This is a genomic window from Sphingobium fontiphilum (genome assembly GCF_014196635.1).
Lineage (GTDB): Bacteria > Pseudomonadota > Alphaproteobacteria > Sphingomonadales > Sphingomonadaceae > Sphingobium > Sphingobium fontiphilum.
In genome coordinates, this window is the sequence record NZ_JACIEB010000005.1 from 56769 (window position 1) to 114439 (window position 57671).

Annotated in this window: 45 protein-coding genes, 1 tRNA gene and 2 rRNA genes (2 of these 48 cut by a window edge); 15 read left to right on the plus strand and 33 right to left on the minus strand. The window is 64.9% G+C overall.

The features are described 5' to 3' along the window. On the plus strand, positions 1–2415 hold the 3' portion of the coding sequence (locus tag GGR44_RS11140) for a hybrid sensor histidine kinase/response regulator (RefSeq protein ID WP_183955676.1). The gene continues 6 nt to the left of window position 1, outside the view; 2415 of the gene's 2421 nt are visible here — the last part of the coding sequence; its start codon lies beyond the left edge, outside the window; it ends in the stop codon at positions 2413–2415. A 47-nt stretch (positions 2416–2462) separates the two neighbouring features. Then, positions 2463–2846 (plus strand): response regulator, encoded by a 384-nt coding sequence (locus GGR44_RS11145; RefSeq protein ID WP_183955677.1) that lies wholly within the window; start codon positions 2463–2465, stop codon positions 2844–2846. Positions 2847–2861: 15 nt separating this feature from the next. Here the strand turns inward: GGR44_RS11145 and GGR44_RS11150 are convergent, their stop codons facing one another. From GGR44_RS11150 to cysD, 5 genes are all read right to left on the minus strand, one after another. Next, entirely contained in the window at positions 2862–3089 is a 228-nt protein-coding gene (locus GGR44_RS11150; protein ID WP_183955678.1) for a zinc-finger domain-containing protein, read from the minus strand. Between the two features lie 53 nt (positions 3090–3142). After that, positions 3143–3340, minus strand: coding sequence for a hypothetical protein (locus tag GGR44_RS11155; RefSeq protein WP_183955679.1), 198 nt, complete (start codon positions 3338–3340; stop codon positions 3143–3145). A 136-nt stretch (positions 3341–3476) separates the two neighbouring features. Further along, on the minus strand, positions 3477–4238 hold the full coding sequence (locus GGR44_RS11160; RefSeq protein ID WP_183955680.1) for a 3'(2'),5'-bisphosphate nucleotidase CysQ: 762 nt from the start codon (positions 4236–4238) through the stop codon (positions 3477–3479). Next, positions 4235–6148, minus strand: coding sequence for a sulfate adenylyltransferase subunit CysN (gene cysN / locus GGR44_RS11165; protein ID WP_183955681.1), 1914 nt, complete (start codon positions 6146–6148; stop codon positions 4235–4237). Before cysN ends, GGR44_RS11160 begins: the two co-directional genes overlap by 4 nt. A 121-nt stretch (positions 6149–6269) precedes the next feature. Then, complete coding sequence (gene cysD, locus GGR44_RS11170) at positions 6270–7181, minus strand: sulfate adenylyltransferase subunit CysD (protein WP_183955682.1); 912 nt, start codon at positions 7179–7181, stop codon at positions 6270–6272. A 127-nt stretch (positions 7182–7308) separates the two neighbouring features. Between cysD and GGR44_RS11175 the strand changes: the two genes are divergently transcribed. Together GGR44_RS11175 and GGR44_RS11180 are read left to right on the plus strand one after the other, a co-directional pair. Then, complete coding sequence (locus GGR44_RS11175) at positions 7309–8370, plus strand: helix-turn-helix transcriptional regulator (protein ID WP_246344566.1); 1062 nt, start codon at positions 7309–7311, stop codon at positions 8368–8370. 280 nt (positions 8371–8650) lie between these two features. Then, complete coding sequence (locus tag GGR44_RS11180) at positions 8651–9370, plus strand: TetR/AcrR family transcriptional regulator (RefSeq protein WP_183955684.1); 720 nt, start codon at positions 8651–8653, stop codon at positions 9368–9370. Positions 9371–9396: 26 nt separating this feature from the next. Here the strand turns inward: GGR44_RS11180 and cofC are convergent, their stop codons facing one another. Then, the gene (cofC, locus tag GGR44_RS11185; protein WP_183955685.1) at positions 9397–9966 is read right to left on the minus strand and encodes a 2-phospho-L-lactate guanylyltransferase; all 570 of its coding nucleotides are present in this window, start codon (positions 9964–9966) and stop codon (positions 9397–9399) included. Beyond that, on the minus strand, positions 9963–10895 hold the full coding sequence (gene cofD, locus GGR44_RS11190) for a 2-phospho-L-lactate transferase (protein ID WP_183955686.1): 933 nt from the start codon (positions 10893–10895) through the stop codon (positions 9963–9965). The genes cofC and cofD overlap by 4 nt, the downstream gene beginning before the upstream one ends. Before the next feature lie 282 nt (positions 10896–11177). Here cofD and GGR44_RS11195 point away from each other — a divergent pair, with 282 nt between their 5' ends. Next, positions 11178–12014 (plus strand): HpcH/HpaI aldolase/citrate lyase family protein, encoded by an 837-nt coding sequence (locus GGR44_RS11195; RefSeq protein WP_183955687.1) that lies wholly within the window; start codon positions 11178–11180, stop codon positions 12012–12014. Positions 12015–12074: 60 nt separating this feature from the next. Here the strand turns inward: GGR44_RS11195 and GGR44_RS11200 are convergent, their stop codons facing one another. Genes GGR44_RS11200 through GGR44_RS11220 form a run of 5 tightly spaced genes read right to left on the minus strand, consistent with a single transcriptional unit; the run spans position 12075 to position 17923 of the window. Further along, a complete protein-coding gene (locus GGR44_RS11200; RefSeq protein WP_183955688.1) occupies positions 12075–12527 on the minus strand; it encodes a MaoC family dehydratase in 453 nt (150 codons plus the stop codon). Then, positions 12524–14374, minus strand: coding sequence for an acetyl/propionyl/methylcrotonyl-CoA carboxylase subunit alpha (locus GGR44_RS11205; protein WP_183955689.1), 1851 nt, complete (start codon positions 14372–14374; stop codon positions 12524–12526). Before GGR44_RS11205 ends, GGR44_RS11200 begins: the two co-directional genes overlap by 4 nt. Beyond that, a complete protein-coding gene (locus GGR44_RS11210) occupies positions 14368–15144 on the minus strand; it encodes a hypothetical protein (protein WP_183955690.1) in 777 nt (258 codons plus the stop codon). Before GGR44_RS11210 ends, GGR44_RS11205 begins: the two co-directional genes overlap by 7 nt. Before the next feature lie 23 nt (positions 15145–15167). Beyond that, positions 15168–16769 (minus strand): carboxyl transferase domain-containing protein, encoded by a 1602-nt coding sequence (locus tag GGR44_RS11215; RefSeq protein ID WP_183955691.1) that lies wholly within the window; start codon positions 16767–16769, stop codon positions 15168–15170. Next, positions 16766–17923, minus strand: coding sequence for an acyl-CoA dehydrogenase family protein (locus GGR44_RS11220; protein ID WP_183955692.1), 1158 nt, complete (start codon positions 17921–17923; stop codon positions 16766–16768). The genes GGR44_RS11215 and GGR44_RS11220 overlap by 4 nt, the downstream gene beginning before the upstream one ends. 95 nt (positions 17924–18018) lie before the next feature. Here GGR44_RS11220 and GGR44_RS11225 point away from each other — a divergent pair, with 95 nt between their 5' ends. Further along, positions 18019–18891 (plus strand): LysR family transcriptional regulator, encoded by an 873-nt coding sequence (locus GGR44_RS11225; RefSeq protein ID WP_183955693.1) that lies wholly within the window; start codon positions 18019–18021, stop codon positions 18889–18891. Positions 18892–18955: 64 nt separating this feature from the next. Here GGR44_RS11225 and GGR44_RS11230 read toward each other — a convergent pair. The 3 genes from GGR44_RS11230 to GGR44_RS11240 form a co-directional block, all read right to left on the minus strand. Beyond that, positions 18956–19031: transfer RNA gene (locus GGR44_RS11230), tRNA-Val, on the minus strand. A gap of 68 nt (positions 19032–19099) precedes the next feature. Further along, entirely contained in the window at positions 19100–20080 is a 981-nt protein-coding gene (locus tag GGR44_RS11235) for a MarR family winged helix-turn-helix transcriptional regulator (RefSeq protein WP_183955694.1), read from the minus strand. 190 nt (positions 20081–20270) lie between these two features. Next, positions 20271–20783, minus strand: coding sequence for a 2'-5' RNA ligase family protein (locus GGR44_RS11240; protein ID WP_183955695.1), 513 nt, complete (start codon positions 20781–20783; stop codon positions 20271–20273). Positions 20784–20885: 102 nt separating this feature from the next. Here GGR44_RS11240 and GGR44_RS11245 point away from each other — a divergent pair, with 102 nt between their 5' ends. Next, positions 20886–21305, plus strand: a complete 420-nt coding sequence (locus GGR44_RS11245; RefSeq protein ID WP_183955897.1) for a sugar transporter — start codon at positions 20886–20888, stop codon at positions 21303–21305. A 4-nt stretch (positions 21306–21309) separates the two neighbouring features. On the opposite strand, the gene GGR44_RS11250 is transcribed toward GGR44_RS11245, so the two are convergent. The 11 genes from GGR44_RS11250 to GGR44_RS11300 all read right to left on the minus strand — a co-directional run bounded on the left by GGR44_RS11250 (position 21310) and on the right by GGR44_RS11300 (position 32604). Further along, positions 21310–21816 (minus strand): L,D-transpeptidase family protein, encoded by a 507-nt coding sequence (locus tag GGR44_RS11250; protein WP_183955696.1) that lies wholly within the window; start codon positions 21814–21816, stop codon positions 21310–21312. Continuing rightward, positions 21813–22874: a GTP cyclohydrolase II gene (gene ribA, locus GGR44_RS11255; RefSeq protein WP_183955697.1), complete on the minus strand. Its 1062-nt coding sequence runs from the start codon at positions 22872–22874 to the stop codon at positions 21813–21815. The genes GGR44_RS11250 and ribA overlap by 4 nt, the downstream gene beginning before the upstream one ends. Further along, positions 22874–23671: an exodeoxyribonuclease III gene (locus GGR44_RS11260; RefSeq protein WP_183955698.1), complete on the minus strand. Its 798-nt coding sequence runs from the start codon at positions 23669–23671 to the stop codon at positions 22874–22876. Before GGR44_RS11260 ends, ribA begins: the two co-directional genes overlap by 1 nt. 253 nt (positions 23672–23924) lie before the next feature. After that, on the minus strand, positions 23925–24569 hold the full coding sequence (locus tag GGR44_RS11265; RefSeq protein WP_183955699.1) for a LolA family protein: 645 nt from the start codon (positions 24567–24569) through the stop codon (positions 23925–23927). Between the two features lie 92 nt (positions 24570–24661). Continuing rightward, the gene (locus GGR44_RS11270; protein WP_183955700.1) at positions 24662–26980 is read right to left on the minus strand and encodes a DNA translocase FtsK; all 2319 of its coding nucleotides are present in this window, start codon (positions 26978–26980) and stop codon (positions 24662–24664) included. A gap of 232 nt (positions 26981–27212) precedes the next feature. After that, a complete protein-coding gene (locus tag GGR44_RS11275) occupies positions 27213–27719 on the minus strand; it encodes a GNAT family N-acetyltransferase (protein WP_183955701.1) in 507 nt (168 codons plus the stop codon). Between the two features lie 9 nt (positions 27720–27728). Then, complete coding sequence (locus GGR44_RS11280) at positions 27729–28640, minus strand: DMT family transporter (protein ID WP_183955702.1); 912 nt, start codon at positions 28638–28640, stop codon at positions 27729–27731. A gap of 51 nt (positions 28641–28691) precedes the next feature. Beyond that, positions 28692–29192: a hypothetical protein gene (locus GGR44_RS11285; RefSeq protein ID WP_183955703.1), complete on the minus strand. Its 501-nt coding sequence runs from the start codon at positions 29190–29192 to the stop codon at positions 28692–28694. Positions 29193–29228: 36 nt separating this feature from the next. Next, a complete protein-coding gene (locus GGR44_RS11290; RefSeq protein ID WP_183955704.1) occupies positions 29229–30005 on the minus strand; it encodes a hypothetical protein in 777 nt (258 codons plus the stop codon). 106 nt (positions 30006–30111) lie between these two features. Beyond that, positions 30112–31272, minus strand: a complete 1161-nt coding sequence (ispG, locus tag GGR44_RS11295; RefSeq protein ID WP_183955705.1) for a flavodoxin-dependent (E)-4-hydroxy-3-methylbut-2-enyl-diphosphate synthase — start codon at positions 31270–31272, stop codon at positions 30112–30114. Positions 31273–31323: 51 nt separating this feature from the next. Beyond that, the gene (locus GGR44_RS11300; RefSeq protein WP_183955898.1) at positions 31324–32604 is read right to left on the minus strand and encodes an OmpP1/FadL family transporter; all 1281 of its coding nucleotides are present in this window, start codon (positions 32602–32604) and stop codon (positions 31324–31326) included. A 290-nt stretch (positions 32605–32894) separates the two neighbouring features. Here GGR44_RS11300 and GGR44_RS11305 point away from each other — a divergent pair, with 290 nt between their 5' ends. Then, positions 32895–33842, plus strand: coding sequence for an isoaspartyl peptidase/L-asparaginase family protein (locus tag GGR44_RS11305; protein WP_183955706.1), 948 nt, complete (start codon positions 32895–32897; stop codon positions 33840–33842). Then, the gene (locus GGR44_RS11310) at positions 33829–34689 is read left to right on the plus strand and encodes a S1/P1 nuclease (RefSeq protein WP_343052329.1); all 861 of its coding nucleotides are present in this window, start codon (positions 33829–33831) and stop codon (positions 34687–34689) included. Before GGR44_RS11305 ends, GGR44_RS11310 begins: the two co-directional genes overlap by 14 nt. A 25-nt stretch (positions 34690–34714) precedes the next feature. Here GGR44_RS11310 and GGR44_RS11315 read toward each other — a convergent pair whose 3' ends face one another. From GGR44_RS11315 to GGR44_RS11325, 3 genes are all read right to left on the minus strand, one after another. Continuing rightward, positions 34715–36133, minus strand: a complete 1419-nt coding sequence (locus GGR44_RS11315; RefSeq protein ID WP_183955707.1) for an aldehyde dehydrogenase family protein — start codon at positions 36131–36133, stop codon at positions 34715–34717. A gap of 78 nt (positions 36134–36211) precedes the next feature. Continuing rightward, positions 36212–38071 (minus strand): gamma-glutamyltransferase family protein, encoded by a 1860-nt coding sequence (locus tag GGR44_RS11320; RefSeq protein WP_183955708.1) that lies wholly within the window; start codon positions 38069–38071, stop codon positions 36212–36214. After that, positions 38071–41112 carry a TonB-dependent receptor domain-containing protein gene (locus GGR44_RS11325; protein WP_183955900.1) on the minus strand — a complete coding sequence of 1014 codons (3042 nt, stop codon included), beginning with the start codon at positions 41110–41112 and terminating at the stop codon, positions 38071–38073. The genes GGR44_RS11320 and GGR44_RS11325 overlap by 1 nt, the downstream gene beginning before the upstream one ends. Positions 41113–41790: 678 nt before the next feature. Here GGR44_RS11325 and GGR44_RS11330 point away from each other — a divergent pair. The 4 genes from GGR44_RS11330 to GGR44_RS11345 all read left to right on the plus strand — a co-directional run bounded on the left by GGR44_RS11330 (position 41791) and on the right by GGR44_RS11345 (position 48274). After that, a complete protein-coding gene (locus GGR44_RS11330) occupies positions 41791–42438 on the plus strand; it encodes a sigma-70 family RNA polymerase sigma factor (RefSeq protein ID WP_183955709.1) in 648 nt (215 codons plus the stop codon). Then, entirely contained in the window at positions 42362–43363 is a 1002-nt protein-coding gene (locus GGR44_RS11335) for a FecR family protein (RefSeq protein ID WP_183955710.1), read from the plus strand. Before GGR44_RS11330 ends, GGR44_RS11335 begins: the two co-directional genes overlap by 77 nt. 63 nt (positions 43364–43426) lie before the next feature. Continuing rightward, positions 43427–45298 (plus strand): gamma-glutamyltransferase family protein, encoded by a 1872-nt coding sequence (locus GGR44_RS11340; RefSeq protein WP_183955711.1) that lies wholly within the window; start codon positions 43427–43429, stop codon positions 45296–45298. An 18-nt stretch (positions 45299–45316) separates the two neighbouring features. Next, positions 45317–48274, plus strand: a complete 2958-nt coding sequence (locus GGR44_RS11345) for an LpqB family beta-propeller domain-containing protein (protein WP_246344578.1) — start codon at positions 45317–45319, stop codon at positions 48272–48274. Here the strand turns inward: GGR44_RS11345 and GGR44_RS11350 are convergent. Further along, positions 48255–49166: an ROK family protein gene (locus tag GGR44_RS11350; protein ID WP_183955712.1), complete on the minus strand. Its 912-nt coding sequence runs from the start codon at positions 49164–49166 to the stop codon at positions 48255–48257. The two genes, GGR44_RS11345 and GGR44_RS11350, sit on opposite strands and share 20 nt — an antisense overlap. A gap of 173 nt (positions 49167–49339) precedes the next feature. Between GGR44_RS11350 and GGR44_RS11355 the strand changes: the two genes are divergently transcribed. Then, positions 49340–51304, plus strand: coding sequence for an OPT family oligopeptide transporter (locus GGR44_RS11355; protein WP_183955713.1), 1965 nt, complete (start codon positions 49340–49342; stop codon positions 51302–51304). A gap of 73 nt (positions 51305–51377) precedes the next feature. Here GGR44_RS11355 and GGR44_RS11360 read toward each other — a convergent pair whose 3' ends face one another. Continuing rightward, positions 51378–53618: a TonB-dependent receptor plug domain-containing protein gene (locus tag GGR44_RS11360; RefSeq protein WP_343052331.1), complete on the minus strand. Its 2241-nt coding sequence runs from the start codon at positions 53616–53618 to the stop codon at positions 51378–51380. A gap of 210 nt (positions 53619–53828) precedes the next feature. Between GGR44_RS11360 and GGR44_RS11365 the strand changes: the two genes are divergently transcribed. After that, complete coding sequence (locus tag GGR44_RS11365; protein WP_183955902.1) at positions 53829–54887, plus strand: phytase; 1059 nt, start codon at positions 53829–53831, stop codon at positions 54885–54887. Positions 54888–55331: 444 nt separating this feature from the next. Here GGR44_RS11365 and rrf read toward each other — a convergent pair. Both rrf and GGR44_RS11375 read right to left on the minus strand, forming a co-directional pair. Beyond that, a 5S ribosomal RNA gene (gene rrf / locus GGR44_RS11370) occupies positions 55332–55446 on the minus strand. Positions 55447–55556: 110 nt separating this feature from the next. Next, positions 55557–57671 (minus strand): 23S ribosomal RNA (locus GGR44_RS11375) (it continues 693 nt past the right edge of the window).

A 57671-nucleotide genomic window follows, 5' to 3' on the forward strand; every position in this document is an offset into this window, starting at 1 on the left:
GCGCGCAAGGACAGGCCATTGCCGGTGCTGGGCGAGGACCGTTCGGCCCGCTGGCTGCTGCCCGCGATCATCATCGCCGTCGCCGGGTCCGCGGCCATCATCTGGTGGATGGTGGGTTCCACCGTGCTGGCGGCGGGCTTTGGCGCGACAGTGCTGGCGCTGTGCGCGCTCGTCCTGCTGATCCGCACACTTTATCCGCAAGCCGCCGAACAGGGTGTTGACGGCCCCGACTGGACGGTCGCGCGCGCGACCGCCGATGCTGCGGGGCTTGCCATGGCGATCACCGATCGCGCCGGGCGGCTGGTGTGTGCCAGCGACCTGTTTGGCGAATGGTTCCCCGCCTATCCCACCCCGCCCGGCCTGTTCGCCGATCCCGCCGCCACCGATGCGCTGACCCGCGCCGGGCGCGCGGCCTGGCGCGACGGATCGGCCCGACTGGAGGGGTTGGCCCATGGCGCGATGCGGCTGGACGTGGAGGTCGGCCGCACGGGCCGCGCCGACGATTATCTGCTCTGGCGGCTGACCCCGGTGCGCCACCCCAATGCCGTCGACGACATATTGCGGCTGGTGACGGGCGAAGCGGGCCGCCACCTGACGGAAGGCGGCATCATGGCCGCGCTGGTCGGCGGAGAAGGTCGCATAAGGGCGGCCAACGGCGCTTTTCTGCTGCGCGCCGCCGGGCGGATCGACGCCAATATCACCGGCCGGGATTTCGCGGGGCATATGCGCGTCGACGACAAGGGGCGGCTGTTTTTCGCGCGGGAAGAGCGCGGCGGCCTGCCGCTGCGGCTGTTGCAGGTGCCCTTGCGTCGGCAAGGGCAGCAGGCGCCCGGCGCGGACGCCCCCATGCTGATCCTGATCGTCGACGAACCGGCTGCCGCCGCCAACGGCACGTCGGCGCTGGCGACGATCGAGACATTGCTGTCGCTGCTGCCCTTTGGCCTCGCCATGGCCGACCGCGACGGCCGGATGCTGTTCCTGAACGACGCCTTTGCCCGCGCCGCCGGACTGCGGCCCGAAGCGCGGCCGAGCTATCCCGGCGATCTCGTCGTGCGCGAGGATCAGGCGGCGGTGGCGGACGCGGTGCGCCGCTTTGCCGTCGGCCCGCAAATGTCGGGCGACATCGCGGTCAGGATGCGCGACCAGCCCGACGATCCGGTGGCGCTGAGCCTGGCTGGGGTGCGGGGCCTTGGCGAAGCGGCGGTGCTGTTGTCGCTCAAGGACAATAGCGAGGAGAGCAAGCTCAAGCGGCAGGTGGCGCAGGCGACCAAGATGCAGGCCATCGGCCAGCTGGCGGGCGGCGTGGCGCATGATTTCAACAACATCCTGACCGCCATCATCGGTCATTGCGACCTGATGCTGATGCGCCATACGCCGGGCGACAGCGATTATGACGACATCCAGCAGATCAAGTCGAACAGCAACCGCGCCGCCGGGCTCACCCGGCAATTGCTGGCCTTCTCCCGGCAGCAGACATTGCGGCCGCAAATCCTGCAACTGCCCGACATCGTCGCCGACGTGTCCAACCTGCTGAAGCGCCTGCTGGGCGAAAATGTGAAGCTGGAGGTCAGCCATGGTCGCAATCTGGGCGCGGTGCGCGCCGACCCCGGCCAGCTCGAACAGGTGATCGTCAATCTGGTCGTCAACGCCCGCGACGCCATGCCCCATGGCGGCACCGTCAATATCCAGACCTATGCCGTGCCCGCCGCCAAGGTGCGCGAGATGCGCCAGCAGATATTGCCGGTGGGCGACTATACCGCGCTGCGCGTGTCGGACACGGGGCTGGGCATTCCGCCCGACATATTGTCCAAGATTTTCGAACCGTTCTTCACGACCAAGGAACTGGGCAAGGGCACGGGCCTGGGCCTGTCCACCGTCTATGGCATCGTCAAGCAATCGGGCGGCTTCATCTTTGCCGAATCGGAACTGGGCCGGGGCGCGAGCTTCATCCTCTATCTGCCCGTCCACACCGCCGAAGCCGCGCCCGAAAAGCGCAAGGCCGCGCCCAAGCGCAGCGAGACTTGGGGCACGGGCACCATATTGCTGGTCGAGGACGAGGACATGGTCCGCGCCGTCGCCGAACGCGCCTTGTCGCGACAGGGATACACCGTGCTGACGGCGGCGGACGGGGAACAGGGGCTGGAGGTGCTGGCGCGCGGCGAGGACATCGACCTGCTGATTTCCGACGTCGTCATGCCGACGATGGACGGCCCCACCATGGTCGCCCATGCGCGGCAGGCGCGGCCCGACCTGCCGGTGCTGTTCATGTCCGGCTATGCCGAGGAACAGTTGCGCCGGTCCATCGACATTCCCCATGTCGCCTTCCTGCCCAAGCCCTTTTCGGTGAGCCAGCTCGCCGAAGCGGCGCGCGACGCGCTGGCCGGCGCGGCCAGCGACGCACCGCCCGCGCCGTGAGGCGAGCGGGGCTGGGCAAGGCTGCACGGATCGGCTAGCGATTGGCCATGAACCCAGGCGTATCTGACGGCCCCGCCAGCGGCCGATCCATCTTGGTTGTCGAAGACGAAGCGATGATCGGGATGATGCTGGAAGATTATCTCGACATGCTGGGCTATCGCCTGCACGCGCTCGCAACCTCGGTGGAGGAAGGATGCGCCATCGTCGCCCAGGGCGGTTTCGACGCGGCGCTGATGGATTGCAACCTGCGGGGGGAGAAGGCGTGGCCGATCGCCGACCTGCTGGCCGAACGCGGCATCCCCTTCCTGTTCGCCACCGGCGGTTCGGCCGACGACCTGCCGACACGCTTTGCCGACCGGCCGACTCTGGCCAAGCCGTTCACCATCGGCGCGGTCGAACGGGCGCTGGAGAGGATATGGGCCGCCGGTTAACGGCGACGGAAGCGATCAGAGGCTGGCGCCCGAACTGATGTCGGGCCGGGCGCCGATTTCGGGCGTGTCGGCAGGGCCGCCGGTCAGCACGAAACGGCGGTCGCAATAGCCGCAATCGACATAGCCATGCTCGTCGATCTCCAGAAAGACGCGCGGATGGCCGAGCGCGGCGGGAATATCCCCCGAACCGTCGCAGGACACGCGGGTTTTGGAGGTGCGGATGATTTCGGGCGGCTGGATCATGGCTCAGCGATCTAGCAGCGTCGCAGCGGCGCGGCAAGCCGCCGACGCGAGCGTCACATCAACATGAAGGGCGGCTGTTCGCAAGGCAGGTCGGCCGTCGCCCGCGCCGAACCGGCGGCGGCCTTGCGCGCCTTGGCCTCCGGTCGCCATTCCGGGCAATCGCGCACCAGCGCCACCGACACCACGGACAGCGGCGACAGCATGAGCAGAAGCGGGGCGAGCGCGTTGCTGATGAGAATGGTTATCGACATCGGCGCAGACCATGCCATCGCCAACCTTGCTGTCCGATGAATGTTGCGAACGCGTAATCGGAACAAATGCCGCAACGGGAAACGGCCCCGACTCTCCTTGGCGGGAGGCGGGGCCGTCGAAAATGTGGCGGGACGCCTATTCGGCTAGTCCGGCGATCATCCCCAGAACTTTTTCGGCATGTTCCCGCCGGCAGATCAGCAGATCGGGCATGTAGACATCCTGCTGATTATAGACCAGCGGGCTGCCGTCGATGCGGCTTGCGTGCAGGCCATGGGCCAGTGCGACGGCGGCCGGGGCCATGCTGTCCCATTCATATTGGCCGCCCGAATGCAGATAGATGTCCGCCTGTCCCAGGATGATGGCCATCGCCTTCGCGCCGGCGCTGCCCATCGGCACCAGTTCGGCGTCCAGTTTTTCGGCGACCGCCACCGCCTCCTTCGCGGGGCGGGTGCGGCTGACCACCATGCGCAGCCTTTCGGGCGCGGGGGGCACTGCGCGCGGCTGATCCGAACGCAGCACCGTGCCGCCGTCGAGGCCCGGCAAGGCGACCGCGCCCAGCACCGGCTGGCCGTCAATCGCCATGCCGACATGCACCGCCCAGTCGGCCCGCGCCTCGCCATATTCGCGGGTGCCGTCGACCGGGTCGACGATCCACACGCGGCTCTGGCCCAGGCGTTGGGCGCTGTCCTTTTCCTCTTCGGACAGCAAACCGTCATCGGGCCGCTGTTCGCGCAGGGCGTGGCACAGGAACTGGTTGGCGGTCTGGTCGCCCGCCTTGCCCAGCGCCTTGGCGCTGAACAGGCCGGACGAACGGACATCCAGCAGGATGCGCCCGGCGATCTCGGCCAGATGGGCGGCCAGATCGCCGTCGGTCATCGTTTCCACAGCGCCGCTCATGGGATCAGCCTGCGCACGATTTCCTCGGCCGCCTCCTCGGCGGTCAGGCTGGTCGTGTCGATGCGGATTTCCGGGTCGTGCGGCGCTTCATAGGGGCTGTCGATGCCCGTGAAGTTCTTGAGCTCGCCCGCGCGCGCCTTCTTGTAGAGGCCCTTGACGTCGCGCGCTTCCGCCTCGGCGATCGGGGTGTCGATATGCACCTCGATAAACTCGCCCGGCGCCATCATCGAGCGCACCATGTCGCGTTCCGAACGGAAGGGGGAAATGAAGGCGGTGATGACGATCAGGCCCGCATCGGTCATCAGCTTCGCGACCTCGCCCACCCGGCGGATATTTTCCACGCGGTCGGCGTCGGTAAAGCCCAGATCCTTGTTCAGGCCATGACGGACATTGTCGCCGTCGAGCAGGAAGGTGTGGCGGTTCATCCGCGCCAGCTTCTTTTCGACGATATTGGCGATGGTCGATTTGCCCGCGCCCGAAAGGCCGGTGAACCACAGCACGGCCGGCTTCTGGTTCTTCATCGCCGCATGGCTTTCGCGGCTGACGTCGGTCGGCTGCCAATGGACGTTCTGCGCGCGCCGCAGCGAGAAGTGCAGCATCCCCGCCGCCACCGTGGCGTTGGTGATCTTGTCGATCAGGATGAAGCCGCCCAGCGCCCGGTTCGCTTCATAAGGTTCGAAGACGATCGGCTTGTCGGTCGACAGGTTGGCGACGCCGATGGCGTTGAGGTCCAGCGTCTTGGCCGCCAGATGCTCCATCGTATTGACGTTGACCTGATATTTGGGGTGCTGAACCGTGGCGGACACGGTCTGAGCGCCGATCTTCAGCCAATAGGGACGGCCGGGCAGCATTTCCTCGTCCGCCATCCACACGATGGTCGCTTCGAACTGATCGGCGGCCTGCGGCGGATTGTCAGCCAGCGCGATCACGTCGCCGCGCGAACAGTCGATCTCGTCGGCAAAGCAGATCGTCACCGACTGGCCCGCGACCGCGACGTCCAGATCGCCGTCCAGCGTGACGATGCGGCTGACCGTCGACGTCTTGCCCGAAGGCAGCACCCGCACCGCATCGCCCGGCTTCACCGTGCCGGTGGCGATCAGGCCCGAAAAGCCCCGGAAATCGAGATTGGGGCGATTCACCCATTGCACCGGCATACGGAAGGGCTTTTCCGCGTCGGTGGCGCTGTTGACCTCCACCGTTTCCAGATGCTCGATCAGGCTCGGCCCGGTGTACCAGGGGGTGTTTTCCGAAAGAGTGGTGATATTGTCGCCCTTGAATCCCGAAATCGGGATGGGCGTGAAGGCGGTGATGCCAATCGACGTCGCGAATTCGGTATAGTCCTTCAGGATCGCGTCGTAGACCGACTGGTCATAATCGACGAGGTCCATCTTGTTGATGGCAAGGACGATGTTCTTGATGCCGATGAGGTGCGCCAGATAGCTGTGGCGGCGCGTCTGCACCAATACGCCCTTGCGCGCGTCGATCAGGATGACGGCAAGGTCGGCGGTCGATGCGCCGGTCACCATGTTGCGCGTATATTGTTCGTGGCCGGGCGTGTCGGCGACGATGAACTTGCGCTTTTCGGTGTTGAAGAAGCGATAGGCGACGTCGATGGTGATGCCCTGTTCGCGCTCCGCGGCGAGGCCGTCGACCAGCAGGGCGAAATCGATTTCCTGCCCCTGGGTGCCAACCTTCTTGCTGTCCGACTGCAAGGCTTCAAGCTGATCCTCGAAGATCATCTTGCTGTCATAGAGCAGGCGGCCGATCAGCGTCGACTTGCCGTCGTCCACCGACCCGCAGGTGATGAAGCGCAGCATCGTCTTGTGCTGGTGGGTTTCAAGATAGGCGTCGATGTCCTCGGCGATGAGGGCGTCGGTCTTGTAGATGGGTTCGTCGATCATGTCGGTCATGTTGTCTGTCCCGTCATCCCGGCCGGAACCGGGATCTCATTGATCTGGGGAGAGGGTTGAGCGGTCCGCCCAAGGCGCGAGACCCCGGCCTGCGCCGGGGCTGAGCCGGGCAAAGCCCGGCTCAGAAATACCCCTCCTGCTTCTTCTTTTCCATGCCTGCGCCGCCGGCATCCTTGTCGATGGCGCGGCCCTGGCGTTCGCTGGTGGTGGTGAGCAATGTTTCCTGGATCACCTCCGGCAGCGTCTTCGCCTCGCTCTCCACCGCGCCGGTCAGCGGGTAGCAGCCCAAAGTGCGGAAACGGATGGAGCGCATCACCGGCTCTTCGCCGGGCAGCAGCGGGAAGCGGCCGTCATCGACCATCAGCAACATGCCGTCGCGTTCCACCGTCGGGCGTTTGTCCGCGAAATAGAGCGGCACGATCGGCACGTCATTGAGGTGGATATATTGCCAGATGTCCAGCTCGGTCCAGTTGCTGATCGGGAAGACGCGAATCGATTCGCCCTTGTTCTTGCGGGCGTTGTAGAGGTTCCACAATTCCGGGCGCTGGTTCTTGGGGTCCCAGCCGTGCGAAGCGGTGCGGAAGGAGAAGATGCGCTCCTTCGCCCGGCTCTTTTCCTCGTCGCGGCGGGCGCCGCCAAAGGCCGCGTCAAAGCCGTAAAGGTCGAGCGCCTGCTTCAACCCTTCCGTCTTCCACATGTCGGTGTGCAGCGGGCCATGATCGAACGGGTTGATCCCGCGTTCGGCCGCTTCGGGATTTTGATAAACAAGCAGTTCCATGCCGCTTTCCTGCGCCATGCGGTCGCGCAGCTTGTACATTTCCTGAAATTTCCAGGTCGTGTCGACATGCAGCAGCGGAAAGGGCGGCGGCGAAGGATAAAAGGCCTTGCGCGCCAGGTGCAGCATTACGGCGCTGTCTTTGCCCACAGAATAGAGCATCACCGGCTTTTGCGCTTCGGACACCACTTCGCGCATGATGTGGATCGCTTCAGATTCCAGCCGCTCCAGATGAGTCAATGTTCGCGTATCAACCATAGTCTTTTTTCCGCCTTTCAATCACCGATGTAGCGGACCACCTTGTCCATTTGACCTCCCATATGGGGACATGGCATTATGAAGCCCGTTCAAGGGGTGATGCGCCATGCGGCCAGATGAGAGCAGAATGCTGAACGCACTCTATGAAGGGGTCTTCGAACAGCCCCTGTGGAGCGGCTTCCTCAACCAGTTGCGCGCACGCACCGGCGCGGCCGTCGCGACGATCAACCTCGATACCGAGGGGGATGCCGACATGATCAACCTGGCGTCGGACAATGGCTCGCCGCTCGCGGTGCGGGCGCTGGCCGACAGCGCGCGCGATCCCCGCCCCTTTCGCCAGATGCGGGCGGGGCGCGTCTATGCGCTCGCCGAACTGCTGGACCCGCGCGACCCAAGACATCGCGCCATCGGCGATACGATGAAAGCGGGCGGCGTGATCGACAGCCGCAGCATCCGAGTGACCGATCCGGGCCGGTTCGACGCCTGGCTCGGCTGCGGTGGGGGCGACGGGGTCAACTGGCCTTCGGTCGGCGCGCAACTGGTGGAACTGGGCCCGCATTTGCGGACGGCCTTGCGCCTGTTTTCGACACTGGAGCGCGAACGATTTCGCACGACGGTGGCGTCGGACGCTTTTCGGCGGCTGAACATGGGGTGGATCACGCTGGACGCCCGTTGCCAGATCGTCGACATCAGCCCGGAGATGGAGTTGCTGCTGCAACGCACGGCCGTACTGCGGCGTGGGCGTTACGACCGGTTGACCCCGGCCTCGTCCCAGGTCGACCGCGAACTGACGGCTATCGTCAAAGGCTTTGCGCAGACGGATGATGCGCCACCCCGTGCGATCAACCTGAGCCGCGACCCGCTCATCAATATGCTGCTGCGGCCGATGCGTGACACGTCGCTGTCGGGTCAGCGCCCGGCGGTCGCCGTCGCCTATGTCAGCGGCGACCGTCTGTCGGAGGCGGACCGGTGCGACCAGTTGGTCGACCTGTTCCAGTTGTTGCCGAGCGAAGCCCGGCTGGCCTGGGCGATCGCGCAGGGCATGTCGATCGCCCAGGCCGCCGATGCGCTGGGGCTGACGCTGGAAACGGCGCGCACCTATTCCAAGCGCATCTATGCCAAGACCGGATCAAGCGGCCAGCCGGATCTGGTCCGCAACATATTGACCAGCGTGCTGGCGCTCGCCTGAACCCGTGGATGCGCCGCACGCCCGACATTGTCAGGGTCAGGGCCGGTTGATCGCACCTTCGATGCTTGAGGCGAAATGGCGCGGCGCATGGCGGACAGGCGCAGGAATTAGAATGCTATTTCGATCCTGCCCGACGCAGTGCCGGGCCATTTTGATCCAATCCCTGCGGGGCACGGGCGGGCATGGCATATCTTGCGCCTGTTGCGGATTTCCTTCCACGCCGCGCCCCTTTTATGTCAGGAGAGCGAGCTGACTGAAACTCTGAGGGCCCATTTTCTCCATGCCGCAAACGCCTCCCACCAAAGCTGAGCGGGAAGAAAGCAGGGGAAGCACCGGTTACGCCAGTCAGCAGATCAGGGAGCGTCGCCGCCGCATCCTGGCCGAAACCCGCAAGATCATCAGCGATCACGGCCTGGCGGGCGTCGCCATGGAGGATGTCGCAAACCGCGCGGGCGTCGCCAAACGCACCATCTACAACGCTTTCCAGAGCAAGGAGCGGTTGATCGCGGCGGCGATCCAGCAATATTTCGATGAATATGCGCCGCGCCCGACCGATGAAACGAAGGAGGAAACGATCGACCGGATGATCGAACGGTTGGTGGTCGTCGGGCGGGGGAACCTCAATATCCGCAACTATACCCGTGCGCTGATGAGCCTCTATTACACGCACGATATCGATCCGCAGATTCAGCGCGCCATTTACGATATTGCCGCGCAGTCCCATGAACCATGGATCCGCATGCTGGAAAGGAAGCGCCAGTTGCAACCCTGGGCCAGCGCCGACGATCTGGTCCTGTCGCTCGTCTCCTATCGCTATTCCATCGCCTTTGCTTGGGCCGAAGGACAGATCGGCGACGAGGATTTTATCATCACGCTGATCCGCGGATTCCTGACCTTCATGGCGGGCGCCACGCGCGGCGCGGCGCGCAGGGAGATAGAAGACCGGCTGACCACCCTCGCCGAAAACCCGTTCATCACCGGCGAAAAGGGCAGCGCCTGATCAATGGCATCATCGCCAAAGCCCGATCAGCCGGGGCGGTAACCGGCCGCCAGCGCCGCATCCAGATCGTCGGGCGTGTCGACATCCATGGCCAGCCCCGGCCGCCGGACCAGCGCCGCCCCCGGCGCCGCCGCCTGATGAAGGCGCAGACTGTCCGGCCCGAAAGCGAAATCCATCGCCTGCCCATCCGCCAGGGCGACGGCGTTGGTGCCTGCGCCGTGCTGATCGGGGGCCAGCGCGCAGCCATGGGCCTGCGCCGCGTCGATCATCGCCGCAATATCCTGTGCCGACAGCATCGGCAGGTCGCCATGCACGACCAGCATCGCCGGTTCGCCCAGCGCCGCGCGCAAGGCGTTCAGTTCCGCGTTCAGCCCGCGCCCCTCGTCCCGGCGCCATTCCCCAGCCATGCCGTCCACCGGCGCGTCAGGCGACAGCAGGATGATGCGCCCGACGCGCGGGCAGGCCGACAATGCGTCCAGCACATGGCCCGCCATCGCGCGCGCCAGCGCGATGCGCTGCGGCGCGGACAGGCGCGTCGCCAACCGGGTCTTGGGGTCTTTTCCCTGCCGTAGCGGCAGGACGGCGATCCAGCTCATGCCGATGCGACAGCCCGCGCCAGATCGATCGCCGCCTGCGCCACGCGCCGCTTGTCCTCCACCGTGCGCATCATGGTGTCGGTGCGGGCGCTGGCGATCGCTCCGGCAGGCGGCGGATCGCCCTGGTCGATGAGCAGGCCGTCAACCAGCCCGGCATAATGGCGCGCAATCGCATCATTGCCGACGATCAGGCCCATTTCAGCCATCAGCTTGGCGGTGGGGCCTTTGACCGCCTTGCCCCCGATGATCGGCGACACCGCGACGATAGGCGCGCGCGCGCGGCCCAGCGCGGCGCGAATGCCCGGCACCGCCAGCATCGGATCAACGCTCAGAAAAGGATTGGACGGTGCGATCAGAATGGCGTCTGCCGCCTCTATCGCCTCCACAACGCCGGGCGCAGGGGTCGCCGCATCGGCCCCGGCAAAGCGGATCGCGCGGACCACCGGCTGGCAACGCCGCTCGACAAAATAGCGTTGAAACGCGAGGTCGCCCTCGTCCGTCAGCACATGGGTGGCGACGACCTGCTCGCTCATCGGCAGAACGGCCATGCCGATGCCCCATGACCGCGCGAAATCGGCGGTGATCTGCGCCAGTCCGTCGCCTCGGGCCATTCGCATCGTGCGCAATACATGCAGCGCCAGATCATGGTCGCCGAGCGCGAACCAGTCTTCCCCGCCCAGTTCGCGCAGCGCCGCCATGAAGGACCAGCTTTCCCCCGCCCGGCCCCATCCCTGTTCAGCATTCGCCTTGCCCGCCAGAGTGTAGAGCAGGGTGTCGATGTCGGGCGATATATGCAGCCCCAGATGACGGAAATCATCGCCCGTGTTGACGATCGCGGTCAGCCGGTCGGGCGGCGCCAGTTCCTGCAGGCCAAGGACCAGCTTCGCGCCCCCCACTCCTCCGGTCAGCACCACGACATTGCCGCTCATCGGAGCATATCCGTCGCGGCAAGCCGGTCTGCGACGATATCGACCGGAATATCGCCAGCTTTGATTTCCCCCAAGCCCATGATAGGCAGAATCTCGATCATATGCTCTCTCTTGTGGGAAACGTCCCTGCCTCTCCGTGCGGCAAAACAGGCCCGCCGGTCAACCATGCAGCGATAGCCAACCTTGTCCAAAATTGCATTTGAGTATAGATTGTTCGACCTTAAACGGCTTTGCTTCGCGCTCCGCGCCAGACCCCGGGGGCATGGTTGAGAGGATGGAAATATGACTTTGCGGTCCCTGCTCTTCGTGCCTGGCGACCGGCCCGACCGGATGGAAAAGGCCATGGGTCTGGGCGCCGACGCGCTGATCCTGGATCTGGAGGATGCGGTCGCCCCCGCGAACAAGGCGACGGCGCGCGCCATGGTGCTCGACCGGCTGAAAGCGCCACGCGATCATGGCGTGACGATCATCGTTCGGATCAATCCGGTCGACAGCGGGCTGGCGGCGCATGATCTGGCAGCGATCATGCCGGGCAGGCCGGATATGATCATGCTGCCCAAGGCGGAGGGCGCCGCCGCCATTGCCGCGCTCGACGCCATGCATCCCGGCCTGCCCCCGATCATTCCGCTGGCCGCCGAAACGCCCGGCGGCCTGTTCGACCTGGGCACGATGCGGCAGTGCGCCGGAAGGCTGGCGGGCCTGACCTGGGGGGCCGAAGATATGGCGGCCGGAGTGGGCGCCACCGCCAATCGCGACGCGGCGGGGCTGTTCCTGCCGCCCTATCAACTGGCGCGATCACTGACGCTCTTTGCAGCCCATGCCGCCGGGGTCGCCGCCATCGACACCGTCTACCCCGACATTCAGGATATGGATGGCCTGACCGCCTATGCCGCCGCAGCGGCGCGCGACGGCTTTTCGGGGATGATGGCGATCCACCCGGCGCAGGTCGCGGTCATCAATGCCGCCTTCACCCCGACCGGCGACCAGGTCGCCCATGCCCGCGCCATCATCGACGCCTTCGCCGCCAATCCGGGCGCCGGCGTCCTGAAAATCGGCGGCAAGATGATCGACGCGCCGCATGTCAGACAGGCGGAGCGACTGCTCGCGCGCCTGCGCTGACCGGCATAGGCTTCATTTTCCGGCCGTCAGGGCCGAATGTCGATCAGTCCCGACCCGGCTTCAGCCTGGCCGCCTTTGCAGCAGGGCGGTTCGCAGGCACTGGCAGACCAGTTCGCCCCGCTGGTTGAACAGTTCGTGGCGAAAGGTGACAAGCCCGGCGGTCGGCCGCGATTTGCTTTCGCGCAATGCCATCACCTCGCTGAAGGCGTGCATCGTGTCGCCGATGAAGACCGGCTTGGGCATCACCAGCTCGTCATAACCCAGATTGGCCACCAGCGTGCCCAGCGTCGTTTCCCCCACCGACAGGCCGATCATCAGCGAGAAGGTGAAGGTGCCGTTGACGAGGATCTGGCCAAACTCGCTGGCGCGCGCCGCCTCCGCATCGATATGCAGCGGCTGTGGATTATGGGTCATGGTCGAAAAGAGGAGGTTGTCCGTCTCCGTCACTGTGCGGCGGATGGGATGCTCGATCCGGTCGCCCACCAGCCATTCGTCGAAATAGCGGCCGGTCATTCCGCCGCCTCCGCCACGATCCGGACCAGCAGGGCGCCTTCCTGCACCTGCGCGCCCTGCGCGTGGGGCATGTCCTCCACCGTCCCATCGAAGGGCGCGGTCAGGCCATGTTCCATCTTCATCGCTTCGAGCGTGACCAGCTTTTGCCCCTTTGTCACCCGGTCGCCCCGCGCTACCGCAACCGCGATGATGCGGCCCGGCATGGGGGCGAGGATCGCGCCGTCCCCCGCCGCCGCCGCACCGCCCGACGCCGCCCGCCAGGGCGTGACCTGCCAGGTCCGGCCATGTTCGGTCATCAATGTCCGGGCCAGAGGGGCGGCGGTGATCGTCGGGCCACCGGCGCCGATTGCCGCCTCGACCAGCTGGCCATCAACCAGAACACGCCCCGTTCGCCGCCGCGCCCCATTGAGGCGGAAGCCCGCCAGCGCGCCCGCGCCCCCGATACCGGCCGCCGCGCTCGCCAAGGCCGCGTCGCCCGGCCATGCGGCGGGCATCAGCGCATCGCCTGCCCGCGCGATCAGGCCCGTGTCGACCGCGCCCGCCGCGAAATCGCCATGGGTCAGCGCCTTGACCAGAAAACCGGCATTGGTGCGCAGCGGCCAGACCACCGACCGGTCGAGCGCCCCCGCCAGCGCCGTGCGCGCCGCATCGCGGGTTTCGCCATGGGCGATCAGCTTGGCGATCATGGGATCGTAGAAGGGCGAAATGCTCGCGCCTTGCGCCACGCCGGTATCCACGCGCACCGCATCGCCAAGGTCAAAGGCGTCGAGACGACCGACAGACGGCAGAAAACCCCTCGCCGGATCCTCGGCATAGAGGCGGGCCTCCATCGCCCAGCCCGAAATGCCCAGTTCCCCCTGGCATTTGGGAAGCGGCTCGCCGGAGGCGACGCGCAACTGCCATTCGACCAGATCCTCTCCGGTGATCGCTTCGGTCACGGGATGTTCGACCTGAAGCCGGGTGTTCATTTCCATGAACCAGATGCGGTCGGCGCGCAGCCCTTCGGAAGCGTCGGCGATGAACTCGATCGTGCCCGCGCCGACATAGTCGACCGCCTGACCCGCGCGCACGGCGGCGGCGCACAGCGCCTCGCGCGTCCGGGCGTCCATGCCGGGGGCGGGCGCTTCCTCGATCACTTTCTGATGGCGGCGCTGGAGCGAGCAGTCGCGTTCGAACAGGTGGACGATGTTGCCGTGCTTATCGCCGAATATCTGCACCTCGATATGCCGGGGGCGCTGGACATATTTCTCGATCAGCACATGGGCGTTGCCGAAGGAGGAGGCTGCCTCACGCTGGCAGGAGGCGAGCGCGTCGGCGAAATCGGCCGGTTCCCCGACCAGCCGCATCCCCTTGCCGCCGCCCCCGGCCACCGCCTTGATCAGCACGGGATAGCCGATCCGGGCCGCCTCGCCCGCCAGATGGCCGACCTTCTGATTGTCGCCCATATAGCCGGGCGTCACCGGCACGCCCGCTTCGGCCATCAACGCCTTGGCCGCGTCTTTGAGGCCCATGGCGGTGATGCTGGCCGGATCGGGACCGACCCACACCAACCCGGCATCGATCACCGCCTGCGCGAAATCGGCATTTTCCGACAGAAAGCCATAGCCCGGATGGATCGCCTCCGCCCCGGTCGCCAGCGCCGCCGCGATGATCCGGTCGCCCCGCAAATAGCTCTCCCGCACCGGCGACGGACCGATATGCACGGCCTCGTCGGCGGAACGGACGTGCAGCGCACTGGCGTCCGCGTCCGAATAGACCGCGACCGTGCGGATGCCCAGACGGCGCGCGGTGCGGATGATCCGACAGGCGATCTCGCCCCGATTGGCGATGAGGAGGGAAGTCAGCATTTATATTTCGCTCGTATCGGATCGAGAACGGTTATGGCGGGGGGATCCCGCCACAGCGTCGCCTTGTTGCGGAGATGGTCCGTCACACTCTGAAGCAGGAGCAACTCGTCATCGCTCAACTTTTCCCCGCGCGCGACGGGGAGATTGCAGGCCTCGCGCCTGTCACGGAGCATCGCCGCACCCGAGAAAATAACGTTCGCGAACTCCGCAGCCGACTTATGCTCAGCCTCAGTCGGCTCAATTGGCCAAAGAAGAATCCCTTTGATAAAGCCGCCCCGCCTTGATGAACCCGACGCCCAGTCATTATATCGAATTGCCTTGGCCAACGCGTCGGCGCGCTGCGTGAGACCGAGGCGCGTTTCGAATGGATCGGTGACCGGGGTTGCGTTGTAGAAGCGAAAACCGAAGTACAGGACTACAAGCAAGGCCAATGCAATCAGCGGCGCTCTGTAGATGAGTGTTCTCTGCCAACCGCTGCGGCCAGCACTTTTGCGAATACGCGCGGTTAGGTCTTCTCGAATCTCATCATAGTTGGCAGTCCAATGATCCCCGACCTGAGCAATACGCGCATCGATATCCGCGTTTACGATAGAGATTGCTTCATCACCATCGGGATGGTGCGACAGGAGATTATACACAAAGCGATTAAGCGCGCCGTCATATTTTGACTTAACGATTCCGCGCTGCTTCACCCCCTCGCTATCAAGATAACCGTTATATTGAGCGAGTTCAGTCGCCCAGTTTTCGATTTCAGCATAGTCCAGTTCCATATTCCCCCCGGATTTTTGGAAGTTCACATCCGAAACACGCCGAATGACGCGCGTTCAGGGATGGGCGCATTGAGGGTAACTGTAAAGGCAAGGCCCAGAACGTCCCGCGTCTGCGCCGGGTCGATGATGCCGTCGTCCCATAGCCGGGCGGTGGCGTGCCAGGGATTGCCCTCGTCCTCATATTTCTGGCGGATCGGCGCCTTGAAGGCTTCCGCCTCCTCCGCCGTCCATTTCGCCGCGTCGCGGTGGACGGTCGCCAGCACCGATGCCGCCTGTTCGCCGCCCATCACCGAAATGCGGCTGTTGGGCCAGGTGAACAGGAAGCGCGGCTGATAGGCTCTGCCGCACATGCCGTAATTGCCCGCGCCAAAGCTGCCGCCGATCAGCACGGTGATCTTGGGCACGCTGGCGGTGGCGACGGCGGTGACCAGCTTCGCGCCATTCTTCGCGATCCCTTCCGCCTCATATTTGCCGCCGACCATGAAGCCGGAGATATTCTGGAGAAACAACAGCGGAATGCGCCGCTGGCAGGCCAGTTCGATGAAATGCGCGCCCTTGACCGCGCTTTCGCTGAAGAGGACGCCGTTATTGGCCAGGATCGCGACCGGCATGCCCCAGATATGGGCGAAACCGCAGACCAGCGTCGTGCCGTACAGCGCCTTGAACTCGTGAAATGCGCTGCCGTCGACGATCCGCGCAATCACCTCGCGCACATCATAGGGCGCGCGAACGTCCTGCGGGATGACGCCATAAAGTTCAGCAGGGTCATGTTTGGGCGCGACCGGCGGTTGCAGATTGACAGACGGCGCGCCCTGCGGCGGCAGGGTCGCGACGATGTCGCGCACGATGCTGAGCGCATGATCGTCATTGTCGGCGACATGATCGACCACGCCGGACTTGCGGCCATGCAGGTCGCCGCCGCCCAGATCCTCCGCGCTGATGACCTCGCCCGTCGCGGCCTGAACCAGCGGCGGGCCGGCAAGGAAAATCGTGCCCTGGTTGCGGACGATCACCGTCTCGTCGGACATGGCGGGGACATAGGCGCCGCCCGCCGTGCAACTGCCCATCACGCAGGCGATCTGGGGGATGCCGCGCGCCGACATCTGCGCCTGATTATAGAAGATGCGGCCGAAATGGTCGCGGTCCGGGAACACGTCGGCCTGATGCGGTAGGTTGGCGCCGCCGCTGTCGACCAGATAGATGCAGGGCAGATTGTTTTCGAGCGCGATTTCCTGCGCGCGCAAATGCTTCTTCACCGTCAGAGGATAATAGGTGCCGCCCTTCACCGTGGCGTCATTGGCGGCGATCATCACCTGCCGCCCATGGACCCGGCCGATCCCCGCGACGATCCCCGCGCCAGCGACATCGCCGCCATAAAGACCATGGGCCGCCAATTGCCCGATTTCCAGAAAGGGGCTGCCCGCATCCAGCAGATATTCGACGCGATCACGCGGCAACAACTTGCCCCGGCCGACATGCCGCTCGCGCGCCGCTTCGCCGCCGCCCAGCGCCGCCGCCGCGACATCGGCCCGCAACTGTTCAGCGAGGGCGCGGTTATGCGCGGCATTGGCCCGGAAGCTATCGCTATCGGGCGAAAGGGCGGTGTCGAGGGGCGCGCCGCTCATGCGGCTGCGCCGATCAGTTCGCGGCCGATCAACATGCGGCGGATTTCGTTGGTGCCCGCCCCGATGTCCAGCAATTTGGCGTCGCGCATATAGCGTTCCACCGGCCAATCCCTAGTATAGCCCGCGCCGCCCAGCGCCTGCACCGCCTCCAGCGCGACGCGCACCGCGTTTTCGCTGGCCAGCAGGATCGCGCCAGCCGCGTCGAAACGGGTCGTCCTGCCCGCGTCGCAACTGCGCGCGACGGCATAGACATAGGCGCGCGCGCTGTTGAGCGCGACATACATGTCGGCAACCTTCGCCTGCATCAATTGGAAGGCGCCGATGGGCTTGCCGAACTGCCGTCGCTCCCGCACATAGGGGATAACGGTGTCAAGGCAGGCCTGCATGATGCCAAGCTGGATGCCGGCCAGCACCGCGCGCTCATAGTCGAGGCCGCTCATCAGCACTCCGGCCCCGCCGTTCAGCGGACCCAGGATATTTTCGCGCGGCACCTCGCAGCCGTCGAACACCAGTTCGGCCGTCGGCGATCCGCGCATCCCGACCTTGTCGATCTTCTGCCCGATGGAAAAGCCGGGCATGTCCTTTTCAATGAGGAATGCGGTGACGCCCCTGCTGCCCTCGCCGGTCCTGGCATAGACCACCAGCGTGTCGGCATGGGGGGCGTTGGTGATCCAGAATTTGGTTCCGTCGAGCACATAGCCGGCATCGCTTTCCCGCGCCCTGAGCTTCATCGAGATGACGTCCGATCCCGCGCCCGCCTCCGACATGGCGAGGGAGCCGACATGCTCGCCCGAAATCAGCCGGGGCAGATATTTGGCCTTCTGCGCTTCATTGCCCCAGCGGCGGATCTGGTTGACGCAGAGGTTGGAATGGGCGCCATAGCTGAGGCCGATCGAAGCGGAGGCCCGGCTGATCTCCTCACACGCCAGCACATGTTCCAGATAGCCCAGGCCCAGGCCGCCCCACTCCTGCTCGACGGTGATGCCGTGCAGACCAAGATCGCCCATGGCGGTCCACAGTTCATCGCGCGGGAACCAGTCGTCCGCGTCGATCTTCGCCGCGATCGGGGCGATGCGGTCGGCGGCGAAGCGCGCCGTCGTCTCCCGGATCATGTTGGCGGTTTCGCCCAGCGCAAAATCGAAATCGGGCGTCATTCGCCTCTCCCGCAACTGTTATCGGACGACACCATATCATCGGCTATGACGGTTGGAAAATTGACCGCGCCCTAATCATGTAATAGATGCTATCTATGATAGAGCGCTATCTTATTCATTATTTTCTGGCTGTCATGGACCTGGGGAATTTCTCCCGGGCCGCGCAGCAATGCCGCGTTTCGCAGCCGACCTTGTCCGTGGGCATCGCCAAGCTGGAGGCAATGGTCGGCCACATGCTGTTCCATCGCAACAATCGCCGCGTCGAGCTGACCAGCCATGGCGCGACCTTCGCCATTCATGCGCGCCGGATAGAGGCCGAGTTTGCAAAGGCGGCGCAGGCGATGGCGGCCGATCAGGCCAAAAGGCTGGTGCGTGTGGGGATCATAACCACCCTGTCGACCAGTTGGATCGAAGCGGCCACGCGGGCGGCCTGCACGATTGGCGGCGAAATGCTGGAACTGGTGGAAGGGCGCATGCGCGACCTGACGCCCCGGTTGGAGCGCGGCCGCATCGACGCCATCATCGGCATTGTCGGCGATGATGCAAGGGCGCAGGATGTGCTGTTCGAAGAGGATTATGCCCTGGCCCTGGCCGACTTCCATCCCCTGGCGCAGCAAAAGGCGGTCGAACCCGAAGAGGTCGCCGATGCCGACATGATCGTTCGACGCAATTGCGAGGCGCTGGCCGACGTCAGCCGCTTTTTCACGCAACGCGGCGTCCGACCTTTTTTTGCCGCCCGAACGACCCATGAAGACCTGGCCATATCCTATGTGCGTTCGGGTCTGGGCGTCACGGTGATGCCGCGATCGCTGGGGCAGCCGGGGATTGCGATGCCGGCATTGACCGGCTTTACCGGGCGGCGGCGGATCGGGCTGATCGTCGATCCGGCGGCTGCGCCCAGGGTCGACGGGTCGGAACGGCTGCGGCGGTTCACCGCGACGCTGGTTTCGAAAGCTGGTGGCGATTAGCGGCGGCCGCAACAGCGGTGCCCACCGGCCTGCCGTCGTCAGCGCGCGAAACCGCGCTGTGACATGGTGGGCGATGACGGGCTCGAACCGCCGACATTCTCGGTGTAAACGAGACGCTCTACCAACTGAGCTAATCGCCCCGATGCGGGAATGGGGGGCTTTTAAGAGAATTTGCGGCCGGGTCAACCGCCCCTTTGCGGCAAAGTCATCATCCCGCCGCGGCGACGAGCAATCGGCGGCTGGCGTGGAACCAGCGACCCAGAGCCTCGGCCGTATGATCGGCCAGTTGAATGAAAATGCGGCGCCCGTCCAGCGGATCGGCATGGCGTTCGACCAGCCCCTGTTCGCTCAATGTCCTGATCCAGCGAAGCGCCGTGGTCGGCGGCACTGCGGCGGCGATGCACAGGCTGGACACCGAAACCCTGTCGCCCTCCAGTCGCGCCGCCAGCAGGTCGAGCAGCATGTCCCAGGCGGGATCGGCAAACAGGTCGCCGGGCAGAAAATCGGTGCGCATCCGTCGCGCACGCAGCATTTCGCGCACCTGCGCGGCGCGCAGCCCGTGGAGCGACGATGGCCCCGGCCCCTGGTCCGCCGGGTCGGCAGGCATCCCGATATAGTCGCTCGAACGGTCTGACATCTGCTGCGCCCGCGCGGCGCCCGCGACGCCGGCGCGCGCGCTGACCAGGGCTTCGATTGTCCGCGTCAGCCGACCGACATCCTCGCTCAACCGACGGAGCTGTTCCTTTTCAGGATCGCTTTCGCGCACCAGCGCAGCGCATTCGCCCGCTTGCCTGGCCTGGATCAACTGGCCGACAAGGTCGCCCCAGTCGCCATCGCACAGGAAGCGCGTGGCGGGCGCCCGACAGATCGCATATGCCAGATCAATGGTGGCGTGCGTGCAATGCACGATCAGGGACGATCCCCTGTTCTGAACATCCTCGTCGAGACGCGACAGCAAGTCCGCCAACCCCGGCCATGGCTCGGGACATTGCAGCAAAAGCATGTCCAGCGCGGGCGCCTGATCGATCCAGTCCGCAGCCTCGTCCGGCGATATGATGGCCTGAAGGCGCAGGTCGGCCGCGGCGGCGAGGGCGGCATGAAAATCGGCGTCCTTCCTGGCGCTGACAACCAAAAGACCCGGCCGCCGGCCTACAATGAGCGGCGAAGGGCTATCGCCTTCTTCGGTCATGGCATAGTCCCTCCCTATCCAAGACTGATCATCCATATCATGTTCTCCGGCCTCTATTTGTTCCACAATAGCGCGGGTTCGGCGGAATAGCGGACAGTATTTATCCGAAATGGAGCGAAGCAACAGGCGGTGCATGTGCCGCGACGGAAATGATTCCATTATGGACCTATCAATATTCGCCGCCGCCATATCAGCGTCGAAAGCGGACCTCGCCAGCAGCCTCCCACGGCCCGCCGCGATAATGCCACGCGGCCAACCCCGCTATGGCCAGCGGACGCGGCCGGAAATCGTTGGAAAGTTGCCGGTGCAGCGCGCGCGCCTGGTCGACGCTCACCTTGTTCTGCACCGTTATATGCAGCCGGGGCGGCGCGCGATCCTGCGGCGTCAGCAATCCGGCAAAGGCCGCAGCCAGTTCCGCCCGTATCCCGTCAAGCGCCGGACTTTCCACCCGAAAAGCGACGCCATGGCCCAGCGCGATGACCGCCGACAGCATCGCGGATGGCGCAGGCCCGTCACACAGCGCGCGCATTCGCTGCCGCAATTCCGGCAGGATCGACGGCGGCAGATGGTGGAACAATGTGATATGCGCGTCGAGAAAGTTGCGCTCGGGCGGAAAATGGCGGCGGCGCAGGGCATTGGCCCAGGCAAAGTCGGCGGCGCCCATGGTCGCCGTCAGGATGATCGGAGCCGCCCCCTCGGTCATCCTTGCGATCCCGCAACGAGCATTGCCGCACCATAGGCAAAGGGTGTATGATGCAAGAGTGACAGAGCGCGCATGAAGCGCCCGCACCGGGAGAAGATCGCCATGAAAGCATCGCCCTTTTTCGTTCCGATCGCCATCGTGCTGTTGTTGTGGAACCTGATGGGGGTTGCAGCCTTCATCATGCAATTCACCATGGATTATGCCGAACTGGCGAAAACCGATCCCTATACCGCCCGCATGATGACGACCATGCCCGGCTGGTTGTGGGGCGTCTATGCCGTCGCCGTCGGCGCTGGGACGCTGGGCGCGGGGACGCTGCTGGCGCGGCGGGCGGCGGCGGCGGCGCTGTTCGCCCTGTCGCTGGTCGCCGTCATCATCCAGTTCGGCCATGCGCTGGCCCTGACCGACCTGATCGCGGTGAAGGGATGGAGCGCAGCGGCATTCCCGGCCTTCATCGTCCTGATGGCGGCGATCCAATATGGCTATGCCCGCGCGCTTGTCGCCAAGGGCGCCCTGCGCTGAACGATCAGATGATCGTCAAGGCGTCGCCGGGCCGCAGCATCGGCAACAGCGCGAGCATATCGTCGCGGGCGATGGCGACGCATCCTTCGGTCGGGCGCGCGTCGACCCACAGATGAAAGAAGATCGCGCTGCCCATCCCCGGCACGGGCGGCGCGTCGTTGTGGCCCAGCACGACGATGACGTCATAGGCGGAATCGTCGCGGCACAATGTTTCGGCGGAGTGGCCGCGCGGCAGGCGGACCGGGCGGTTATAGGCGGGGTCGGCGGGGTCGTCGGACCAGCCGTCACCCGCCCGCAGCCAGCGCCACGGGATCGCCAGGTCCATCGGCGGAACACGGCCCGGCCGCAGCAATGCGCCGCGCACCGGCCATGCGCCTATGGGCGAACATCCGTCGCCTTCCCGCTTGACATCGGCCGCGCAGGCGCCGCTACGCCCGATGGCGCAGGGCATGTTCCAATCGCCCAGCGTCAACCGCCGCGCGGCGCTGTCGACGATCAGGCGCGCGGTCATAGCTGGTGGCCGGTCCGGTCGCGCTTGGTGGCGAGATAGCGTTCGTTGTGCGGATTGGCGGGCAGGATGATCGGCAGCCGCTCGGCCACGGCGATGCCCGCAGCCTCCAGCCCCGCGACCTTCTGCGGATTGTTGGTCAGCAGCCGCACCTCGCCCACCCCCAGCAGTTTCAGCATCCGCGCCGCGACCGAAAAATCGCGCGCGTCGATGGCAAAGCCCAGCCGGACATTGGCGTCGACCGTATCGAACCCCTGATCCTGCAACGCATAAGCGCGCAATTTGTTGACGAGGCCGATGCCGCGCCCCTCCTGCCGCAAATAGAGCAGAATGCCCCATGGCGCGTCGGCGATGCGGTGCAGCGCCTCATGCAATTGCGGACCGCAGTCGCATTTGAGCGATTCGAGCACATCGCCGGTCAGGCATTCGCTGTGCAGGCGCACGACCGGCGGGCGGCCATCGGGGCGGCCGATGATGAGGGCGACATGCTCGCGCGGCTCCTCCGGGCTGCGAAAGGCGACGATTTCCGCATTTTCGGCCGCCGCCACGGGCAGGCGCGCGCGCGTCGCAATGGCCAGCCGACCCGCGTCGTCATAGGCGTCGATGGCGGCGGCGCTCACGTCGACCTCGCTCTCGCCCTCATCCTTCGCGATCAGGAAGGCGGGCAATATCCCCGCCAGCCGCGCCAGCCGCAGGGCGGCGGCGGCGGCCAGCGGCGCGGGCAGCGGCGCGGTGGCGAACGGCCCCTTCATCGGCGAACCCAGATCGCGCACCGGATCGGCGATGGCCATCGCCACGCCCGCGTCGATCCAGGGCGTACGCGCGATCATCACCGGCTGGTCAGGGTCGGCGGCGGCGCGCTGGTTGGTGAGCTTGAGCGTCGCGGCGCGGGTGGCGGAGATCAGAATGTCGGCTGCGCCATCGGGGTCGAAGGCCGCCAGCGTCACCGCGTCCGCGCCCTCCACCGCCATCAGGCGTAGCGCGCCGTCGGCGGCGCTGACCGTGACCGGCCACCCCCGGCGCAGCGCATCAATGGCGCGAGCGGCGGCGCGCCCCTCCATCAGAAGGCGAACTCGGTGATGATCGGGATATGGTCGGACGGTTTGGTCCAACTGCGGGCGGGTTCGACCACCCGGTGCGACACAGCCTTTGCGGCCAGATCCGGGGTCGTCCACATATGGTCGAGCCGCCGCCCGCGATCCGACGCCGCCCAGTCCTTGGCGCGGTAACTCCACCAGGTGTAGAGCCGCTGCGGCGCGGGATGGAAATGACGGCCCAGGTCCACCCAGTCGTTCGACGCCTGCAACCGGCCGAGTATCTCGCATTCGACCGGCGTGTGGCTGACCACGTCGAGCAACTGCTTGTGGCTCCACACATCGCTCTCCAGCGGCGCAATATTGAAGTCGCCGGTCAATATGGTGGGTTTCTTGTCGAGCGCCGACGACCAGGCGATCATCCGCTCCAGAAAATCGAGCTTCTGCCCGAATTTGGGGTTGAGCGTCCGGTCGGGAATGTCGCCGCCTGCGGGCACATAGACATTTTCGATGCGCACGCCATTGTCCAGTCGCACGCCGACATGGCGCGCCTCGCCATTGGCCTGCCAGTCGAACCGGTCATCTTCATACACAGGCACGCGGCTGATGATGGCGACGCCATGGTGCATCGGCTGGCCATGCAGGATCAGATGCTTGTAGCCGCGCTGGCGGAACATGGCGGCGGGAAAGATCGAATCGATGACCTTCGTTTCCTGAAGGCACAGAATGTCAGGCGATTCCTGCGCCAGAAACTGTTCGACAATGTCGATCCGGGCGCGGACGCTGTTAATGTTCCAGGAAGCGATGCGAAGGATATCGGCCATGGCCATTCCCGTAGGCGCGGGCGGCCCGGGGCGCAAGAGCGGCCGGAACAAACAAAGACCCCCGCTCCGGGGGCGTGGAACGGGGGTCTCATATCGCGCCCTTTAAGCGCTTCGCGACGGGGGGAGCGGAACCGGTAACAGGGGGGAAATCCGGCCGGCGCCTCCCGCCGTTGATTTGGGTTTAGCGCCGTTCATATGAGCGCAGGATGAACGGAAATGTTCAGGTGGCGATCCGCCGCGCGACCGGCCCGGCTCAACCGCCGCCGGGGCGGCCGCGCTGGCGCGGATCGGTCCAGCGGAAGGCCGAATCGGCGACCGGCGCGCCATAACGATGGCCCGTCAGCCGCACCGATGTGCGGTTGTTCTGCGAATCGAGCGCCACCCAGCCATAAAGGCGCAGGCCAGCGGGCGACCCGGCGTCGCGCTGGAACACCATGGTGATGGTGCCATATTCGGGCCGCTTGGGGTCGCGCGCCTGGATGGAGATGGTGTTGGGATCGCCCGTGGGAATCACCTTGCCATAGCGCGAGATGTCCTTGGACGGATCAAGCAGCGCGCCGAGCGGCGAATTGCCGATGGGCCAGCGCTGCACCTGACGCACTTCATAATCGATCATGGTCAGCGCCCTGCCGTCGCCCACGATCAGCAGGGGCACGCCCTTTTGATACTGGAACCGCACCTTGCCCGGCTGCTTCAGGGTCAGCTTGCCGGTCAGCGTCTGGCCGCTGCGGTCGGTCTGCGCGAAATCGGCCACCAATGTGGTGATCGCGCGCAGATGGGCGCTGACGCGGGCAAGGTCGGCGGCGCCCTGCTGCTGCTGCGCGGTCGCGGGCATGGCGACCAGCGCCAGCGGCGCGACGGTCAGGGCAAGGGCCAGTGGCGCGATGATGCGCTTCATGGGAAAATCTCCGGTCTGTTGGAGGAAGGGGATTAGGCGAGCCGCATTGAACCGCCCGTGAACCCGACTGTTCCCTGTCGTTCAGCTTCCGATCAGAGCGGATTGCCGTTTTCGTCGCGCAGCACTTCGCGGCGGCCGACATGGTTGGGCGGGCCGACCAGCCCCTCCTCCTCCATCCGTTCGATGAGGCGCGCGGCGCTGTTGTAGCCTACGCGGAGCTGGCGTTGCAGCCAGCTGGTCGACGCCTTCTGATTCTCGAACACCAGTTGGCACGCCTTGCGGAAGAGTTGCGCGTCGGGGCTGTCGTCGCCCAGGTCGACGCCGTCGAGCGCGAAGCTGCCGTCCTCCGGCTCCTCCGTCACCGACGCGATATAGTCGGGCGTCCCCTGCGCGCGCCAGTGGTCAGCGACGGCGCGCACTTCGTCGTCGGACACGAAGGGGCCGTGGACGCGGGTCAGCGCCTTGCCGCCCGCCATGTAGAGCATGTCGCCCTTGCCCAGCAGTTGTTCGGCCCCCTGCTCGCCCAATATGGTGCGGCTGTCGATCTTGCTGGTCACGAAGAAGCTGATGCGGGTGGGCAGGTTCGCCTTGATGACGCCGGTGATGACGTCGACCGAGGGGCGCTGCGTCGCGAGAATGAGGTGGATGCCGGCCGCCCGCGCCTTTTGCGCGAGGCGCTGGATCAGGAATTCGACCTCCTTGCCCGCCGTCATCATCAGGTCGGCCAGTTCGTCGACCACCACCACGATCTGCGGCAGCGGCTGATAATCGAGCTGTTCCTCTTCATAAATGGGCTTGCCGGTTTCGGGATCGTAACCGGTCTGCACCCGGCGGCCCAACGGCTTGCCCTTGGCCTTTGCGGCGCGCACCTTCTCGTTATAATTGGCAAGGTTGCGGACGGAGATCGACGCCATCATGCGATAGCGGTCCTCCATCTGCTCCACCGCCCATTTCAAGGCCCGCACCGCCTTTGACGGCTCCGTCACCACCGGCGAGAGCAGGTGGGGAATATCGTCATAGGTGCTGAGTTCCAGCATCTTGGGGTCGATCATGATCAGCCGAAGCTGGTCGGGCGTCATGCGATAGAGCAGCGACAGGATCATCGCATTGAGGCCGACCGACTTGCCCGACCCGGTGGTGCCCGCGATCAGGAGGTGCGGCATGGGCGCCAGATCGGCGATGATCGGTTCGCCCGAAATATTCTTGCCAAGGATGATCGGCAGGGCGCCGTCATGCCCGAACTGCTCGCTGGTGATAAGCTCGCGGAAGGACACGCCCTCGCGGTTGGCGTTGGGCAGTTCGATGCCGATAACGGTGCGGCCGGGAATGGTGGCGACGCGGGCCGACAGGGCCGACATGTTGCGGGCGATGTCATCGGCCAGCGCGATGACGCGGCTCGCCTTGATGCCGGGCGCGGGCTCCAGTTCATACATGGTGACGACCGGGCCGGGGCGGACCTCGACGATATTGCCCTTCACATGAAAATCGTCGAGCACCGATTCGAGCAGGCGGGCGTTGCGTTCCAGCGCGGCCTTGTCGATCTTCATCCCCTGGCTGGGGGGCACGGGGGCGAGCAGGTCGGGCGAAGGCAGCGAACCGTTGCCGAACAGATCATCCTGCGACACCGGCGCGAAGGCGCGCTGGGCGGGGGCGGGCTTGGGCGTCTGGATGGTGATCGGCGGTTTGGGCTCGTTCGACACGGCGCGGCGCGGGGCGATCACCCGTTCTTCGACATCGTCGGCGTCGGCGCTCGGCTCATCGGCCGCGCGCGGCGCGAATTCGACCTTGGGCAGCGACAGGCGTGGCAGGCTCGGGCGACGCAGCGACAGGATCGGCTTTTCCAGCGCCAGGCTGCGATACCAGGCATAGATGCCCGTCAGCGCGGCAAAGGCGATGACCGCGCCGTCGATCCAGCCGCGCGCGCCCTCCGGCGCTTCGCCGATCAGACTGCCAAGCCCGCGCGCCACAACCAGCCCCACCATGCCGCCCCAGCCCGAAGGCAGGCCGACCAGCGGATCGGGCTGGAACAGGGCGAGCGCAATGCCGATCAGCGCAATGCCCAGCAGGCATTTGCCCACCTGCCCCTGCCACCCGCTCATGTCCTGATCGCCCCACAGGCGGCGGGCGGTAATCGCCATCAGCGGCAATATGAGCGCCACGGGCACGCCCAGCAGCAGCAGCATGATGTCGGCGGTCCAGGCGCCTGGCGCCCCCATGATGTTGCTGACGCCCGCGCCCGCTACCGTCATCAGCGACGGGTCGCTGGGCGTATAACTGAGCAGCGCCAGCGCGACGAACAACGTGGCGATGATGAGCGCAATCGCCCCGATCAGCGCGCCGCTGCGGATCAGGCTGCGTTTCAGCATGTCGCGCCATTCCGGCGTGCGCTTGGCTCCGCGGCTGACCGCCATGGCACCATGTCCCCCAAATGTTCCTGACAGGCGCTTGTCGCCGAGCGGCGAGTCCGCGTCAAGAGTCCGGCCCTGGGCCCGAGCAGGCTTCCGTAACATCCCTTATGGCGCGAAACGCCCGCAAAACGGCATGGCGGCGGGGCACAGGAAAGGATCACGCCGATGTTCGCAGATTATTATCCCGCCATGGTCGTCATCTCTATGGGCGCCTTTGCCGCCACGCTGCTGTTCGTCAGCATTCAGGATGGCCTTCGCAAGAATTGACGCGAGCGAGCGCCCGCAACGCTTCGCCATCGACCCGCTGCACCGTCCATTCGTCCATCGGCCGCGCGCCCAGCGCCCGGTAAAAGGCGATGGACGGTTCGTTCCAGTCCAGCACCGACCATTCCAGCCGCGCGCAATCGCGCTCCAGCGTAAGACGGGCAAGGCGTTGCAACAAAGCCTTGCCCGCGCCGCCGCCGCGCGCTTCGGGCACGACGAACAGATCCTCCAGATAAATGCCCGGCCGCCCTTCGAAGGTCGAGAAATTGTGGAAGAACAGGGCAAAGCCGACCGGCGCATCATTGCGGTCGGCGATCAGCACCTCCGCCATCGGGCGTGGGCCGAAGAGATGGTTGAACAAGGTCGCCCGGTCCGCCTTCACTTCATGGGCCAGCCGCTCATAATCGGCCAGCGCGCGGATGAAGCCGATGATCGTGTCGATGTCGTCGGGCCGGGCGGCGCGGATGATGATGCTCATGGGGTTCCCTCACAACAGGCCGGGTTCGACATGGGGGGCCGGCGTTGCCGGTCCGCCGCCCTGGGTTCGCGCCGCCAGCAGGCATCCCGCCACGATCAGCCCCGCCCCGGCCAGCGTCGGCAGCGTCAGCCGTTCGCCAAAGGCCAGCCAGCCCAATATCGCCGCCCAGATGAAGGCCGTATATTCGACCGGGATCAGCACCTGCGCCTGCGCGCGGGCATAGGCCCAGGCGAGCGCGGCAAGCGACGTAAAGGCCAGACCCGCCGCCAGCAGCACCATGGGCAGGGCCGAGGACGGCGGCACGGCGAGCAGCCATGGCGCGCCTGGCGAAAAAGCGCCCAGCATCACGAGATGCTGGAAAAAGGCGACCTCCACCGGCGAAGCGAGTTGCGCCTGTTGCCGTTGCAGAATGAGGTTCCAGGCGAAGAGCACCGCCGACGCCAGCACCGCGCCGGCCCCCAGCAGCGCTACGCCGTCATAGCTGCCGCGCATCTTGCCGGACAGGATCACGATGACGCCCAGCAGGCCCAGCACCGACGCACCGATAGCCTGGCGGCTGATCGTTTCGCCCAGCAGCAGCGCGGCGAGATACAGCGCGATCAGCGGCGCGATGAAGGAGAGAGCAATGGCTTCGGCGATGGGCATCCGCATCAACGCCCAGAAGAACAGCATCGCCATGCCCGCGACAACCAGACCGCGCAGCACATGCAGGCGCAGCACCGCGCGCGATGGCCAGGGCTCGCGCAGCAGGAGCATCAGCGCCAGCCCCAGCACACTACCCGCTACCGCGCGCCAGAACAGAGCGTTGTAAAGCCCGATGGCGAGGCTCAACCCCTTCATCGCCGCATCCATGACGGAAAACAGCGCTACCCCCGCGCAGCAGACGGCAAAGGGGATGATCGGAGTGGCGGCGCGATTCATGCCGTCGCCATAGCCGCGCCCGGCGGCGCCGTCACCGCCCCGGTTGACCGGTCAGTGCCCCAGCGCCTTGTGCGTGCAATTTTCCAGCGCGACCATCACATCCATCATGTCGGTCCGGCCGATCGGCCAGCGATATTGCTTGTCGCCCAGGTCGATGGCGATCTTGCCCTTCACCTTCATCAGCGCCTCGATCGTGTCGGCGCCGACAGCCGCCCATGCGCGCGTGCGTTTGGGATCTGTGGCCGCCGCCTTCACCCAGGGGCGCGGGCCGAACAGGAAGGTGATGGTGCGCGCCGGGACAGGCACGCCCGGCACGCTGATCGAATAGGCCAGGTTTCGCGTATAGGCGATGCGCAGCATGTTGGGGCCGGGCGAAAGAGTCGCCGCGCAGCGGTCGAACTGGCCGTTTTCGATCACATAATCGATGGCGAAGGGGCCTGAGCGGCCCTGCGTCACGCTGCGGTTCTGGGCATGAGCGGCAAGCGGGGCCAGCATGACGCCGGCGGCGAGGGCCGCGATGGCGACCGATTTCAGCTTGCGTGAACAGATCATATCATTGTCCTATCGGAAAAGGAGCGGCGGTCCACATCAAAGCGGCTGATATCGGCCGTCTTCGCCCTGGGCCATCAGCGTCAATGAACCGGGGTCGACCTCGACCATGTCCTGCCCGAAATCGAACAGGAAAGCATAGCCCTGAACCACGCGCCAGAAGCGGGTCGCCTCGTCAATATAGCCGCCGTCGCCGCAGACCACGACCGGCGAACCATCGGGCGTGGTCGATCCCTTGGGGTCGGTGTCGACGACCATCGCATCGCTCGGCCAATAGTCGACCCGCGCGGGGCGCGCGGCGCATCTGGCGGCCTCCGCCCGGTCGGGGTTCATTTCGCGCGCGCGGAAGGTGACGGCGGCGGCGGGATCGCCCTCCGCCACATACATGGAAATGACGGGGATCGGTTCGTCCAGCTTGCCCTGCATCGCCGAGGACACAAGTGTCAGCTCGCCCCGCGTCGCATTAGCGGAAAATGCCAGCTTCGTTGCGTTGGCGCCGCATTTGAGGCCGCGATAGAGCAGCACGTCGCCGCCCGCCAGTTCGGTTTCAGCCACCTGCCAGGCGCAGCCATCGGGCGCCTGTGCCGAAAAGTCGTCGACGGCGTTGAGATAGGCGACGGCCCGGCCACGGCACAGGCCGGAGATTTCCAGGCGATCGCCATCGTCGGGGCAGGATTGCGCGCTGGTGGTTTTGGCGGCGACGACGGCATTGTTGGCGACCGCTATGTTGGCGCTTTCATTGGCGGTTTTGGGTTCACCGCCACAGGCCGCAACCCCGGCCAGCAACAGGCCCATAACAACTGTGCGAGCGCGCATCGACAATATCCCCCCGAACTCTGCCGATCCCCTGAGCGGCGATGCCAAGCTGTTACGAACAGAGCGGAAACTGTCAATCGTAATGATTGGGTAACGATTTCCCCGGTCAGATCGCCGGCTGCGCCTTGCCCGCGTCGGTCATGTCGGCTTCGGCCTTCGCCGCCTCGATCTCCGCCGCCTTCATTTCCACCAGTTGCACGATATGGTCGATCATCCCGGCGTCCTGCACCGTATGATCGGTGACGCCCGACAGATAGACCATATGCTTGCCAGCGCCGCCGCCGGTCAGGCCGATGTCCGTTTCGCGCGCTTCGCCCGGGCCATTGACGACACAGCCCAGCACAGACAGCGAGATCGGCGTGTGGATATGCTGAAGCCGCTCCTCCAGCGCCTGCACCGTGCGGATGACGTCGAAACCCTGACGCGCGCAGGACGGACAGGAAATCACCTTCACCCCGCGCGTGCGGATGCCGAGCGACTTCAATATCTCATAACCGACCCGCACTTCCTCTTCCGGTTCGGCCGACAGCGATACGCGGATGGTGTCGCCGATCCCGGCCCACAGCAGGTTGCCGATGCCGATGGCGCTTTTCACCGTGCCGCCGATCAGGCCGCCCGCCTCGGTAATCCCCAGATGCAGCGGACAATCGACCGCTTCGGCCAGTTGCATATAGGCGGCGACCGCCAGGAACACGTCCGACGCCTTCACCGCCACCTTATATTCGTGGAAGTCGCGGTCCTGGAGCAGCTTGATATGGTCGAGCGCGCTTTCGACCAGCGCGTCGGGGCAGGGCTCGCCATATTTTTCGAGCAGATCCTTCTCCAAGCTGCCCGCATTCACGCCGATGCGGATCGAACAGCCATTGGCCTTCGCCGCCTCCACCACTTCCTGCACGCGCGCGTCCGACCCGATATTGCCCGGGTTGATGCGCAGGCAGGCCGCGCCCGCGTCCGCCGCTTCCAGCGCGCGCTTGTAATGGAAATGGATGTCGGCGACGATCGGCACGCGCGCTGCGCGCACGATCTGCTTGAGCGCCGCGGTCGACTCCTCGTCAGGGCACGATACGCGGATGATGTCGACCCCGGCATCCTCGCACCGGCGAATCTGGTCGATGGTCGCGCGCGCATCCGACGTCAGCGTGTTGGTCATCGTCTGGACCGACACCGGCGCGCCGCCGCCGACGGGGACGTTGCCGACCATGATCTGGCGACACTGGCGGCGGGCGATGTCGCGCCAGGGGCGCAGGCCGGGATTATGCTCGGACATGAAAAAGGGGCTCCGTAGGTACGAAGCCCCTATAGGGATTAATGGCGCGGTTTAGAAGCGCGCGGTCAGCGATGCGGCGAACTGGTCGGCATTGCCGCTGGTCAGCGACCGGGTGGTGGCGACCACGGTCGCGGGCGCGGGATAATATTCGTCCGGGCGGATGATGTTCGCCTTGCCCACGAAGTTATGCGCGTAGCTGACATTGAGGGCAAAGGCGTCCGACAGGTTGAAGGTCGCCCCGCCCGATAGCCAGACGCGATCGCCATCGGGTACGCGCGTCGTCAGATATTGCGGATTGGTGGGCGTGCGGTCGAACATCGTGCCGGCGCGTAGCGTCAGCCTGTCGCTGACGTCATATTCCCCGCCCACGCTCATGGAATAGCTGTCGCGATAATGGAGTTCCTTGACCGAAGCCGCAGCGCCTTCGGGCTGGATGTTGATTTCGCGGAACACCGACCAGTTATACCAGCGCGCCGTCAGCATCGCCCGCAGACGCGGGGTCAGGCTGCGGGTCAGGCTGACCGTCACTATGTCGGGCAGGGTCAGCGGCGCCGAGACGGGCAGGTCGACATTGCCTGCCGCGATCGGGCCGAGCAAACCGGTCACCACATAGCGGCCGCCCAGACTGTGCTTCATGCGAGACCGGTAATGCACACCGAAATTGGTGCCCCCGCTGGTGTAGAATGCGCCCAGATTCCAGCCGAAGGACAAATCGTCGCCCGTCACCGACAGCAGCCCGTCGGGGGCCGAGGGGGACAGATTGGGCAGCGCGTTGGTCAGCTTCACCTTCACATATTGCGCGTCGATTCCGCCACCGATCGACAGGTTGTCCGTAATGCGGAAGGCCAGTGAAGGCTGGATATTATAGGTTTTGAGGTCGGTGTGCAGCGAATCATAGCGGCCGAAGAAATCGGGATCATAATCCAGCTTCAGACCGAACGGCGCGTTGACGCCGATACCCGCCCACAACCGGTCGTTGACCTGCGCCGTCGCATAGAAGCTGGGCACGGGAATGACCTTGTGGAACGGATTGCCGCCCGAACCGCCCGACACCGGAACCTGCACGGGCAGGCCGGGCGCCGAACGCGTCGTGCCGCGATTGGTCTGAAGCGCGGTGGGCATCAGCGCGATGGCGCCGGTCGAAATCTGAATGCCGGGCAGCGCCGTCATCGCCGCCGGGTTGAAATAGACGGTCGAGGGGTCATCCGCCGCCGCCGCCCCGCCCGACAGCGCGCGGCCGGTTTCCAGCGGCGATTGTTCCTGCAAGTAAAAGCCGCCGGCCAGGGCGGGCGCGGACGTCAGGGTGCCCCCGGCAATGGCAAAAATGAACATGGCGCGATGGCGGGCACGAAACACGGGCGATTCCTCTTCCTTGTGATGGGAATGGGCGCCGTTCAGCTCGCGCGGGCGCCGCTCCCCCTTTGACCCGCAACTAGCAAGCAAAGGGTTAATATCCCAGCAACCATGGGGTTTTCTGCGGTTTTGTGTGCAACTGGTGCAGCTGTGCAACAGGTGCCGCTACGACATGGGAAACCCTCTCCCTGGGCCAAGGGCTGCCTGTGCCGGACAGATCTGCTAAGCCACGGGCAAAGGTCGCTCTTCAACACGGATTTCTGATCGCCATGCCGCTTTCCTCCGCCGAATCGCCGGCCGCCCGATGGACCCTGCTCGTCCATGGCGGCGCGGGTGCCATGACCCGCGACTGGCTGACGCCCGATCAGGACGCCGCCGGGCGCGCGGGGCTGAACGCGGCGCTGGACGCTGGGGAGGCCGTCTTGGCGGGCGGCGGCGGCGCGCTCGACGCGGTGGAGGCGGCCGTTCGCATGCTGGAAGATGACCCGCATTTCAACGCCGGACGCGGATCGGTCTTCACCTATGAAGGGCGGATCGAGCTGGACGCGGCGATCATGGACGGGGCGCGCCGCGACGCCGGCGCGGTGGCGGGCGTCACCCGCGCGCGCAACCCGGTGTCGCTGGCCCGCAGGGTGATGGAGCATAGCCCCCATGTGCTGCTGTCGCGAGAAGGGGCGGATCGCTTCGCAAAGGAGCAGGGGGTGGAGCGGGTCGACCCCGCCTGGTTCGAAACCGCCGAGCGCCGCCGCCAGCTGGAGGAACTGAGGGCGAAGCCCGACGGCTGGTATGATGTCGACATGAAATATGGCACGGTCGGCGCGGTCGCCTGCGACATGCACGGGCATGTCGCCGCGGCCACCTCGACCGGCGGCCTTACCGGCAAGCGCTGGGCGCGGATCGGCGACAGTCCACTGATCGGAGCGGGCACCTATGCCGATGATCGCGGCTGCGCCGTGTCGGCCACCGGGGCGGGCGAGTTTTTCATCCGTGTGGGGGCCGCGCATGAAATCGCCGCGCGGATGCGGATGATGGGCGAAAGCGCGCAGGAGGCGGCAACCGCCCTCTTTTCCGAAATCGGCGCGATGGGCGGGGTGGGCGGCGTGATCGTCGCCGCGCCCGATGGCGGCCATGCCATATATTTCAACACGCCGGGCCTCTATCGCGGCTATGCGTCGGCACAGGGCGGACGAAAGGTTGCGATCTATGGCGATGAATAAGATGCGCCTGTGGCTGACCATGCTGGGCATGGCGATGCTGCTGGCCCCCCACCCCGCCATGGCATGGTGGGACATGGGCCACACCACCGTCGCCCGCATCGCGCAGGCCAACGTCGCGCCCAAGACCCGCGCCGCCATCGCCGCGCTGCTCCGCCATGCGCCCGACCTGGCGACGCCCGGCTGCCCGGTGAACACGATGGCGACGGCCAGCGTCTGGCCCGATTGCATCAAGGCGCTGGGCGACCGTTTCAGCTATCAATATAGCTGGCATTACCAGAATATCTCGATCTGCCAGCCCTATGACGTCAAGGCCGCCTGCCCTGACGGCAATTGCGTGACGGCGCAGATCGACCGCAATTTCCGGCTGCTCAAGGACCGGAAGCTGCCCGCGCGCGAACGGTTGATGGCGCTCGCTTTCCTCGTCCATTTCGTCGGCGACCTGCACCAGCCGCTGCACGGCGCGGACAAGGGCGATCTGGGCGGCAACCGCCAGCGCGCCGATTATGGCGATTATGCGCCGGAAAAGCTGAACCTTCACAGCATCTGGGACGGATGGCTGGCCGAACGCGCGATCACCACGCCGCCGCCGCTGGTGCGCCAGTACAGCGCCGCCGAACGCGCCGCCATGGCGGGCGGCGGCACGGAGGACTGGAGTCGGGAAAGCTGGGCACTGAGCCGCGACATGGCCTATGGCCTGGCGCTGGGCGGCGACCCGTGCGCGCAGCAGGAGCCCAAACGCGGCAAGCTGGACCAAAGCGCCATCGAAAAACTCGTGCCGGTGGTGCGCGAACAGGTGGAAAAGGCCGGCCTGCGCCTCGCTCGCCTGCTGGACGAGGCGCTGGGATAAGCGAACCTAGCCGTCCGACGGCGATTCAGACACCCCGGCCGAGCGCGATGTTGACGATATGGGCCTGGGTATATTCATGCAGCCCGTCCTGTCCCAGATCGCCGCCCATGCCCGACTGGCGCGCGCCACGGAAAGGGATTGCCGCGTCCAGCGCGGCGTGCTGGTTGATCCACACGGTGCCCGAACCCATGCGCATGGCGACCTGCGCCGCGCGGTCCACATCGTGGCCCCATACCGATCCGCCCAGGCCATAAACGCCCGCGTCGGCGCGGGCGACCGCTTCGTCTATGTCGCTATAGGACAGGACGGGCAGCACCGGCCCGAACTGTTCCTCACGCACCAGCCGGGCGTCGTCGGGCAGGTCGCGCACGATAGTCGGCGCGATGAAGTAACCCGGCCGGTCGATCGCCGCGCCGCCCGCCAGCACCCGGCCCTGCTCGGCCGTTTCAGCGAGCAGCGCCTTCACCTTCTCATATTGCGCTGCATTCTGGAGCGGCCCCATCTGCGCGCCCTGCCGCGCGCCATTGTCGACGACATGCGCCTGCGCCAGCCGCACCAGTTCGTCGCAGAACGGCTCCATCATCGTTTCGGGCACATAGGCGCGCTTGATCGCCACGCACACCTGCCCCGCATTCATCATTGCACCCGCAAAGATCCGGCGCGCGGCGACGACCGGGTCGGCATCGTCCAGCACGATGGCCGCATCATTGCCGCCCAGTTCCAGCGACACGCGACGGATGGCCTGCGCGCCGGCAGCCATGACCTTGCGCCCGGTCGCGGTCGACCCGGTGAAGGACAGCATGGCGATGTCAGAGTGGCCGGTCAGCGCGTCGCCCAGGTCGTTGCGGTCGCAGATGATGTTGACGACGCCGGGCGGCAGAAGTTCGCGGCAGATTTCGCCGAAGAGCAGCGCGGTGAGTGGTGTGGTCGGCGCGGGCTTGGCGACGATGCAATTGCCCGCGACCAGCCCCGGCCCGATCTTGTTCATCAACAGCAGCAGCGGATAATTCCACGGCACGATGGCGGCGACCACGCCCAGCGGGGTGCGATGCTCGACAATCCGCGCCCGCCCGTCGTCGCGCAGCACCCGGCTTTCCGGGCGCATGGCGGCAAAGGCGCGCAATGTCTCGACCGCGCCCGCCACTTCATGGCCCGCCTGCGCCAATGGCTTGCCCTGTTCGGCGGTAAGCAGCGCGGCGAACTCGTCGGCGCGCGTCGCCAGCGCATCGGCCAGGCGCGCAACCAGCGCCGCGCGATCGTCGACAGGCGTCGCCGCCCAGCGGGGGAACGCCGCCACCCCTGCCGCCACCGCACGATCAAGCAGCGCGCGGTCGGCATGGGGGCAATGGGCGAAGGGTCGCCCGGTGGCGGGATTGATCACCGGGAAATTGCCCGCGCCCGCCACGGCCGCGCCGTCGATCAACATTGCAAATGTCCGGTCCATGGCCTTCATCCCGATCCGTCTGGCAGGAGAAAGGCCATAGGCCCGGTCAACGACCGCAATCAAGCGCGGCGCGCAGCCTCAATAACCGACCGCATAGCCCATGCGTCGCGGATCGCTGCCCCCCATGCGCGCGCCGGACGGATCGACCAGCACGCCCTGTATGCTGCCAATGGCGAAGGCGCCGACGGTTTCCAGCCTGTGCCCCATGGCGGTGAGCGCCTGCACAATCGCCGGGTCGAACCGGCTTTCCATCTGCACCGTCACGGCCGCGCCCGGCTTGTAGAAGCTGGGTTCGGCATCCAGCGCAAAGCGCGGCGCCTCTATCGCCTGCTGGATCGGCAGGCCCCGGTCGATGACGTTGACCAGAAATTGGAACTGGGTCTGGCCGATGGTTTCGCCGCCCGGCGTGCCGCAGACCAGCTTCAGCCGTCCCTTTTCCAGCACGATGACGGGGCCGTTGCCCAGCAGCGCGCGCTTGCCCGGCGCGACCTTGTTGGGATGGCCGGCATAGGGCGATGTCGACCCCAGACGCAGGCCGTTGTTGCACAGAAGGCCAGTGTCGCCCATGATGACGGAGGTGCCGAAACCGCCGCCGACGGTGGTGGTGACGGCGATGGCGTTGCCGTCCTCGTCCACCACAGACAGGCTGGTCGTGTCGCCACCGCGGGTGCGGTCATCGGCCATGGCCATTTGCACCGGCCGCTCGGCCATGGCCAGCGCGGCGCCTTCGGGGAAGGCGATGGCGCGGCGCAGGTCGATCATCGCTCGGCGGCGGGCGGCAAACTCCTTGGACAGCAAAGTCGCCACCGGCGCTTTGACGAAACGGGGGTCGGCCGCATAACGATAGACATCGGCCTTCGTCACCTTGATCGCCTCGATCAGGCGATGGGTGAAGTCCGCGCCATCGCCCGGTAGAGCCGACAGGTCCCAACCTTCGACGATGTTGAGCTGTTCGCAAAGTTCCAGACCCGTGCGCGATGTCAGCGGGCTGCAATAAACGTCCAGCCCGCGATATTGCGTCGATACCGGATCTTCCCAGACCGGTTGATAGGCGGCCATGTCCGCCATGCGCAACCAGCCGCCATTCGCTTCCGAAAAGCGGCTCATTTCCTGCGCGACGGGGCCGGTGTAGAAATGATCATAGGCGGCCTGCAACGCCCCATCCCGGCTTGCCCCGCCTTTGAGCGCCTGCGTTTCGGCGTCGGCCAGCGCCTGCAAGGTGCGCGACAGCGGCACGTTGGGGAAAATGGCGCGGGGCGCAGGGGGCTGGCCGCCCGGGAGGAAGATGGCCGCGCTGGTCGGATATCGCGCAAGCACCGATTGCTGGCGCCGGATGAACATGGCGATGGAGGCGTCGAGCGGCTGGCCGTCGCGGGCATAGCCGATGGCCGGTTCCAGTAGCGTCGACAGCGGCAATCGCCCGAATTTGCGCGCAAGCGCGATCCAGCCGCCAAAGGCGCCGGGCACAACGACAGCCTTGTGCCCGCTGTCCAGTTCCTTCGGGTCGACATCGGGGTCGAGCAGGGCGGGCGCGCCGCCGGTGAAGGCCAGCGAATGGACCTTGCCGCTCCTGCGGTCGAGACAGGTGGCAAAGCCGTTGCCCGCCGCGCTCGATGCCCAGGGTTCGACGACATTCATCACCGCCATGGCGGCGACGGCGGCGTCGGCCGCGCTGCCGCCCTTCATCAACATGCGCGCGCCCGCCATGGCGGCCAGCGGATGGCCCGCGGCCACCCCGCCATGGGGCATGGGCGCCTCCACCCGGTGCGCCCGCACCATGGCGGCGCCGGTGCGGGGCGCGTCCGGCGCGCGATCGCCCGATTGCGCCAAGGCGGGCCGGGCCGTCAGACCCACCGCCACCCCGGCAAGGCCCGCCGCGATCATCTCGCGCCGGGCAAGACCGGGCGTCGCCGCCCGGTCCCGATCGTCATCCCGCATCAGAAGCTCTTCTTGATGCTGGTATACCAATAGCGCGCCTGCGGCTGATACAGGTTCGACAGATAGCCGGTGGAAGCCAGCGGCGGATCCTTGTCGAAGATGTTGCGCGCGCCGATGGTGATCGCCGTGCCCCTCATCATGCCCTGATCGAATTTGTAGGTGGCGAACAGGTTGACCGTGGTCTGGCCCTTCACGACGAATTTGTTGTTGGATATGTCGAACACGGCGTTTTCATAGACATCGCTGATGAACTGGGTGAAGGCGCCGATGGTGACCGGACCGGAATCCCAGGTGAAGTTGGCCGAAATGCGCCAGCGCGGCTGGCCGTCGCGGTTAATCACGTCGCCACCGCCCGAAACAGGCACCGCCGGGTTGATGGTGCCGTCGGCCTGCCCATCGAGCACCGCCTGCACGGCGGCGGGCGAGTCGACCTGATATTTGATCAGGCGCGCCGCGTTCAGGTTGAAGCCGAAATTGCCGATTGAGGTGCCGCGCAGGCGATAGTCAAGGTTGAAGTCGATGCCGTCGACCTGAATCGGCAGCAGGTTCTGGAACGGTGCGGTGACATAGAGCAGGCGCCCCACCGGATCGAGTCCAGTGCCAGCGACGAGCGCGATGTCGTCGGCCGTGGGCGCGTCGCGGACGACCGCCGGATTGCTGCTGCCCTGGACGCGCAGCAGATAGTCGAGGTTGAGCGCATTCTGATAATCGAGCAGCCCGACTACGCCCTTCTGCTTGATCCGCCAGCGGTCGACGGTGAAGGTCACCTGGCCCCAGCCGTCGGGCAGCGGCGGTTGCAGCACCGCGCCGAAGTTCCAGCTGGTCGATTCCTCGGGCTTCAGATCAGGATTGCCGCCCGAACGACGCAGCACCGACACGGGGCGGGCGCAAGCGGCAAAGCTCTCGATGCGGCCTGCGCGCATATCCGCCTCGCAGAGAATATATTCGGTGCCGCCGTTGACGCGGTCGAGCGTGGCGGTGTTGAGCACTTCCAGGTTCGGCGCGCGGAAACCCTGCGACCAGGAACCGCGCAGGCGGAAGCCTTCCAGCAGATCCCAGCTTGCCGCGACCTTGGGCTTTGCGACATCGCCGACGTCGCTGTATTTTTCATAGCGGCCGGCGATCTGCACGTCGAAGGCGTGGAAGAAGGGTATCTCCATTTCCGGGCTGACCAGCGGAATGGCGAGTTCGGCATAGGCCGACCATACCTTGCGCCTGCCCGATACGTCGGGGCTGGGGCTGGCGCCCATCAGGTCGGAGCCATAAAAGATGCCGGTAACCGCGTCGGTATAGGTGATATCGACGCCCGCAATGCCACCCTGCCGCGGATCGCGGTCGTCCTTGTAGGTTTCACGGCGGAATTCGACCCCGGCGGCGATGCCGACGCTGTTGCCGCCCCACAGGCCAAGCAGATTGGCGTTGGACAGTTTCAGATCCCACAGCGCCAGCGTCGTCTTGTTGCGGCGGGTCGACTGGATCTTGAAGCTGTCGATCGTCGACTGGGGGTTGGGTGTGCAATCGCCCACGGCGGGGGTGTCGACGCAGCCGCCGTTGAACGGGTTATAGGCGTCAGGCGTGGTCTTGTTGATCGCCGCCTGCAACAGGGTGCTGGACGTGCCGTCCATTGTATCCTTGACGGTCGCCCAGGTGTAAAGGCCCGCCGATTCCCAGTTCCAGTCGCCGAAATTGCCGCGCAGACCGCCCAGGAAGCGGTACTGATAATTGGTGACGTTCACCTTGCGCAGGCCGACGTCGACATAGTTGAGGCTGCGGATGGTGACAGGCAGCCCTTCGTCGGGCACGCCGACAAGGCCGGGCAGGCGATTGGGCGACCCTACCGGACCGAGCGGGTTCCAATAGGCGTCAGCAGCGACGGTGATGGGAATATTGCCCAGCGACCCCGGCGTTCCGATGTTCGCTTCGGTCTTGCCCTGGTAGAAGCCAAGCTCGCCGAAGAAATCCAGATTGTCGGTCAGCTCATAATTGATGAAGCTGAACAGGTTGATGCGCTTGACCGAAGGCTGGGTTGTGAGGTCGGCGAAGGTCGCCGGCGAATCGAAACGCAGGTTCGAATCGACATTTGCCATTTCACTCGTGCCGCTGGCGCTGTCGATGCACACACCCGGCGTCGATGTCGCCGCCCGGCAGTCAGGGCTGCTGGAGGGCTGAACGTGGAACTGGCGGGAAGCGTTGGTGATCTCCATCCCATTGCTGCTGATCGCGCCCGATCCCGTCGCCTGGAATGTGCCCCAGGGCGTGCTGGTCGATGTTCCGTTGAACGAGGGGTTGGTCGCAAAGGCGGTGCCGGCGACAAAGGGACGCCGGTCGGCGGTCGCCGTATAATCCTGATCGCGCAGGTAGAGCTTCGATTTCTGCGCATAGCCGCCAAAGAGCGAAATATTGCCCCGGCCCCCGCCAAAGTTGAAGCCGACAAGCCCGTTTATCGTAAACTCGCGCAGGTTGGTTCCCTCCGCGCCGCCATATTGCGCGTCGAAGGTAGCGCCGGTGAAGTTTGATTTGAGGACGTTGTTGACCACGCCGGCAACCGCGTCGGAGCCATAGAGCGCGGCCGCGCCGTCGCGCAGCACCTCTACCCGCTCGATTGCGCCGACCGGTATGGTGTTGGCGTTGAAGCCGAAAGTCGGAATGCCCGAGTCCACGACGCCGGTGATGGCCTGCGACGTCGGATGCAGCACGCTGCGGCGGCCGTTGATCAGCAGCAGCGTATTGCCCTGCCCCAGGCCGCGCAGCGATATGGTGGACACATCGCCGCGCGCCGCATTGCCCGAACCGCCGCCCAGCACCTGTTCATTGAACGTCACGCCGCCCAGTTGCGGAATGGAGCGAAACAGATCGGCGCCCGACACGGCGGCCACGGCTTCCACCTGATCCTGACCAACGACGCTGACCGGCAGGGCGCCGGTGGTCTTGGCGCCCCTGATCTGCGTCCCCACGACGACGATCGCCGCATCCTCTTCATTGGCGTCGGCCGCCGGCAGGCTCGCCGGCGCGACGTCGGACATCGTGCCGGCCACCTGCATTTCGGCAAAGGCGATGGGGCGCAGGGCGGCGCTGTCGCCTCGCTGGGCGTCCAGGCTCTTGTCGCGCAACGTGACGACGTTGTTGCGATCAGACACGACAACCAGGTCGGTGCCGCGGATCATGCGCTTGAGCGCCTGACGCGCATCATAGGCGCCATAGAGGCGCGGCGTGCGGCTGTTCCTCAGCTTTTTGGATGGCGCGATGATCTGCAAGCCGCTTTGCAAAGCGAAAGAGGGCAGGGTTTCAACCGCCCGGCCTTCGGGCAAATCGAAAATGCGCTGCTGCGCATGAACCGCGCCGGTTGATAGCGCCAGCCCGCTCGCCGAGCCGGCCAGGACGATCATCGCTGTCTTGATGCCATTCATTCTTTCTGTTCCCCCTGTTGCTGTCCGGCACGGCGCACGACATGATTCGCGCGCGGCGGACGCCGCGTAACGCTGGTCTCAATCAACAAAACTCTATGTCTGCGCCGACACTGCCATTCGGCTGTGCGATGCCCATGGCGACCTCCTGTCACTGGAGTTCCCGGCATCCTCTCCCCAACCGCGGCACGGGGCCCACCTTCGCCGCGATCACATCCAAAAAGACAGGCCAGCGGCGATTATCCGCCATAACGCTGTCATATTTTTTTAATCGCCCTTCAACGGCGGGTTTTCGGCGAATTTTCGTTGCTACCCGTGTCTCGGGGAAAGGTTCGTTCGATTCAGGACAACAGGGCCATCTGGCTGGCACGGCACATATGCCCGCATGAACCGGCGCTGCGGCGCTGGCTTGTGGGGCGCATCCAGCATGGCTTTCAGATCGACGATGTTGTGCAGGAATCCTATGCGAAAATCGCGACATTGCCGTCGGTCGACCATATCGAAAATCCGCGCGCCTATTTCTTTCGCACCGCTTTGTCGGTGGTCATCACCGAAGTGCGGCGCGCGCCGGTCGTGTCGGTCGAATCCCTGACCGAAATCGAACGGCTCAGTATCGAATCCGGGGATATTCCGCCCGATGTGCAGGCGGAACAACGCGAGGAGTTGCGCTTGGTGTCCCAGGCGATAGCGGAATTGCCGCCCAAATGCCGCGAGGCCTTCATCCTGCGCAAGGTGCAGGGATTGTCCCAGCGCGAAACCGCGCGACAATTGGGCCTGTCCGAAAGCACGGTCGAAAAACATGTCGGACGGGGCATCCGCCATCTGATTAATATTTTTGGACGTGGCGGAAAATCGGGCCTTGCTGCGTCTAAGGACCAAATTCCGGATGAAGAAACCTATGACGGCCAGGGAAAGCAGTGCGCAGATCGAGCAACAGGCGGCCCTTTGGGTAGCCCGGCTTGACGCGCGCGCGCTGACCGATGAAGAACAATGCGAGCTGGATCAATGGCTTGCAGGCGACAGCCGGCGGATGGGCGCCTATGCCATGGCGTGCGCGGCGCTTGCGCGGCTCGAAATGGCGCAGGACCATGTAGAGGGGGCCGGGAATGCGCCAGCAATGGCGCTGGAGGAGAAGGCGCCGGTCGCCACGCCCCGCTTCAGTCGGCGCAACATGTTGTGGATGGCCGGTTCGGCCATAGCGGCATCGGCCGTCGGCGCCGTCAGCCTGATCGGCGCAAGCCAGCGTTATGCCACGTCCAGGGGCGAGATGCTGCGGATCGCCCTGTCCGACGGCAGCGTCGTCAACCTCAACACCGCCAGCCGCATCGACGTGCAGTTCACGCCCGAAGCGCGCACCGTCTTCCTTGATGGCGGCGAAGTGTTGTTCGACGTGGCCAAGGACGCCAAACGCCCCTTTGTGGTCGTCGCGGGAGAAACGCGCGTCCGTGCTGTCGGCACAGCCTTTATCGTGCGCCGCGACAGCGCCCGTCCGGTCGACGTGATGGTCAGCGAAGGCGTGGTCGAGGTCAGCCAGGACCGCATCGGCCAAGCCCCGGTGCGCCTGTCGGAAGGGATGCGCGCCACGGTCGACCCCATGGCGGCGAAGCCGATCGAGCCGACGTCGATCACGGCCGAGGCGATCGAGCAGCAGCTTTACTGGCGGGACGGCAAGATCGCCTTCAGCGACAGCACTCTGGCCGCAGCAGCCGCCGAATTTGCGCGCTATAACGATGAACGCATCGTCATCGCCGACCCGGAACTGGCGGACGAAGCCATTACTGGCCTGTTCGTGGCGAACGACCCGCAGGGCTTTGCCGAAGCGGTGGCGGAAAGCCTGGGACTGGTCGCCCGAACAGAAGGCAAGACGATTATCTTAAGCGCGACCTGACGCCGTTGTCGGGCCGCCGATCATCCGCGCGCCGCAAGCGCCATCGGACGGGGAGAACCAGAAATGAACGAAGATGACCCGGTTTCGGGAATGACTCGTCGCGCCCTCGGCGGGTGGGCGGCGGCGGGGGCCATAGCGGGGGTCGCGGCGTCCGCAACGGCGCGCTCACAAACGCCGCCGCCCCCCGAACCCACGCGCCTCAAGAGCGCGGGCGAAACGCTGCGCCCCGAAATTGTCGGCAATTTCGGCATTGTCGCGGCCGGGCGCCATTATGCGGTGGCGGCGGGCACGCGCATCTTGATGGCGGGCGGCAACGCCACCGACGCGGGAGTCGCGGCGGTGTTCGCTGCGGCCGTCACCGAAATCTCGCACTTCGGCTTTGGCGGCGAAGCGCCAACGATCATCTTTGACAGCCAGACGAAAAAGGCGTCGGTCATCAACGGTCAGGGCACTGCGCCCGCGCTCGCCACGCCCGATAAATTCGCGGCGCTGGGCATGGTGCCAGGCAACGGCCCCAATGGCGGCACCCTGCCCGCCATGGTCGACGCCATGGCCCTGGCGCTGCAACTCAACGGCACGATGAGCCTGGACCAGGTGATGCAGCCGGCCATCGAGCTCGCCGACGGCTTCGTGATGTATAATTTCCTGGCCGAGGTGTTCGTCAGCCAGCAAAAAGCGACGGCGAAATATCGATCCGCTTACGACACCTATTATCCCGGCGGGAAACTGCCGAAAACCGGCGAGATTTTCCGCCAGCCCAACCTCGCCCGCACGATGCGCATCATCGCCCAGGCGGACAAGGCGGCGCTGGCGAAGACTGGCGACCGCAAGGCCGCGATCCAGGCCGGACGCGACGCCTTCTACAAGGGGGACATTGCTCGCCGCATCGGCGCCGCAATGGAGGCGGACGGGGGCCTGATGCGCTATGCCGACCTTGCCGGATATAAAGGCCGGGTGGAAGCGCCCGCCACCGCCGACGTGTTCGGCTATACGGTGTGCAAGGGCGGCTTCTGGAGCCAGGGGCCTGCGCTGCTGCTGGCCCTCAACATCGCCGAAGCCGCCGGAATCGCCACGATGGAGCCGGGTAGCGAACTCTATCTCCACACGCTGGCGGAATCGATCAAGCTGGCGTTCGATGATCGCAACGCCTATTTCGGCGATCCGGATTACGCGAAGATTCCGGCCAAAGGCCTGTTGTCGAAAGACTATGCCGCCGCGCGCGCCAGGGACATCGGGCCAAGGGCTTCGCTCGAACATCGCTATGGCGACCCCTGGGCGTTTGAGGGCGTCAAGCGTTCGACGCCCGCCTTCACCCCGCACGTGCTGAAAAAACCGCCGACGCCAACCGCCGACACCACCGCGATCGAGGTGGTGGACCGGCAGGGCAATCTGTTCAGTTGCACCCCCAGTTCGGGCTGGATGCTGGGCGGCGCCTATATTGCGGGCGACACTGGCGTGCCGATGAGCAACCGGATGACCGTGTTCGATCTCGACCCGGAAAGCCCCAATGTTCTCGTCCCCGGCAAACGGCCGCGCACGACGCTGTCGCCCTCTCTGGTGCTGAGGGACGGCGCGCCGTTCCTGGCCATCGGCACGCCCGGCGGCGACAATCAGGACCAGCAGATCATGAACGTGCTGCTGCGGGTGCTGGCCTTTGGCGAGCCGTTGCAGGCCGCGATCGAAGCGCCGCGCATCAACTCCAACCATTTCCACGGCAGCTTCGCGATCAAGAAGGACGAACCGGGCGTGCTGGAGATCGAGGACCGGGTGCCGCAGGCGGTGCGCGACGGGCTGACCGCGCGGGGACACAAGCTGGACTTGCTGGGCCCGTTCGGCGTGTCGACCGGCATCGTTGCGGCCGGGGTTGTGCCTGAAACGGGCACGCTGCGCGGCGGCGCGGATGTTCGCCGTGAACGTTATGCATTTGGTTGGTAGGGAATAATTCGGGGAAATATGATCATGTCATCATCGTTCAGGACATTGGCCGTCGCCCTGATGCTGGGCGCCGCCGCGCAGGCGATGGCCCAGCCCGCCAACATGCCCCCGCCCGGTGGAGAAGCGCCGATCAGTTTTAACGTGCACGAAGGCACGTCGATGGCCGTGTCCGCATCGCCCGATGGCAAATGGCTGGCGATGGACCTGCAAGGCAGCCTGTGGATCATCCCGGCGGCGGGCGGCAAGGCCAAGCGCATCACCGACTATTTCAACGATGCGCGCCAGCCCGTCTGGGCGCCCGATGGCTCGCGCCTCGTCTATTTCGGCTATCGCGATGGCGGTTACGACCTCTGGTCGATCAGGCCCGATGGCAGCGAGATGAAGAAGTTGACCGAGGGCGCTTATGACGACCGTGAGCCGGTGTTCTCGCCCGATGGCAACACGCTGGCCTTCTCGTCAGATCGCAGCGGCAATTACGACATCTGGACGATGGACGTCGCCACCGGCGCGATGAAGCAGATCAGCAGCAATGGGCGCGAGGACCGCTTGCCGACCTGGTCGCCCGATGGCGCGCGCATCGCCTATTCGGGCGTGGAGGGCAGCAAGACCGCCATTTATGTCACCGATCTCGCTTCGGGTCGGGAAAGCGTTTTGAAACAGGGGGATGGACGGGTCGATGCGCCGTCCTTCGGACCCACCGGCGAACTGGCCTATGTCATACAGGATGGCGCCGGCAGCCATTTGATGATCGGCGACACGATGGTCAGCGGGACGGAGAATGTCTTTCCCTTCCGCTTGTCCTGGCTGAAGGGTGGCTATTATTATGTGTCGGATGGCAAGATCCGCCACGGCGGCGCGCGGAGATCGACGGTTGACTTCGCCGCCACGCTGGAGGTCGTGCGTCCCCACTATATGCGCGCCAAACGCGACTGGGATTCGACCGCGCCGCGCAAGGCGCTGGGCATCACCCATCCGCGTCTGTCCCCCGATGGCGGCCGCATCGCCTTTGTCGCGCTGGGCGACCTCTACGTCGTCTCCTCAAAAGGCGGGACGCCGGAAAATCTGACGAAGGACTCCGCGCTGGATGCCGACGCCGACTGGTCGCCCGACGGCAAGAGCATCGTCTTTTCATCCGACCGGGTCGGCGGCCTGCCGCAATTGTTCATCAAGGATCTGGCCACCGGCAAGGACCGGCAGCTTACAGCCATGGACACCCAGCCACTGGGCGCGGCCTGGTCGCCCGATGGCAGGCAGATCGCCTTCATCGACGTCGACGGCCGCTGGGGCGTGGCGGGCGTGTGCGTGGTCGACGTCGCCACGGGGAAGGTCACGCGCCTGCAAACGTCGCTGGGCCAGCCGGGCACGCCCAGTTGGTCGGCCGACGGCAAATATGTCGCGATCAGCCTGTCCTACAAATTTTCCAACAGTTTCCGCGAGGGAACCAACCAGGTCTATGTGATCCCGGTCGACGGCAAGAGCGAACCCTTCTGGCAGATACCGCAAGCCAATATGTCGCTCGACACGCGCAGCGGCAGCGGCCCGGTCTGGTCGCCCGACGGCACGAAGATGGCGGGCATCTATGAAGGGCTGCTGAAATTGTGGCCGATCGACAAGGATGGCAAGGCGCTCGGCCCGGTTCGCAGCTTCACCTCCGAAACCGCCTTCTTCCCTACATGGAGCGCTGATTCGGGCGCCATTCTCTACCAGTCGGACGACAGGCTGCGGAAGGTCGACATCGCCACCGGCGTCGTGACCGACGTGCCCATTAACCTCACCTACCGCCTCGCCAAGCCGACGGGTCGTACCGTCATCCATGTCGGCAAGCTGATCGATTCGGTCCGTGACGAGACGCAGCTCGACAAGGATATCGTGATCGATGGCAACCGCATCGCCGCAATCCGCGATCATGATGCGGGCGTGCGCGACCCGTCCGCAACCTATATCGATGCGTCGGGCCTGACCGCCATTCCCGGCCTGATCGAATATCATTCCCATATCCAGAAGGACTTCGGATCGAACCTGGAAAAGGCATGGCTGGCCTATGGCATCACGACCGTGCGCGATCCGGGCACGCAAGTCTATGACGCGGTGGAGGATCGCGAGGCGGCCGAGGCCGGCATCCGCATCAGTCCGCGCCTCTATACCGGCGGACCGTTGCTGGAATGGCAGCGCGTCTATTACAAGATGGGCATCGCCGTATCCAGCCCGGCCCATCTGGAACGCGAACTGGCCCGCGCCCGCGCGCTCAAATATGACATCGTCAAAAGCTATGTGCGGATGCCCGACATCTATCAGCGGCGCATTGTCGAGGCCGCGCACGACATGGGTATCCCCGTGTCGGGCCATGAAATCTTCCCCGCCGCCTTCACCGGCGTCGACGGCACCGAACATATGGGCGCGACCAGCCGTCGGGGCTATTCCCCCAAACAGGGGCCGGGCGGCATGGCCTATGAGGATGTGATCGCGCTGTTCAGCAAGAGCCAGCGGACGCTGACGCCCACATTGTTCGGCGCGCTCGGCGGCTATCTGACGCGCAATCCGGGCTATGCGGTCGACCCGCGGGTCAGGCTCTATCCAAAATGGGCGCAGGAAACGGTGACGGGAAATGATCCGATGGCGGCCCTTATCCGCCCGATGATGGCGGGCAGCCTTGCAAGCCTCAAGCAGATGTATGACGGGGGCGCCCATATCGTCGCGGGCACCGACACGATGATCGCCACCAACCTCCATGCGGAAATCGCAGCTTATGTCGACGCCGGGCTGACGCCGTTCCAGGCGCTCCAGACAGCGACGGTCAATGCGGCGAAGGCGCTCAATCTCGACGCAGGCACGCTGGAGGCGGGCAAGCTGGCCGACATCGTGCTGATCGACGGCGACCCAAGGGAGAATATCGCCAACACGTTCAAGGTGAAGACCGTGATCGCCAACGGCAACGCCTATACCGTGGACGATCTGCTCAAGGGCGTGACGAAGTAATCTCCATCGCCTTCAGCCCCAACATGATTGCCCCCAATGGTCCCGCCCGGTCGCCCAGCGCCGGCGGGACCAGCAGGGTTTCCATCGCCGCCGCATCGACGTCGGCCAGATAGCCCGCCAGATTGGCGAGCACGCCCCGGCGGATCATCGGCAACAGTATCGGCCGCGCCTGCATCACGCCGCCGCCCAGTACCAGCCGCTGCGGCGACAGGGTAAGGATGAGGGTCGCCGCCCATTCCGCCAGATCGGCGGCGACCAGCGACCATAGCGGATCATCATCGCCCACCTTCTCCAGCGGCGCGGGCGCGCGCTCGATCAGGCCGGGGCCGCTGACCAGCCCCTCCAGACAATCGCCATGGGCAGGGCACGCGCCCGGATAGGCATCGCCGGGCTGGCGACGAATGCGCACATGCCCGGCCTCCGGGTGCATATGGCCTTGGATGGGCGCGCCGTTGACGACGATGCCCAACCCTACGCCCGTGCCCACCGTTGCATAGGCATGGACGGCGCAACCGGCCGCCGCCCCCCATTGCCCCTCGGCCAGCGCCGCGCCGTTGACGTCGGTGTCGAAGCCGACGGGCAGGTCGAACCGCCGGGCGAAGGCGCCATGGACGTCCGCGCCCGCCCATCCGGGCTTTGGCGTGTTGCCCATATGGCCGAAACCGGGCGCGTTGCGGTCCAGAACCAACGGCCCGAAACTGGCGATGCCGATGGCGGCAAAGGGCGTTTCCGCCCGCCATTGCGCCAGCCGCTCGGCGATCAGGTCCAATGTCGCGGGATCGCCCGTGGGCCAGCGTTGCTGCCGTTCGATCCGGGTTCCACGCGCCAGCGTCGCGATGCATTTGGTGCCGCCCAGTTCGATCCCGGCGATCAGGGGTTCGTCTTTCGTCATGGTCGCGCGACACTGCCCGATGACGCGCACGGATACAAATTCCGCCGCGTTCCCGCCTCTCTCACTTTTCACGCTTGGCGCTTTGCGATTGATCCAGAATCGGGTAACATTATTGCTTATGCCAGAGACCGGGCCAGGATCAGGCCCGCGCCGATCATGCAAGGGGACCAGCCATGACGACCGACAGCCAGAGCCGCGCGCCCATGGCCGAACTCACCCTGCGCGGGGTGATATTGGGGGCGCTCATCACGCTGCTGTTCACCGCCGCCAACGTCTATCTGGGCCTCAAGATCGGGCTGACCTTCGCTACCTCCATTCCCGCCGCCGTGATTTCCATGGCGGTGCTGCGCCTGTTCGCCACCGGCACGCTGCTGGAAAACAATATCGTTCAGACCATCGCATCGGCGGCGGGCACCTTGTCGGCGATCATCTTCGTGCTGCCGGGGCTCGTCATCGTCGGCTGGTGGCAGGGCTTCCCCTACTGGATCAGCGTGATGACCTGCGCGCTGGGGGGCATATTGGGCGTCATGTATTCGGTGCCGTTGCGCCGCGCGCTCGTCACCGGATCGGACCTGCCCTATCCCGAAGGGGTGGCGGCGGCCGAAGTGCTGAAGGTCGGCGCAGGATCGCGCGAGGGGCTGGAGGAGAACAAGCGCGGCCTTGCCGCCATCCTGATGAGCGCGCTGGCCGCCGCGGGCTTCACCATCCTCGCCAAGATGCGCCTGCTGGCGGAGGAGGCGGCGACCTTCTTCAAATTCGGCGCGGGCGCGACCAGCGTCTCCACCAGCTTTTCGATGGCGCTGATCGGCGTTGGCCATCTGGTCGGCCTGTCGGTGGGCGTCGCCATGTTCATCGGCCTGCTGATCAGTTGGGTCGGCATCGTCCCCTATCTGACCGCGCCGCTGCCTTCGGGCGCTGAACTGTCGGACATTGTCGGCACGACGTTCCGCATGAAGGCGCGCTTCATCGGCGCGGGCACCATCGGCGTGGCGGCGATCTGGACGCTGCTCAAGATATTGGGGCCCATCGCGCGCGGCATCCGCTCCGCCATGGTCGCGGCGCAGCGGCGCAAGGCGGGCGAAGGCGGCCTGCTGGAGCTGACCGAGCGCGACCTGCCCATCGGCATCGTCGGCGGCACGATTCTCGCCTCCGTTTTCCCCATCGGCGCGCTGCTGTGGGTATTCGCGCAGGGCGGGCCGATCGCCGCCAATGCGGGCGTCGTGATCGGCGGCACCCTGCTCTACATCCTGGTCGCGGGCATCATCATCGCTTCGGTATGCGGCTATATGGCGGGCCTGATCGGCGCGTCGAACAGCCCGATTTCGGGCGTCGGCATCCTCGCCGTGCTGGGCGCGTCACTGTTGCTCGCGGCGATCTACGGTTCGGGCGGCGATCCGGAACAGGCGCGCGCGCTGGTCGCCTATGCGCTGTTCACCACCGCCATCGTCTTTGGCGTCGCCACCATTTCCAACGACAATCTCCAGGATCTGAAAACCGGGCAACTGGTCGGCGCGACGCCATGGAAGCAGCAGGTGGCGCTGATATTGGGCGTCATCTTCGGGTCGCTGGTCATCCCGCCGGTGCTCGACCTGTTGAACAGCGCCTTCGGCTTTGCGGGCGCGCCGGGGGCCGGGCCAAATGCCCTGCCCGCGCCGCAGGCGGCGCTGATCTCCGCGCTGGCCAAGGGCGTGCTGGGCGGCGATCTTGACTGGGGGCTGATCGGCATCGGCGCCGGGATCGGCGTCGTTGTCGTCATCATCGACGAACTGCTGGGCAAGGCGGGCAAGCTGCGCCTGCCGCCGCTGGCCGTGGGCATGGGCATCTACCTGCCGATGGCGCTGACCCTGCTGATCCCGGTCGGCGCGGTGATCGGCCATTTCTACAATCGCTGGTCGCTGCGGCAGGCGAACCCCGAATTTGCCGAGCGCATGGGCGTGTTGATGGCGACCGGCTTCATCGTCGGCGAAAGCCTGTTCGGCGTCGCCTTCGCCGGCATCGTCGCCGCCACCGACAGCGACGCGCCGCTGGCGATCATGGGCGAAAGCCACTGGACGGTGCCGCTGGCGACATTGGCCTTTGCGGGCGTGATCGCGGCGCTTTACGCGCGGCTGCGGTCCATGGTCATCCGGCCGCTGTAACGGGATGGCCGCCGCATAGAAAAAGGGCCGCGCAACCGGCGGCCCTTTCCCTTGATGCTGATGAACGCCCGGATCAGAAGGCCATGCGCGCCATGATCTGGAACACCGGCCCGGCCTTTTCGCTTTCCAGCTCATATTCGTCGAACTTGCGGTCCATCTGGTCGGCCAGATTGTCGAACTTGTTGAACGTCTCACGCTTGGCACCGTTCAGCAGGTTGGAGCCGACCGCGCGGATGGTGAAATTCTTGCCGAACCGCTTTTCCACGAACACTTCCAGTTCGGCGCCATAGGTGGTCGTGATTTCTTCAGAGATCACCCGGCTGTATGCCGTACCCTGCTTGCGGTAGGTCGCGCCGAACGCCGCGCCGAAGCTGGGGAAATCCTGGATGAAGCCGAAATTATAGACATATTTCGACTGGTTGTTGAACCGGCGCTTGCCCGCGAAATCGGTGACCTCGCTGTCCAGCCACGAGACGTTGCCGAACAGGCCGGTGTTGGGCAGGCCGATGAAGCCGAGGTCAGTCGACAGGTCGAATTCGACGCCATAGACCTTGCCGTCGCCCACGTTCATGGGCGTGTAGACGAAGGTGCCTTCGCCTTCCGATCCTTCCTCACCGGTGTTGGTGAGTTCGATCAGATCCTTGACGTCGCGGTAGAAGAAGTTGACGCCGACGATGCCCCGCGCGCCCATGCGGTGTTCATAGCCGATGTCGAAGCCCCACGCGCTTTCGGGGTCGAGCTGCGGATTGCCCAGCAGGTCGCTGTCGCCCACTTCCTCCTCCAGCGTCGCGGGCAGGATATAGTTGAACTGGGGGCGGCGCAGCGTGCGGGCGACCGAACCGATGATCCGGTCCCGATCGGTTAGCGCCAGCTTGAACGAAGCCGACGGCAGCAGCTTGCCATAGCTGTTCGACTGGTTGGCGATGTCGTCGTCGACCGTATAGTCGGTGATCCGCACCTTGGTGTGTTCGTAGCGAACGCCCGCTTCCCATTTCAGATTGCCGTTGTCGCCCTCGATCAGGGCGAAGGCGTCACGGCGCTTTTCCTTGATCCGGCTGTCGCCGCCGTCGATGGCTTCGAGTTCCTCGAATTCACCGGCGAGATCGGTGGGATTCTGGCTGAACTGATCCCAGTCAAAGCTGCCCGTACCCTCCTGCTCGGCTTCGAAAATGCCGGTGCGACGGTTCTTGTCCTGATAGAAGCCGCCGAACACGAACTTCATCGTCTCGCCGAGCGGCACTTCATGCTCCAGCTTGACCGAAAATTCGCTGTCCTTGATGTCGGTCTGGGTCAGCGTGCCTTCGAATTCGGGATCATCGCCTTCGTCAACGTCGAAACCGATTTCATATTCGGTTTCGGTGCGGTCCTCGGTGAACCGGGCATAGCCGACGCGCAGCGACGTCTTGCCTGCTGCCCATTCATGAGTCAGCTTGCCATCGATCGAGAAATTCTCCTGGTCGATCTTCGCCACATTGGCGTTGTCGCTCTCCAGATTGCCGGTCGGCACCGGACCGCTGATCGCGGTCGGATCATCATATTCGAAGCTGCGCTCGTCCTCGGTCCGGTCGGTCTTCACATAGAAGCCGTTCAATTTGAAATTGGTGTCGCCCGCGTCGATTTCATAGCTGCCGTTGAAGCTGTAATCCTTGCCATCGCGAGTGTCGGTCTGGTCCTCGCGATTGTCGAACTCCTCGGTCGCATAGTCCGCCACATTTTCGGGCGAATCCTTGTAGCGCAGGCTCTTCTTCCGCTTGGGATTGTGGCGGCCCTGAAGATTGCCGCCCAGCAGCAAACGGCCCGGACCAACCGCCCCGCCCCACACGAAGCCAAGGCTCGGTTCCAGTTCATCGTCGTTGAACAACAGGCCGCCGACCCGGCCGTAACCGCCGTCCAGCTCATAACCGTCGCGCAGATTGATGTTGAGCGTGCCCGCAATCGCGTCGCCAGTGCGGCGCGCGGAGGAGGAGCGCACGATTTCGACGCTGTCGATCAGTTCGGCGGGGATACGGTCCATGAAGAAGCTGCGGTCCGCGCTGGAGCCGGGCACGCGCTCGCCGTTGATAAGGATCTGGGTGTAACCCGGCGGCAGGCCGCGCAATTGCGGCGCATCGCTTTCGATGACGTCGGACAGGAAGGTGACGGAAGGCACGCGCTTCAACGCATCGCCCGCGGTCAGCGGCTCGAAACGCTGGAAATAGTCGCTGCCATATTTCAGCACCGGTTCGGGCGTCGCGTCGGTGCGGTCGCGATAGCCGATGCCGGCGATGACGACGATGTCGGTCGCCTTGTTGATCTGGCCGTCGGCCGAGTCCACTTCATCCGCCGCAGCGGGCGCCTGTGCATGAACATTTGACGATATCAGCGCCAGCGACGCACAACCAAGCATAAGCCACTTGTTCGCGACCATAACTGCCCCCTTTGATAAGAGATGAATTGACCATCGGGCGCATTCTTGTATCTGCCCGTCTCAATGGGCCGCTAGGAGTGAATCATGACTGGATCACGTAAGAAATATTACACATCGATGATTTCATGTTTCACTTTTATTACTTTGGCTGGATGCGCGAGTGCGGAGCCGGAGATTCCCGTCGCCGTCCGCATCGCCAACGCCACCCCGGCGGCCAGCGTGACGGCGCGCGGCGAGACGGTCCCCGTGGGCACGTCCAACGCCGACGCAGCCGACGATCCGGCGATCTGGCGCAACGCCGCCGACCCGGCGCAGAGCCTGATTGTGGGGACAGACAAGAAGGCCGGGCTCTATGTCTATGGCCTTGACGGCAAGACGCGCGACTTTCTGGACGCGGGCCGGGTCAACAATGTCGACCTGAAAGACGGCGTGACGATTAACGGCTCGGCCGGCATCCTGGTGGTCGCCAGCGACCGCAACGATCTGGCGCAGGCCAAGCTGGCGCTGTTCCGGCTCGATCCGGCCACCGCGAAACTGACGGCGCTGGGCAAGGTCGATGGCGGCGCGGGCGAAGCCTATGGCGTGTGCATGGGCCGCGACGATGCCGGGCTCTACGCCTTCATCGTGCTGAAGGACGGGACCATCAACCAGATTGCGCTGGATGCGTCCGGCGCCGCGCCCACGGGCCGGATCGTGCGCAGCATGAAGCTTGGCACCCAGTCGGAAGGCTGCGCCGTCGATGATCGCACCCACAGGCTTTATGTGGCGGAGGAAGATGTCGGCCTCTGGCGCTTCGACGCGCGCGCAATCGGTGCGACCACGCCGATCAGGATCGCGGCGGCCGATGGAAAGAATATCGTCGCCGATGCCGAGGGCGTGGCCATTGCCCCCATGGGCGAGAAGGACGGCTATGTCGTCCTTTCCAGCCAGGGCGACAATGCCTATGTCCTCTATCGGTTGAGCGACGACAGCTATGTCGGCCGTTTCCGCGTAGTCGACGGCGCCATTGGCGGATCGGAAGAAACCGACGGCATCGAATTGATGCTGGGCGATTTCGGGCCCAACTATCCCGGCGGGCTTTTCATCGCGCAGGACGGCCATAATGCGGCGGCGGCCCAGAATTTTAAGCTGGTGGCCTGGGATGATGTGGTCCGCGCGCTGGGCCTGCCGCGATAGGTTGGGAGACCTGTGCGCGAGTGGGCGTAGGCAGCGCGTTGATGGCTGATTCTATACGCTGTCCAGGGAGGACAGGGTCGGCGGCGCGACGGTCGATAGGCCAGTAGCAATTTGGTTCCGCCGGGCGCGAGCAGGCGGCTTCTTCAGCCTCGATTTCTCCTCCTCGAGAGACCGTGGCCGCCGGGCATGGGACACCTCCTGCTCCGCCGGGATCGAATTGATCTGCTCTTCATTTAACTTGCTTCGCTTCATTATCGTCCGAACCCGTTGCGTTGGACTTTATCAGCAAACGATCACATTTTTGCGAAGCATGTCAGGGGGACATCGAGCCTATTAGACCAGAAACCAAAAGCCCCCGGCCATCATCTGGTCGGGGGTCGTTATTTCGAGCAAAATAAGTGAATGGGTTTTTCCCGTGTAGTTACCCTATGCGCGAGCTTCAATGCCTGGCGACGCCCTACTCTTCCGGGGCTTGAGCCACAGTACCATCGGCGCAGACTGGTTTCACGGCCGAGTTCGGGATGGGATCGGGTGGGTCACAGACGCTATGGTCACCAAGCAATGGAGCTTGCGCATGGGTTATGGGATTAATCGATGGACCGTGCAAACTGGCGTAAATTATCATCCGCTTGTCAACGGTCAGCAGGGCTGACGTTGATGGTGGGACTCTTCAGGCGCGAACAGAGCAATTAGGACCGGTTAGCTCCATGCGTTACCGCACTTCCACATCCGGCCTATCAACGTGATGGTCTATCACGGCTCGATGAAATCTTATCTTGAGGGAGGCTTCCCGCTTAGATGCTTTCAGCGGTTATCCCGTCCATACATAGCTACCCAGCTGCGCCCTTGGCAGGACGACTGGTACACCAGAGGTATGTTCAACCCGGTCCTCTCGTACTAGGGTCAACTCCTCTCAAATTTCGACGCCCACGGCAGATAGGGACCAAACTGTCTCGCGACGTTCTGAACCCAGCTCACGTACCACTTTAATTGGCGAACAGCCAAACCCTTGGGACCTGCTCCAGCCCCAGGATGTGATGAGCCGACATCGAGGTGCCAAACGATTCCGTCGATATGAGCTCTTGGGAATCATCAGCCTGTTATCCCCGGCGTACCTTTTATCCGTTGAGCGATGGCCCTTCCACGAGGGACCACCGGATCACTATGACCGACTTTCGTCTCTGCTCGACTTGTCAGTCTCGCAGTCAGGCGGGCTTATGCCATTGCACTCTAACAGACGGTTTCCAACCGTCCTGAGCCCACCATCGCGCGCCTCCGTTACTCTTTAGGAGGCGACCGCCCCAGTCAAACTACCCGCCACAGAGGGTCCCTGCACCGGATAACGGTGCGAGGTTAGACATCAGAAAACAACAGGGTGGTATTTCACCTATGGCTCCACGACAACTGGCGTCATCGCTTCAAAGCCTCCCACCTATGCTACACAGTTCTTTCCTAATGCCACTCTGAAGCTGCAGTAAAGGTGCACGGGGTCTTTCCGTCTAACCGCGGGTACTCCGCATCTTCACGGAGAATTCAATTTCGCTGAGCATATCCTGGAGACAGTGGGGAAGTCGTTACGCCATTCGTGCAGGTCGGAACTTACCCGACAAGGAATTTCGCTACCTTAGGACCGTTATAGTTACGGCCGCCGTTTACCTGGGCTTCAATTCAGAGCTTGCACTCCTCCTCTTAACCTTCAGGCACCGGGCAGGCGTCAGGCCCTATACGTCGTCTTGAAGCCGACTTAGCAGAGCCCTGTGTTTTTGCTAAACAGTCGCTACCCCCTGGCCTGTGCCCCCCATCAGAGCTTGCGCTTAGATGGGGCCTCCTTCTTCCGAAGGTACGGAGGCAATTTGCCGAGTTCCTTCAGGATACTTCTCTCAAACGCCTTGGTATACTCTACCATTCCACCTGTGTCGGTTTAGGGTACGGTCTATACGGAGGGGCTATTTCCTGGGACGCCTTCACTGCCCGGAGCAATCCAATAAGCCCGAACAATTTACGGCATCCGTCACACACCTCCAGGCCCACGAATATTAACGTGGTTCCCATCGACTACCCCCTTCGGGCTCGTCTTAGGGGCCGGCTTACCCTGCTCAGATTAGCTTTAAGCAGGAACCCTTGGAATTTCGGCGACAGTGCATCTCACACTGTTAATCGCTACTCATGTCTGCATTCGCACTTCCGATACCTCCACGACCCATTACCAGATCGCTTCAACGGCCTACGGAACGCTCCGCTACCGCTCAGTCAAAGACTGAACCCTAAGCTTCGGTGCATCACTTTAGCCCCGTTACATCTTCGCCGCAGGATCTCTTGTTTAGACCAGTGAGCTGTTACGCTTTCTTTAAAGGATGGCTGCTTCTAAGCCAACCTCCTGGTTGTTTTGGAAATCCCACATGCTTTCCCACTTAGTGATGACTTGGGGACCTTAGCTGTAGGTTAGGGCTGTTTCCCTTTTGACGACGGACCTTAGCACCCGCCGTCTGTCTGCCGGACTAGACTCGTTGGTATTCGGAGTTTGGTTAGAGTTGGTAGATCTCGCGACCCCCGCATCCATCCAGTGCTCTACCCCCAACGGCAATCATCCGACGCTCTACCTCAATAGATTTCGCGGAGAACCAGCTATTTCCCGGCTTGATTGGCCTTTCACCCCTAAACACAACTCATCCGATAATTTTTCAACATTAAACGGTTCGGCCCTCCAGTGCGTGTTACCGCACCTTCAGCCTGGTCATGCCTAGATCGCCGGGTTTCGGGTCTAATGCATCGAACTCAATCGCC

Coding starts and splice junctions, on each gene's coding strand:
- GGR44_RS11145 (WP_183955677.1), top strand. CDS start 2,463: ATGAACCCAGGCGTATCTGACGGCCCCGCCAGCGGCCGATCCATCTTG.
- GGR44_RS11150 (WP_183955678.1), bottom strand. CDS start 3,089: ATGATCCAGCCGCCCGAAATCATCCGCACCTCCAAAACCCGCGTGTCC.
- GGR44_RS11155 (WP_183955679.1), bottom strand. CDS start 3,340: ATGTCGATAACCATTCTCATCAGCAACGCGCTCGCCCCGCTTCTGCTC.
- GGR44_RS11160 (WP_183955680.1), bottom strand. CDS start 4,238: ATGAGCGGCGCTGTGGAAACGATGACCGACGGCGATCTGGCCGCCCAT.
- cysN (WP_183955681.1), bottom strand. CDS start 6,148: ATGACCGACATGATCGACGAACCCATCTACAAGACCGACGCCCTCATC.
- cysD (WP_183955682.1), bottom strand. CDS start 7,181: ATGGTTGATACGCGAACATTGACTCATCTGGAGCGGCTGGAATCTGAA.
- GGR44_RS11175 (WP_246344566.1), top strand. CDS start 7,309: ATGCTGAACGCACTCTATGAAGGGGTCTTCGAACAGCCCCTGTGGAGC.
- GGR44_RS11180 (WP_183955684.1), top strand. CDS start 8,651: ATGCCGCAAACGCCTCCCACCAAAGCTGAGCGGGAAGAAAGCAGGGGA.
- cofC (WP_183955685.1), bottom strand. CDS start 9,966: ATGAGCTGGATCGCCGTCCTGCCGCTACGGCAGGGAAAAGACCCCAAG.
- cofD (WP_183955686.1), bottom strand. CDS start 10,895: ATGAGCGGCAATGTCGTGGTGCTGACCGGAGGAGTGGGGGGCGCGAAG.
- GGR44_RS11195 (WP_183955687.1), top strand. CDS start 11,178: ATGACTTTGCGGTCCCTGCTCTTCGTGCCTGGCGACCGGCCCGACCGG.
- GGR44_RS11200 (WP_183955688.1), bottom strand. CDS start 12,527: ATGACCGGCCGCTATTTCGACGAATGGCTGGTGGGCGACCGGATCGAG.
- GGR44_RS11205 (WP_183955689.1), bottom strand. CDS start 14,374: ATGCTGACTTCCCTCCTCATCGCCAATCGGGGCGAGATCGCCTGTCGG.
- GGR44_RS11210 (WP_183955690.1), bottom strand. CDS start 15,144: ATGGAACTGGACTATGCTGAAATCGAAAACTGGGCGACTGAACTCGCT.
- GGR44_RS11215 (WP_183955691.1), bottom strand. CDS start 16,769: ATGAGCGGCGCGCCCCTCGACACCGCCCTTTCGCCCGATAGCGATAGC.
- GGR44_RS11220 (WP_183955692.1), bottom strand. CDS start 17,923: ATGACGCCCGATTTCGATTTTGCGCTGGGCGAAACCGCCAACATGATC.
- GGR44_RS11225 (WP_183955693.1), top strand. CDS start 18,019: ATGATAGAGCGCTATCTTATTCATTATTTTCTGGCTGTCATGGACCTG.
- GGR44_RS11235 (WP_183955694.1), bottom strand. CDS start 20,080: ATGACCGAAGAAGGCGATAGCCCTTCGCCGCTCATTGTAGGCCGGCGG.
- GGR44_RS11240 (WP_183955695.1), bottom strand. CDS start 20,783: ATGACCGAGGGGGCGGCTCCGATCATCCTGACGGCGACCATGGGCGCC.
- GGR44_RS11245 (WP_183955897.1), top strand. CDS start 20,886: ATGAAAGCATCGCCCTTTTTCGTTCCGATCGCCATCGTGCTGTTGTTG.
- GGR44_RS11250 (WP_183955696.1), bottom strand. CDS start 21,816: ATGACCGCGCGCCTGATCGTCGACAGCGCCGCGCGGCGGTTGACGCTG.
- ribA (WP_183955697.1), bottom strand. CDS start 22,874: ATGGAGGGGCGCGCCGCCGCTCGCGCCATTGATGCGCTGCGCCGGGGG.
- GGR44_RS11260 (WP_183955698.1), bottom strand. CDS start 23,671: ATGGCCGATATCCTTCGCATCGCTTCCTGGAACATTAACAGCGTCCGC.
- GGR44_RS11265 (WP_183955699.1), bottom strand. CDS start 24,569: ATGAAGCGCATCATCGCGCCACTGGCCCTTGCCCTGACCGTCGCGCCG.
- GGR44_RS11270 (WP_183955700.1), bottom strand. CDS start 26,980: ATGGCGGTCAGCCGCGGAGCCAAGCGCACGCCGGAATGGCGCGACATG.
- GGR44_RS11275 (WP_183955701.1), bottom strand. CDS start 27,719: ATGAGCATCATCATCCGCGCCGCCCGGCCCGACGACATCGACACGATC.
- GGR44_RS11280 (WP_183955702.1), bottom strand. CDS start 28,640: ATGAATCGCGCCGCCACTCCGATCATCCCCTTTGCCGTCTGCTGCGCG.
- GGR44_RS11285 (WP_183955703.1), bottom strand. CDS start 29,192: ATGATCTGTTCACGCAAGCTGAAATCGGTCGCCATCGCGGCCCTCGCC.
- GGR44_RS11290 (WP_183955704.1), bottom strand. CDS start 30,005: ATGCGCGCTCGCACAGTTGTTATGGGCCTGTTGCTGGCCGGGGTTGCG.
- ispG (WP_183955705.1), bottom strand. CDS start 31,272: ATGTCCGAGCATAATCCCGGCCTGCGCCCCTGGCGCGACATCGCCCGC.
- GGR44_RS11300 (WP_183955898.1), bottom strand. CDS start 32,604: ATGTTCATTTTTGCCATTGCCGGGGGCACCCTGACGTCCGCGCCCGCC.
- GGR44_RS11305 (WP_183955706.1), top strand. CDS start 32,895: ATGCCGCTTTCCTCCGCCGAATCGCCGGCCGCCCGATGGACCCTGCTC.
- GGR44_RS11310 (WP_343052329.1), top strand. CDS start 33,829: ATGGCGATGAATAAGATGCGCCTGTGGCTGACCATGCTGGGCATGGCG.
- GGR44_RS11315 (WP_183955707.1), bottom strand. CDS start 36,133: ATGGACCGGACATTTGCAATGTTGATCGACGGCGCGGCCGTGGCGGGC.
- GGR44_RS11320 (WP_183955708.1), bottom strand. CDS start 38,071: ATGCGGGATGACGATCGGGACCGGGCGGCGACGCCCGGTCTTGCCCGG.
- GGR44_RS11325 (WP_183955900.1), bottom strand. CDS start 41,112: ATGCAGGTGGCCGGCACGATGTCCGACGTCGCGCCGGCGAGCCTGCCG.
- GGR44_RS11335 (WP_183955710.1), top strand. CDS start 42,362: ATGAAGAAACCTATGACGGCCAGGGAAAGCAGTGCGCAGATCGAGCAA.
- GGR44_RS11340 (WP_183955711.1), top strand. CDS start 43,427: ATGAACGAAGATGACCCGGTTTCGGGAATGACTCGTCGCGCCCTCGGC.
- GGR44_RS11345 (WP_246344578.1), top strand. CDS start 45,317: ATGATCATGTCATCATCGTTCAGGACATTGGCCGTCGCCCTGATGCTG.
- GGR44_RS11350 (WP_183955712.1), bottom strand. CDS start 49,166: ATGACGAAAGACGAACCCCTGATCGCCGGGATCGAACTGGGCGGCACC.
- GGR44_RS11355 (WP_183955713.1), top strand. CDS start 49,340: ATGACGACCGACAGCCAGAGCCGCGCGCCCATGGCCGAACTCACCCTG.
- GGR44_RS11365 (WP_183955902.1), top strand. CDS start 53,829: ATGATTTCATGTTTCACTTTTATTACTTTGGCTGGATGCGCGAGTGCG.